61 protein-coding genes (2 of these 61 running past the window's edge) are annotated in these 57671 nt (G+C 46.0%); 46 read left to right on the forward strand and 15 right to left on the reverse strand.

The features are described 5' to 3' along the window. The 9 genes from SY83_RS16820 to SY83_RS16860 all read left to right on the forward strand — a co-directional run. A protein-coding gene (locus SY83_RS16820) for an ATP-binding protein (protein WP_068608608.1) crosses the window boundary here: on the forward strand, positions 1-64 show its 3' portion. It extends 1208 nt beyond the left edge of the window; only the last 64 of its 1272 coding nucleotides appear in the window; its start codon lies off the left edge, out of view; the stop codon is at positions 62-64. 22 nt (positions 65-86) lie between these two features. Next, positions 87-668 carry a M15 family metallopeptidase gene (locus SY83_RS16825; protein WP_068608610.1) on the forward strand — a complete coding sequence of 194 codons (582 nt, stop codon included), beginning with the start codon at positions 87-89 and terminating at the stop codon, positions 666-668. An 18-nt stretch (positions 669-686) separates the two neighbouring features. Then, the gene (locus tag SY83_RS16830; protein WP_068608612.1) at positions 687-2987 is read left to right on the forward strand and encodes an ATP-dependent DNA helicase; all 2301 of its coding nucleotides are present in this window, start codon (positions 687-689) and stop codon (positions 2985-2987) included. Positions 2988-3120: 133 nt separating this feature from the next. Beyond that, a complete protein-coding gene (locus SY83_RS16835; protein ID WP_231891284.1) occupies positions 3121-3642 on the forward strand; it encodes a sigma-70 family RNA polymerase sigma factor in 522 nt (173 codons plus the stop codon). Between the two features lie 4 nt (positions 3643-3646). Further along, positions 3647-4705: a hypothetical protein gene (locus SY83_RS16840; protein WP_068608614.1), complete on the forward strand. Its 1059-nt coding sequence runs from the start codon at positions 3647-3649 to the stop codon at positions 4703-4705. Further along, positions 4705-5664: an ABC transporter ATP-binding protein gene (locus SY83_RS16845; protein WP_068608616.1), complete on the forward strand. Its 960-nt coding sequence runs from the start codon at positions 4705-4707 to the stop codon at positions 5662-5664. The genes SY83_RS16840 and SY83_RS16845 overlap by 1 nt, the downstream gene beginning before the upstream one ends. Then, positions 5661-6533 (forward strand): ABC transporter permease subunit, encoded by an 873-nt coding sequence (locus tag SY83_RS16850; RefSeq protein ID WP_068608618.1) that lies wholly within the window; start codon positions 5661-5663, stop codon positions 6531-6533. The genes SY83_RS16845 and SY83_RS16850 overlap by 4 nt, the downstream gene beginning before the upstream one ends. Positions 6534-6550: 17 nt before the next feature. Beyond that, positions 6551-6757 carry a hypothetical protein gene (locus SY83_RS16855; RefSeq protein ID WP_068608620.1) on the forward strand — a complete coding sequence of 69 codons (207 nt, stop codon included), beginning with the start codon at positions 6551-6553 and terminating at the stop codon, positions 6755-6757. Positions 6758-6786: 29 nt separating this feature from the next. Continuing rightward, a complete protein-coding gene (locus SY83_RS16860; protein ID WP_082882587.1) occupies positions 6787-7911 on the forward strand; it encodes a PQQ-dependent sugar dehydrogenase in 1125 nt (374 codons plus the stop codon). A gap of 63 nt (positions 7912-7974) precedes the next feature. On the opposite strand, the gene SY83_RS23345 is transcribed toward SY83_RS16860, so the two are convergent. After that, the gene (locus SY83_RS23345; RefSeq protein WP_197479878.1) at positions 7975-8148 is read right to left on the reverse strand and encodes a hypothetical protein; all 174 of its coding nucleotides are present in this window, start codon (positions 8146-8148) and stop codon (positions 7975-7977) included. A 151-nt stretch (positions 8149-8299) separates the two neighbouring features. Here SY83_RS23345 and glsA point away from each other — a divergent pair, with 151 nt between their 5' ends. The 11 genes from glsA (at position 8300) to SY83_RS16915 (ending at position 17005) form a co-directional block, all read left to right on the forward strand. Further along, a complete protein-coding gene (glsA, locus tag SY83_RS16865; protein WP_197479879.1) occupies positions 8300-9247 on the forward strand; it encodes a glutaminase A in 948 nt (315 codons plus the stop codon). Between the two features lie 130 nt (positions 9248-9377). Further along, a complete protein-coding gene (locus SY83_RS16870; RefSeq protein WP_197479880.1) occupies positions 9378-10244 on the forward strand; it encodes a DUF1206 domain-containing protein in 867 nt (288 codons plus the stop codon). A gap of 73 nt (positions 10245-10317) precedes the next feature. After that, on the forward strand, positions 10318-10533 hold the full coding sequence (locus SY83_RS16875; RefSeq protein WP_068608623.1) for a hypothetical protein: 216 nt from the start codon (positions 10318-10320) through the stop codon (positions 10531-10533). Between the two features lie 205 nt (positions 10534-10738). Next, positions 10739-10939 carry a cold-shock protein gene (locus SY83_RS16880; protein WP_068608624.1) on the forward strand — a complete coding sequence of 67 codons (201 nt, stop codon included), beginning with the start codon at positions 10739-10741 and terminating at the stop codon, positions 10937-10939. Between the two features lie 78 nt (positions 10940-11017). Further along, complete coding sequence (locus tag SY83_RS16885) at positions 11018-11248, forward strand: cold-shock protein (protein WP_068608626.1); 231 nt, start codon at positions 11018-11020, stop codon at positions 11246-11248. Positions 11249-11422: 174 nt separating this feature from the next. Beyond that, on the forward strand, positions 11423-11950 hold the full coding sequence (locus SY83_RS16890) for a DUF1003 domain-containing protein (protein ID WP_068608628.1): 528 nt from the start codon (positions 11423-11425) through the stop codon (positions 11948-11950). A gap of 79 nt (positions 11951-12029) precedes the next feature. Beyond that, positions 12030-13208: a NupC/NupG family nucleoside CNT transporter gene (locus SY83_RS16895; RefSeq protein WP_068608630.1), complete on the forward strand. Its 1179-nt coding sequence runs from the start codon at positions 12030-12032 to the stop codon at positions 13206-13208. 114 nt (positions 13209-13322) lie between these two features. Then, the gene (gene hflK, locus SY83_RS16900) at positions 13323-14351 is read left to right on the forward strand and encodes an FtsH protease activity modulator HflK (RefSeq protein WP_082882588.1); all 1029 of its coding nucleotides are present in this window, start codon (positions 13323-13325) and stop codon (positions 14349-14351) included. After that, complete coding sequence (hflC, locus tag SY83_RS16905) at positions 14348-15208, forward strand: protease modulator HflC (RefSeq protein WP_068608632.1); 861 nt, start codon at positions 14348-14350, stop codon at positions 15206-15208. Before hflK ends, hflC begins: the two co-directional genes overlap by 4 nt. 82 nt (positions 15209-15290) lie before the next feature. Continuing rightward, entirely contained in the window at positions 15291-16202 is a 912-nt protein-coding gene (locus tag SY83_RS16910) for a DNA-3-methyladenine glycosylase family protein (RefSeq protein WP_068608634.1), read from the forward strand. Positions 16203-16348: 146 nt separating this feature from the next. Beyond that, a complete protein-coding gene (locus tag SY83_RS16915; protein WP_082882777.1) occupies positions 16349-17005 on the forward strand; it encodes a YwaF family protein in 657 nt (218 codons plus the stop codon). A 41-nt stretch (positions 17006-17046) separates the two neighbouring features. Here SY83_RS16915 and SY83_RS23350 read toward each other — a convergent pair whose 3' ends face one another. Next, positions 17047-17214, reverse strand: a complete 168-nt coding sequence (locus tag SY83_RS23350) for a hypothetical protein (RefSeq protein WP_197479881.1) — start codon at positions 17212-17214, stop codon at positions 17047-17049. 92 nt (positions 17215-17306) lie between these two features. On the opposite strand from SY83_RS23350, the gene infC reads away from it, so the two are divergent. Next, complete coding sequence (gene infC, locus SY83_RS16920) at positions 17307-17780, forward strand: translation initiation factor IF-3 (protein ID WP_068608636.1); 474 nt, start codon at positions 17307-17309, stop codon at positions 17778-17780. Between the two features lie 41 nt (positions 17781-17821). Here the strand turns inward: infC and SY83_RS16925 are convergent, their stop codons facing one another. Beyond that, the gene (locus SY83_RS16925; protein WP_068608638.1) at positions 17822-19528 is read right to left on the reverse strand and encodes an ATP-binding cassette domain-containing protein; all 1707 of its coding nucleotides are present in this window, start codon (positions 19526-19528) and stop codon (positions 17822-17824) included. Beyond that, positions 19519-20343: an energy-coupling factor ABC transporter ATP-binding protein gene (locus SY83_RS16930; protein WP_068608640.1), complete on the reverse strand. Its 825-nt coding sequence runs from the start codon at positions 20341-20343 to the stop codon at positions 19519-19521. The genes SY83_RS16925 and SY83_RS16930 overlap by 10 nt, the downstream gene beginning before the upstream one ends. Before the next feature lie 114 nt (positions 20344-20457). Here SY83_RS16930 and SY83_RS16935 point away from each other — a divergent pair, with 114 nt between their 5' ends. After that, positions 20458-21057: a biotin transporter BioY gene (locus SY83_RS16935; RefSeq protein ID WP_068608641.1), complete on the forward strand. Its 600-nt coding sequence runs from the start codon at positions 20458-20460 to the stop codon at positions 21055-21057. A 47-nt stretch (positions 21058-21104) separates the two neighbouring features. On the opposite strand, the gene SY83_RS16940 is transcribed toward SY83_RS16935, so the two are convergent. Genes SY83_RS16940 through SY83_RS16950 form a run of 3 tightly spaced genes read right to left on the reverse strand, consistent with a single transcriptional unit; the run spans position 21105 to position 23665 of the window. Then, positions 21105-21887 carry an ABC transporter permease gene (locus SY83_RS16940; RefSeq protein WP_197479882.1) on the reverse strand — a complete coding sequence of 261 codons (783 nt, stop codon included), beginning with the start codon at positions 21885-21887 and terminating at the stop codon, positions 21105-21107. A 3-nt stretch (positions 21888-21890) separates the two neighbouring features. Next, complete coding sequence (locus SY83_RS16945) at positions 21891-22697, reverse strand: ABC transporter permease (protein ID WP_068608643.1); 807 nt, start codon at positions 22695-22697, stop codon at positions 21891-21893. Further along, positions 22694-23665: an ABC transporter ATP-binding protein gene (locus SY83_RS16950; protein WP_068608645.1), complete on the reverse strand. Its 972-nt coding sequence runs from the start codon at positions 23663-23665 to the stop codon at positions 22694-22696. Before SY83_RS16950 ends, SY83_RS16945 begins: the two co-directional genes overlap by 4 nt. Positions 23666-23774: 109 nt before the next feature. Here SY83_RS16950 and SY83_RS16955 point away from each other — a divergent pair, with 109 nt between their 5' ends. Then, positions 23775-24593: an MBL fold metallo-hydrolase gene (locus SY83_RS16955; RefSeq protein WP_068608647.1), complete on the forward strand. Its 819-nt coding sequence runs from the start codon at positions 23775-23777 to the stop codon at positions 24591-24593. A 243-nt stretch (positions 24594-24836) separates the two neighbouring features. Further along, positions 24837-26054 carry a hypothetical protein gene (locus SY83_RS16960; RefSeq protein WP_068608649.1) on the forward strand — a complete coding sequence of 406 codons (1218 nt, stop codon included), beginning with the start codon at positions 24837-24839 and terminating at the stop codon, positions 26052-26054. Positions 26055-26062: 8 nt separating this feature from the next. Here SY83_RS16960 and SY83_RS16965 read toward each other — a convergent pair whose 3' ends face one another. Together SY83_RS16965 and SY83_RS16970 are read right to left on the reverse strand one after the other, a co-directional pair. Then, entirely contained in the window at positions 26063-26743 is a 681-nt protein-coding gene (locus tag SY83_RS16965) for a DUF421 domain-containing protein (protein ID WP_068608651.1), read from the reverse strand. Positions 26744-26763: 20 nt separating this feature from the next. Continuing rightward, positions 26764-30021, reverse strand: a complete 3258-nt coding sequence (locus tag SY83_RS16970; RefSeq protein WP_068608653.1) for a DEAD/DEAH box helicase — start codon at positions 30019-30021, stop codon at positions 26764-26766. A gap of 154 nt (positions 30022-30175) precedes the next feature. On the opposite strand from SY83_RS16970, the gene SY83_RS16975 reads away from it, so the two are divergent. The 10 genes from SY83_RS16975 to SY83_RS17020 all read left to right on the forward strand — a co-directional run bounded on the left by SY83_RS16975 (position 30176) and on the right by SY83_RS17020 (position 41157). Next, positions 30176-30562: a VOC family protein gene (locus tag SY83_RS16975; RefSeq protein WP_068608655.1), complete on the forward strand. Its 387-nt coding sequence runs from the start codon at positions 30176-30178 to the stop codon at positions 30560-30562. Between the two features lie 100 nt (positions 30563-30662). Beyond that, entirely contained in the window at positions 30663-32048 is a 1386-nt protein-coding gene (locus SY83_RS16980) for a peptidase G2 autoproteolytic cleavage domain-containing protein (protein ID WP_068608657.1), read from the forward strand. 168 nt (positions 32049-32216) lie between these two features. Further along, positions 32217-34226 carry a transketolase gene (gene tkt / locus SY83_RS16985; RefSeq protein WP_068608659.1) on the forward strand — a complete coding sequence of 670 codons (2010 nt, stop codon included), beginning with the start codon at positions 32217-32219 and terminating at the stop codon, positions 34224-34226. A gap of 15 nt (positions 34227-34241) precedes the next feature. Continuing rightward, positions 34242-34904, forward strand: coding sequence for a fructose-6-phosphate aldolase (fsa, locus tag SY83_RS16990; protein ID WP_068608661.1), 663 nt, complete (start codon positions 34242-34244; stop codon positions 34902-34904). A gap of 42 nt (positions 34905-34946) precedes the next feature. Next, on the forward strand, positions 34947-35837 hold the full coding sequence (locus tag SY83_RS16995; RefSeq protein ID WP_068608663.1) for a LysR family transcriptional regulator: 891 nt from the start codon (positions 34947-34949) through the stop codon (positions 35835-35837). A gap of 117 nt (positions 35838-35954) precedes the next feature. Further along, the gene (locus SY83_RS17000; protein WP_068608665.1) at positions 35955-37367 is read left to right on the forward strand and encodes a protoporphyrinogen oxidase; all 1413 of its coding nucleotides are present in this window, start codon (positions 35955-35957) and stop codon (positions 37365-37367) included. 68 nt (positions 37368-37435) lie between these two features. Then, the gene (rlmN, locus tag SY83_RS17005; protein WP_068608667.1) at positions 37436-38503 is read left to right on the forward strand and encodes a dual-specificity RNA methyltransferase RlmN; all 1068 of its coding nucleotides are present in this window, start codon (positions 37436-37438) and stop codon (positions 38501-38503) included. A gap of 26 nt (positions 38504-38529) precedes the next feature. Continuing rightward, a complete protein-coding gene (locus SY83_RS17010) occupies positions 38530-39765 on the forward strand; it encodes an aminopeptidase (RefSeq protein WP_068608669.1) in 1236 nt (411 codons plus the stop codon). A gap of 97 nt (positions 39766-39862) precedes the next feature. After that, a complete protein-coding gene (locus SY83_RS17015; RefSeq protein ID WP_068608671.1) occupies positions 39863-40753 on the forward strand; it encodes a M23 family metallopeptidase in 891 nt (296 codons plus the stop codon). A gap of 35 nt (positions 40754-40788) precedes the next feature. Continuing rightward, complete coding sequence (locus SY83_RS17020; RefSeq protein WP_068608673.1) at positions 40789-41157, forward strand: hypothetical protein; 369 nt, start codon at positions 40789-40791, stop codon at positions 41155-41157. A gap of 81 nt (positions 41158-41238) precedes the next feature. On the opposite strand, the gene SY83_RS17025 is transcribed toward SY83_RS17020, so the two are convergent. Further along, on the reverse strand, positions 41239-42489 hold the full coding sequence (locus tag SY83_RS17025; protein WP_068608675.1) for an MFS transporter: 1251 nt from the start codon (positions 42487-42489) through the stop codon (positions 41239-41241). A gap of 209 nt (positions 42490-42698) precedes the next feature. Between SY83_RS17025 and SY83_RS17030 the strand changes: the two genes are divergently transcribed. Further along, positions 42699-43616, forward strand: coding sequence for a tyrosine-type recombinase/integrase (locus SY83_RS17030; protein ID WP_331709957.1), 918 nt, complete (start codon positions 42699-42701; stop codon positions 43614-43616). Between the two features lie 76 nt (positions 43617-43692). Beyond that, complete coding sequence (locus tag SY83_RS17035; RefSeq protein ID WP_068611170.1) at positions 43693-44547, forward strand: manganese catalase family protein; 855 nt, start codon at positions 43693-43695, stop codon at positions 44545-44547. Positions 44548-44591: 44 nt separating this feature from the next. On the opposite strand, the gene clpP is transcribed toward SY83_RS17035, so the two are convergent. After that, positions 44592-45173, reverse strand: coding sequence for an ATP-dependent Clp endopeptidase proteolytic subunit ClpP (gene clpP / locus SY83_RS17040; protein ID WP_068608678.1), 582 nt, complete (start codon positions 45171-45173; stop codon positions 44592-44594). A gap of 223 nt (positions 45174-45396) precedes the next feature. Here clpP and SY83_RS17045 point away from each other — a divergent pair, with 223 nt between their 5' ends. After that, on the forward strand, positions 45397-46089 hold the full coding sequence (locus SY83_RS17045) for an RNA polymerase sigma factor (protein WP_068608680.1): 693 nt from the start codon (positions 45397-45399) through the stop codon (positions 46087-46089). A gap of 56 nt (positions 46090-46145) precedes the next feature. Here SY83_RS17045 and SY83_RS17050 read toward each other — a convergent pair whose 3' ends face one another. Continuing rightward, entirely contained in the window at positions 46146-46388 is a 243-nt protein-coding gene (locus tag SY83_RS17050; RefSeq protein WP_068608682.1) for a GlsB/YeaQ/YmgE family stress response membrane protein, read from the reverse strand. 70 nt (positions 46389-46458) lie between these two features. After that, the gene (locus SY83_RS17055; protein ID WP_068608684.1) at positions 46459-47313 is read right to left on the reverse strand and encodes a helix-turn-helix domain-containing protein; all 855 of its coding nucleotides are present in this window, start codon (positions 47311-47313) and stop codon (positions 46459-46461) included. 279 nt (positions 47314-47592) lie between these two features. On the opposite strand from SY83_RS17055, the gene SY83_RS17060 reads away from it, so the two are divergent. From SY83_RS17060 to SY83_RS17075, 4 genes are read left to right on the forward strand one after another with little or no spacing between them, the layout of a single operon-like run. Continuing rightward, complete coding sequence (locus SY83_RS17060) at positions 47593-48729, forward strand: LLM class flavin-dependent oxidoreductase (RefSeq protein ID WP_068608686.1); 1137 nt, start codon at positions 47593-47595, stop codon at positions 48727-48729. A 37-nt stretch (positions 48730-48766) separates the two neighbouring features. Beyond that, positions 48767-50086, forward strand: a complete 1320-nt coding sequence (locus SY83_RS17065) for an ABC transporter substrate-binding protein (protein ID WP_068608687.1) — start codon at positions 48767-48769, stop codon at positions 50084-50086. 1 nt (position 50087) lies between these two features. After that, the gene (locus tag SY83_RS17070) at positions 50088-50960 is read left to right on the forward strand and encodes a carbohydrate ABC transporter permease (RefSeq protein WP_197479883.1); all 873 of its coding nucleotides are present in this window, start codon (positions 50088-50090) and stop codon (positions 50958-50960) included. 23 nt (positions 50961-50983) lie between these two features. Continuing rightward, a complete protein-coding gene (locus SY83_RS17075; RefSeq protein ID WP_068608690.1) occupies positions 50984-51799 on the forward strand; it encodes a carbohydrate ABC transporter permease in 816 nt (271 codons plus the stop codon). Positions 51800-51843: 44 nt separating this feature from the next. On the opposite strand, the gene SY83_RS17080 is transcribed toward SY83_RS17075, so the two are convergent. Continuing rightward, on the reverse strand, positions 51844-52473 hold the full coding sequence (locus tag SY83_RS17080; protein ID WP_068608692.1) for a flavin reductase family protein: 630 nt from the start codon (positions 52471-52473) through the stop codon (positions 51844-51846). 133 nt (positions 52474-52606) lie between these two features. Here SY83_RS17080 and SY83_RS17085 point away from each other — a divergent pair, with 133 nt between their 5' ends. From SY83_RS17085 to SY83_RS17100, 4 genes are all read left to right on the forward strand, one after another. Beyond that, the gene (locus SY83_RS17085; RefSeq protein ID WP_068608694.1) at positions 52607-53173 is read left to right on the forward strand and encodes a bifunctional transcriptional activator/DNA repair enzyme AdaA; all 567 of its coding nucleotides are present in this window, start codon (positions 52607-52609) and stop codon (positions 53171-53173) included. Positions 53174-53373: 200 nt separating this feature from the next. Continuing rightward, positions 53374-54771 carry a Na+/H+ antiporter NhaC gene (gene nhaC / locus SY83_RS17090; RefSeq protein ID WP_068608696.1) on the forward strand — a complete coding sequence of 466 codons (1398 nt, stop codon included), beginning with the start codon at positions 53374-53376 and terminating at the stop codon, positions 54769-54771. A gap of 72 nt (positions 54772-54843) precedes the next feature. After that, on the forward strand, positions 54844-55554 hold the full coding sequence (locus SY83_RS17095; RefSeq protein ID WP_068608698.1) for a protein-glutamine gamma-glutamyltransferase: 711 nt from the start codon (positions 54844-54846) through the stop codon (positions 55552-55554). 139 nt (positions 55555-55693) lie between these two features. Next, a complete protein-coding gene (locus SY83_RS17100; protein WP_068608700.1) occupies positions 55694-56419 on the forward strand; it encodes a YebC/PmpR family DNA-binding transcriptional regulator in 726 nt (241 codons plus the stop codon). Between the two features lie 60 nt (positions 56420-56479). Here the strand turns inward: SY83_RS17100 and SY83_RS17105 are convergent, their stop codons facing one another. Next, positions 56480-57142 carry a GntR family transcriptional regulator gene (locus SY83_RS17105; RefSeq protein ID WP_068608702.1) on the reverse strand — a complete coding sequence of 221 codons (663 nt, stop codon included), beginning with the start codon at positions 57140-57142 and terminating at the stop codon, positions 56480-56482. A 154-nt stretch (positions 57143-57296) separates the two neighbouring features. On the opposite strand from SY83_RS17105, the gene SY83_RS17110 reads away from it, so the two are divergent. After that, a protein-coding gene (locus tag SY83_RS17110; protein WP_068608704.1) for a mandelate racemase/muconate lactonizing enzyme family protein crosses the window boundary here: on the forward strand, positions 57297-57671 show its 5' portion. It continues 741 nt past the right edge of the window; 375 of the gene's 1116 nt are visible here — the first part of the coding sequence; it begins with the start codon at positions 57297-57299; the stop codon falls past the right edge of the window.

Below are 57671 nucleotides of genomic sequence, written 5' to 3' on the forward strand. Positions count from 1 at the left end.
TACAAGCGAGCCCGGCGCGGGGACGATGGTCATGTTATTGTTACCTCTGCACACGAAGAATTAATTTATACAGGTCAGGAGAACATATGAAGAAAAGAAACATGTTGTTTATTGCAATGATAACTTCATTTCTATTATATCTATTCATAGATACAGTGACGGATCGGAACAAGTTAGAAGAACTAGGTTTGAGTCAAGAAGCGGATAGTTTACACCCCGTTGTTGTGCAAAAAAAGGCTGAACTCGTTCAACTGGCCAAGACACGTAATATCTCAATTCTCATTACCGATGGTTTCAGAAGCCATAGTGAACAAGAAGAATTATACGAGCAGGGGCGTACAACACCCGGACCCGTCGTAACGAAGGCCAGAGCAGGCACCTCATATCATAATTATGGGTTGGCCATTGATTTTGCTTTACTGACTAAAGAGGGCAAGGCGTTGTGGGATACAGAGGCGGATCTGAACGAAAACGGTTCATCAGACTGGATGGAAGTTGTACAGCTGGCTAAAGGGCTTGGCTTCGAATGGGGCGGAGACTGGCCGCATTTTCCCGACTATCCGCATCTTCAGATGGATTTCGGATTAAGTATCGCGGAACTACAGCAGAATCAGGACTCCGCAGGGGTATATGTTCTCAAAAAAATATGGAATGCCGGCAAAGGGTAAGGACAACAGGTGAACAGCATGCAAACCTATCAGATGAATGTCAGAACATTGGTGGAATACGTCTATCGCAGCGGGAGTCTGGATTCCGAGTTCCGTGCTCAAACTTCGATGATCGAGGGGACGAAGGCACACCAGAAGGTTCAGCAGTCTTATGGAGAATCCCACTTCAAAGAAGTGTATTTGAAAGCGGAGTTCCTATTTGAGGGACTGCAATTTATTCTTGATGGCCGATGTGACGGACTGTTTCTCGATCAGGACATTGTCACCATTGATGAGATCAAATCTACGGTGAAGCCTTTGTCTGAAATTGCCGAAACCAGTTATCCTGTACATTGGGCCCAAGCCAAGTGTTACGCTTATATGTATGCACTAGAGCATGGACATGAGCAGATGGATGTGCAACTTACCTATGTTCAACTTCATTCCGAAGAGCGGAAGTGTTACAAGCAAAGCTATACCACGCCGGATCTTGAAACATTCATGTTGGAATTGCTTCGAGTCTATTTCCCTTATGCTCAGATGAAGGTTCAACACGGGTTGGACCGTAATCATAGTATCAAAGAGCTGCCTTTTCCATTTCAAAGCTACAGAGAAGGGCAACGGAAGTTTGCGGGCGCGGTCTATCAATCGATTGCCGACTGCCATCATCTTTTTGCTAAAGCGCCGACAGGAACAGGAAAAACGATTTCCACACTGTTTCCGTCGGTGAAAGCGATAGGCGAGGGATTGCTGCAACGCGTATTTTATCTGACAGCCAAGACGATTACCCGAACTGCTGCTGAGGAAGCACTGGCCTTAATGGAACGAAACGGGCTGAAGGTTCATTCCGTGACGATCACCGCTAAAGATAAAGTATGCCATCAAGAGGAACCCTTTTGCCAGAAGGAGTATTGCGCGTTTGCCGATGGATATTATGACCGGATTAATGAAGCGATGCTGGATCTCTACACACACGAACGCAGGTTGACCCGGGATGTCATTCACGCGTATTCGCATAAACATCGGGTATGTCCATTCGAATTCTCCCTGGATGCCGCTTATGCCGCGGATATTATTATTTGTGACTATAATTATATTTTTGATCCGGGTGTGTCTCTAAAGCGAATGTTCGACGACCGGAAGAAGCACACCGTGCTGCTTATCGATGAGGCGCATAATTTGGTGGATCGGGCTCGGGAGATGTATTCGGCTGAGTTAAATAAAGTTCCATTTATGTTGCTGAAAAAAGAATACAAATCATATCATCCGCAGCTGGCTGCCTCCGCTAAAAGGGTGAACGATTATTTCATTCGTGTTCGTAAAGAACTCGGAGAGGACAAGCACACGGTGTCCATAGACCAACCTGATGCGCTTAAAGAAATGATAGAGCCGTTTATTTCACATGCCGAGCAGGAGCTGATTCAGTCTTCTTTCGGTCCCGGGCCGGAGCTTCAAGCGTTGTTGCTGGAAACGTACTTCCAAGCTCAAAGTTATATACGCATTAGCAAGTTTTATGATGAACGCTATGTGACTCAAGCTGAAGTAACCAGATCGGGTGTGCGGATCAAGTTGTTCTGCTTAGACCCTTCTTACAATTTGCAGCAAATGTCTAAAGGCTACCGCTCCCGCATTCATTTCTCGGCAACGTTATCACCTTTATCTTTTTATATGGATATGTTAGGCGGTGGGGAGGAGGACTACTCGGTATCTATTCCTTCACCGTTTATGCAGGAGCAGCTTGAGGTGAGGGTCCTACCCTTGTCCACACGTTACAGGAACCGTGAAGAATCAATCTCTCCAATCATTGCGATGCTTACCCGATTAGCAGAGGAACGGCAAGGGAATATGCTCGTGTTTTTTCCTTCTTATGAGTACATGAACCAAATTTATGAGGCGTATATGTTGCATGAACCTGCGCATGATATTTTGATTCAGGGCAACGCCTTAACTGAGGAGGAGCGGGAGCGGTTTCTGGCTGCGTTTGACGCGGAGAATACACACGCTGTTACCGGGTTTGCCGTGATGGGAGGAATCTTCTCAGAAGGAATTGATCTCATAGGAGATCGGTTGACTTGCGTTGTGATTATTGGTGTAGGGCTTCCGCAACTGAACCCGGAACGGGATTTGTTGAAAGACTACTTCAATCACAACGGCAAGAACGGTTACGATTACGCTTACGTATATCCGGGTATGAACAAAGTGCTGCAAGCAGGCGGCCGGTTGATAAGATCCGAGCAGGACCGCGGCTTGCTGATCCTGGTGGATGATCGATACCTACAGTCTGCCTACCAACGATTGTTGCCTCCCGAATGGAGAAACTATACGGTTTGGCAACCCTAGCTAGGAAGTCAATGTTCAGTTTGATGAAGTTGGATCCATTCTGCGGCGTCCAGCTTTTTTTTGACCAGAATTGTTATAAAAAACGATCGAGATCCGTCTTATCTATAGCTGCAGCAGAAAGGAGACTATAACGTTGTCAGATTCATATAAAGAAATGTTCCATGTACACTATCCGACGGTTGTGCGCAAGCTGACGGGGCTGGTGCGGAATGAATCCATTGCAGAGGACTTAGCACAAGAAGTGTTTCTGCGGCTGTATCAGCACCCTCCCAACGAAATCGATGCCGTAGGCGCATGGTTGCATCGGGTGTTAACGCGTGTCGGGTATGATTACTTAAACCGTCAAACCAGAGAACGCCAGATTATAGAGAAACAAGAGCATGTAGAAAGATCAAGCGAGCAACTGCAACAATCCAACGAAGACGTAGTCATGAGCAAGATGAATCAAAACGAGGTGCAAGAAGTGCTGGATGCCCTTCCTGAGCGGGACCGGCAATTGTTGATGCTGAAATATTCGGGATACAGTTATAACGAAATTGCGGAGAAGCTTCAAGTTCAGAAATCTTTTGTAGGCACGTTGCTTCAAAGAGCGTCTGTGAAATTCAAGAAACAAGCCGAAGCCGGCATGCTGAATCCATACAAACAGGAGGTATAATGATATGAAAACTACAGATCAGGCCTGGAAAGAGATGCAAGAAAAGCTTAAGGATGCGAAGCGGCATGAGCAATGGCAGCAATGGGATTCCGGTGTTCATGTGAAGCAAGCGACATCAGATGGCGAAAGGGCTGCACTCACGAATTCATCGAGTTCACAAGTGCAGTCTGAGGTTGCATTGAAAACCAATCCTGTCATTGGTCGTAAGCGAGTCAAATATCCGAAGTGGGTTAGCGGAGTAGTTGCGGCAAGCGTTGTGGCGGTTGTGTTGGCAACTCCTGTAGGTAACAGCGCGTTGGCATCCATCTTGGGACAATTCCGTATGGAGCAGATTACTACGGTGGATGAGCAAGACGCCAAAGTTCTATTCGAGTCGTTCTTCCCGGACGGCGAGAGCCGAGAGGCTGTAAATGCTTTCGGTACGTTCTCGAGGGAATCAGGCAAACGCCAAGGCGAATTTGATGCTAAGTCCATCTCTGATGTGCTGGGCCGGACGATTGTTGTTCCCTCGGATTTTAAGCAAGAAAAAGTGTATGTGAACGCATCCGATCGACTGACGTTTAAAGTTAATGTGGATGAAGTGAACAAATCGATGCGTAAACTAGGCGCCACCGAGCTTTTCCCGTCATCACTGGATCAGAAGACCATCACGATTGAGATGGGTGAAAGTGTTCATATGAACTTAAGCAACGAGGACGGAAAAAGCTGGTCTAATCTGACGCAACAGCCCGTACCTAAAGTGATTGTGGATTCTTCTGTGGAATTGCAGGAAGCTCTGGATGCTATCGTTTCACTGCCCATGCTGCCAACCAATTTAAAAACAACTTTGCTTTCTTCCAATTTCTTAAATGACGGCAGTGCGCCTTTGCCCCTTATAACAGACGCGCAGACCTCCAAAATTCAAGTCGGATCAACAAATGTCCTTCTGCAAGAGCGCAAACACAGTTCCGACTTACAATACGACGCTATATGGATTCATAATGGACAATTGTTCAGTTTAAGCGGTAATGTGTTCAAAAATCAGCAAGAGATTGAGGCGAAAATCTCGGAGTTGATTAACTAATGACCACGGATATCATCTCAACACAAGGACTTACGAAAGATTATGGCAATGGCCGCGGCTGTAGAGATATCACGTTGACTGTAAGGGCGGGGGAAGCATTTGGCTTCCTCGGCCCTAATGGCGCGGGTAAGAGCACACTGGTAAAAATGTTGGTGGGCTTGGTTCATCCTACCGCTGGAGAAGGATTTCTGTTCGGCCAACCCGTCGGCTCCATCGAAGCGAGGCGTCAAATCGGATATCTCCCTGAATTATACCGATATCAAGAGTGGCTGACGGGAGAAGAAGTGCTGAATCTACACGCTAAATTAGCGGATATGGATCGTAATTATGCCCGCAAGCGCATAAAGCATCTTCTCGAGGAGGTCGGAATCGGGTTGCGCGGCCGTGACCGTGTGAAGCATTATTCGAAGGGAATGCAACAAAGACTAGGCTTTGCCTGTGCGCTGATGAATGATCCGCAACTCCTGTTTCTGGACGAGCCGTCATCGGCGATGGATCCCGTGGGCAGACATGAAGTGCGACAGCTGCTGATGGGTCTAAAAGAGCAAGGGAAGACGATATTTCTAAATTCTCATCTCCTTGAGGATGTTGAGGTGTTGTGCGACCGGGTGGCTCTGCTTAATAATGGAAACATTATGGCGCAAGGTACTGTCGTCGATTTGCTTGAAGAGAGCAACCGTTGGAGACTGAGGGTAGGCGGACTAACTCCTGTCCTCTTGGAATGGTTAAAGGAAACGACGGGGATGGCAATGGCATGCACCGATGTAAATACCTCACCCATCCTTGACGTTGTGTGGCTGGATGCTTATCCGCAGAACGATGAGCAGTTAGGATGGTTAAACAGTTTAATTGTAGAGCAAGGAATGACTCTATATGAAGTCAAGAAGGACAAGAACCGCTTGAATGAATGGTTTGTTGGCGCGGTCTCGGGATTGAATCAGAGGGGTGAACGCGCATGATGACCATTCTCATGATGACATGGAAAGAAATGATGCGTAAACGCGTCTTAAGCTTAACCTTCATACTAACCGTGGTATTTCTTATCGGATTCTGGTATGTAGCGAAAATTATCGGCAACGATGGCAACATGGGTGTCCCTGATCCAACTCAAAATCTAATCCGGGATTTCAGTAACGGCAGCATTATTCTATCCCTGGGATTCTTTTTCGCTACCTTTGTCATTGCGTTTCTTTCGATCTTCAGCTCCTTTTCCGTCGTTTCCGGGGAGGCGGAACAAGGTGTAATGCAAGCCTTGCTGCCCAGACCCTTACCCCGTTGGAAATGGTTTATGGGCCGATGGCTCGGATACACGCTTCTTGGAGTTCTGTACTCTGCGTTGCTATTCATTGCCCTGCTGTTTATCACCGATTTGTATGCGGGAATCCCGAGAGAATTGGGAGTATGGATGAAATCGTTTCTTTTGTTTGCATGGATTGTGCCTCTGTTAGTATCGGTATCCATGCTGGGTTCGTGTTATTTTCCGGCGTTCGGGAACGGTGTGTTTATGATCATGATGTACGGTGCGGGTTGGTTGGGCGGTATGTTGGAGAAAGTTACGGCAACGGGGATGTTTAAAGAGGATTCCAGAGCTTCGCTGGACATGGTATCGGGACTAACTTCGTTAGCAATGCCGGTAGATACACTTCAAAGACGGATGCTTGCTGAACTGTTCTCCTTTAAAGACATGCAATCTTATTTGGATATCGACAGAATGGGACCCTTCAGTTTGCAAGCCATTCCTTCAAACACCTTCTTGGTGTATGCTGCTTTGTATACAGTGGCGGCCTTGCTTCTCGGCATGTTCACTTTTCAACGTAAAGATTTATAGCGATCGGAGGATCCTACATGGAAAATGTTTTGTTGCAGTTGTTCTTTCTCATAGGCGGATCGGTGGTCATACTCTTTCTGTTTCAGTGCTGCTATCGGTTTATGGTAAAATTTATGAGGTTGAACAAACGTTCAGCGGTCATGATTTCCGTACTAGGCTCAGTTCTGTTCTTAAGCAGCTGGATGCTGAATTTCATGTCCAATTTGTTCATTCCTATAGATTAATGCCACGTACACGAGAAGACCTTCTGCGCATGAATAAGTTCAAGTTAGCCTTGCTAGCCTTTATGATTCTATCGGGGTGCTCAAAGAGTCCGGATTCTATATCTTCCACTGACCAGCATGCCGTAAATGATCAAAACTCGATTCCATACACCGTTGAAGTTTATGCGAATCAATTGAACGTTCCATGGGATATGGCCTTTGCCGAAGACGGTAGAATATTCTTTACAGAACGACCCGGCGTTGTTCGTGTCATGAAGAACGATAAGGTCATGGCTGAACCCGTTATTTCTTTTCAAGATCCTTTTCTGAGCAAAGGCGAAGGAGGCTTGCTTGGGATTGCGTTGGATCCGGCATTCGCAACCAATCATTATATATACGTTTATCAAACCTATAAGCATAGTGGCGAGGTTCGGAATCGTGTTATCCGTCTTCTTGAGAAGGACAATAAAGCCAAGTTGGATCAAGTCATTCTGGCGGATATTCCCGGATCGGATAATCATAACGGCGGCAGGATTAAATTCGGCCCGGACGGTATGCTTTACATTACGGCGGGGGATCGCTATGTGCCATCATTGGCTCAAGAATTGACCACTACAGGCGGCAAAATCCTTCGCATCGCTCCCGACGGCGGCATCCCGCAGGATAATCCTTTTCCGGGTTCGCCGGTATACAGTTTAGGGCACCGAAATCCGCAAGGTTTAGTTTGGCAACCCGGAACAGGCAAACTCTATGCCTCGGAACACGGTCAGGCGGCTCATGACGAGATCAACCTCATTACATCTGGCGAAAACTACGGATGGCCGGTCATTGAAGGCGATCGTGAACAGGATGGCATGGTGAAGCCGTTAATCCACAGCGGCGAGGAAACTTGGGCACCCTCAGGGATGACCTTCGTCACACAAGGAGAATGGCAGGGTCATTTGCTCGTTGCTACATTGCGGGGAGAGCAGTTGTTGAAGTTTAAAGTAGGCGGCAAGGGAGAAATCACAGCGACAGCGACTTCATATCTGTTTAAAAATCAGTATGGACGATTACGTAACGTGGTTGAAGGCCCTGACGGATCGCTTTACATCATGACCAATAATCGAGACGGTCGGGGGGATCCGAATCATGATGATGACCTTATTCTGAGACTTAAACCCAATCCTAAATAAAGAAGAACCCGAGTAAGGACATGGTAACATGACCTACTCGGGTTCTTTGTTTCTTTATTAATTTTATGGAAGCTTGGGATTTACAGGTCTGGAGCTTGGTGCTGTTGTTGCAGGTTGTTTGGACTTAGACATGAAATTTCTTACTGCGCCGAAAAGTTTATCCCGTGCGCCCTTATTGTTCATAAGATACGTTACGCCCATACCGAGCGCGGACATTAATAATCTTCTTTTAGCCATGTGAATGACCTCCTATAGTGTTTTCGATAATGTCTTATGTTGAATTATAACCCCAGAAAGCTAGACTCAAACATTTCATCACTCATTGCAGGACTTCGATAGGGAATGATGAATACTAGATGAACGAACGCATTCTACGAATTAAAGGACGATGACAATGAATGAATTGGATCAAATTCAAGACTGGCTGACGGAAGTTGTGGATATCAGCCGTGTTTTCGCATCCCAAGGAGAAGTGGCGGCATACATTCCTGAATTATTGAAAGCGCCCCATGACACGTTAGGAATTTGCATCATATCACCAGACGGTCAAACGATTTCCGCCGGTGATGTCGACTTTGAATTGACGCTGCAGAGTATATCGAAAGTATTTACATTGATCCTGGCTCTAATGGATCTTGGCGAAGCTCATGTGTTCTCCAAAGTAGGAAAAGAACCAACAGGGGATGATTTCAACTCCATGCTTAAACTGGAATTAGTTGAACCCGGCATTCCTTTCAATCCGCTGATCAACGCGGGGGCCATTGTGATCTCAGCATTAATACAAGGACAGTCGCCTCAACATAAATCCGAACGTATTCTCAACTTTTTCCGACTGATAAGCGGTAATGCCACGCTTGAAGTGGACGAGGAAGTGTTCATGTCGGAAGCCGCTCATGCGCATCGCAATCGTTCGTTAGCTTATTTCCTTAAAGATAACGGTGTACTGACCGATCAGGATGATGTAGAAGAAATCTTGGAAATATACTTCCGGCATTGTTCGATTAAGGTAACCTGCAGTGACATGGCAAGAATGGCGTTAGTATTGGCCAATGAAGGTGTGGATCCTGCAAGCGGCGAATCCTTGATACCGCGCAGATATGTACAGATCGCTAAAACGTTCATGATTACTTGCGGTATGTACAATGCGTCCGGAGAATTTGCAATCGGTGTAGGGCTTCCAGCAAAGAGTGGTGTTTCAGGCGGTATTCTGACTTTGGTACCAGGGAAATACGGTATCGGCATTGTCGGGCCGGCATTAAATAGTAAAGGAAACAGTGTCGCGGGAGTACATTTGATTGAACTGCTTTCCAGACGTCAAAAATGGAGTATGTTTTAATTTAGTTTACATAATATTTATTATGTAAACTAAAAGGAATTGAAATGAGCGCACTTCAAATGAATCAAGGATGCGGAAATGGGTTATGTATGAACATAACAACATTGAACGCAGAGGAGTGCCATAACCATTGACTAAATCCAACACTATACGCTCTAAGACTTCCAGTGCTTCCCGACAAGCGGAACAAGCGGTTCAGGAAGCTTCACCATGGGTTGATAAGCTGGCCAGATTGGGCTACGCGGCCAAAGGCGTAGTCTACAGCACGATCGGTATACTCGCTATTATGACTGCGGCAGGTTTCGGCGGAGAGCTTACCGACAAACAAGGTTCGTTAAGGGCCATTGGGGCACAACCATTCGGAAGTGTCATTCTGATTATACTTGCAATCGGACTGACCGGATATTTTCTTTGGTGCATGATTCAAACCTTTATGGATCCGGATCGTAACGGTACCGATTGGAAAGGCATCTTAAAGCGAATAGGCAGCTTCGCCAGCGGCATCATCTACGGCAGCTTAGCTTACAGCGCAATCCGCACGGTTATAAAGGCTGGCGGCAGCCAAGGGACCAATGAACAAAGTATGACAGCAAGTTTGTTAGAGAAACCGTTCGGGGCAACAATGGTGGCTATCGCAGGTGTTCTTGTCATTGCCCTGGGTATTTATCAACTGATTAAAGCAGTTAAAGCATCCTTCACTAAACGTTTCAGAAAAGAAGAAATGAGCCCGCGAGTCTACGCAGCGGCAGTTCGAATATCCAGAGTGGGCATTACGGCCAGGGCTGTTGTATTTGGTCTAATAGGATATTTCTTAATGGTTACGGCGATTCAATCGGATTCCAGTGAGACGAAGGGGTTGGACGGAGCTCTGGCGGAGCTGGCTAAGCAGCCTTATGGGCAATGGTTATTAGGTGCGGTAGCCATTGGACTGTTCGCTTATGGTATCTACTTGTTTACATTGGCTCGTTATCGTAAGACATTGGGCAGCCACAGATAATCATGGTATAGGACAAAAGGTTTCCCGAATAAGCTGAGTGAGGTTGATCACAGAAGCTTGGAGGGGATCTTACGTGAAACGAAATGAGCAAATATTAATTGTCATCGTTCCTATGTCTGCCATCAAAAAATTTGTAGTCATTGATATATTGGCAAGTACAGTCATTTATTACTGCATTAAATTCCCTATGCATTCCGTCATCGCAGGAACGATCGGGAGTATAACCGGACCGATACTCATCCGTGTCGGTCTGAATCGTTTAAACCATTTCCAGCTTCGTAAGATTTAAACCGTTGTCCCAAATTTTTTTAATTCTTTTCGTGTATAAATTTGCTTATCCCGTCAGAGTAAGATATAATAAAATTATTCATAAATTAAATCCTGAATTCACATATTATAAAGGGTTATCATTTGTGTAATGGAACCTTTTGTAATGTGTGATTTTTTTGTAAGTGAAAAGAATACATGTTAATTTAATCTTGGAGGTACAGACAATGGAAACAGGTACAGTGAAATGGTTTAACGCAGAGAAAGGCTTCGGCTTTATCGAAGTAGAAGGCGGAAGTGACGTATTCGTTCATTTCAGCGCGATTCAAGGCGAAGGCTTTAAATCTTTGGATGAAGGTCAACGCGTACAATTCAACATTACTCAAGGTAACCGCGGACCGCAAGCTGAGAATGTTGTAAAACTATAATTGATTTACGAAAGCTGCCCTTAACCGAACGTTAAGGGCAGTTTTTTTAAATATTAGAAAGTATAAGGGGCTGGCTGTATGTACCGTAAAGTATTGTACGAAGATCTGCCCAAAGAAGATACAACGATCTGGTCTTGTGAGAAGGAAGGATGCACAGGTTGGATTCGTGATAATTTCGCTTTCGAAAGCGCGCCACTCTGTCATCAATGTTCTTCTACCATGATCACAAGTGTGAAGTTGCTTCCCACCCTGGTCAATTCGAATCGGGATATTAAAGCATTGAAGAAAGGCATTCAGATTGATGCCTGAACGTGAAATTATAGAAGTGAATAGGTAATCATCTGAGCCGCTCTTGAGCGGTTTTTTTGCTGTTTAAGGGAATGGTTAAAGTTGACTTTTCATTATTGGCACATCTTTACCGTTAAGGGTAAGCGATAGCGGGTAAGTTTATAAGATAATTACAACCAAAGGGAGGACTAAGAAGTGAAAGTCACGCTTAGACAACACCGGCGGATGCGCACGCTGGATTCCGAAGAACTTCTCCTGAGGGAACTGGAACAATACCCCAGAAAGAAAATCAATAAAGATGATGTTCATCGTGTCGCAAAGATGGTCAATGAATACCAAGGTAAAATTAAAGCGTATCTACATGAACAGCAAGAAAAAAAAGCAAGTCGACTGGATCGGTTCGCGGATCGGGTAGCCATTTTCGGAGGTAGTTGGTGGTTCGTAGCAATCCTTGCTTTGGTACTAATGATATGGTTAATCATGGACAGTGGAAGAACATCTATGTTTATGCTCAGTTTCAGCTTATCCATTTTTACGGCATTTCAAGCAGCATTGATTCAACTAAGCCAAAATCGCCAAGCTGCTAAAGATAAACAGGAACAAATGCTGGATATTGCCATTAATTATAAAGCGGAACAAGAAAATCTTGAGATTCAGGAAATGCTCAATGAAATTAACAATCGTTTGACTGACCTCGAAAAGAAATTGGAGGAAGATGGGTAATATTCATGAAACTAGAGCATCCTAACCCGTAACATACCGAATCATACTCGGTAATTACACTTCGGGGAGATCGTTCAAATTGAAATATTTAATCATCCTTGTGGGCCTTGTGGTCATCTACCTACTTGCCTATGTTGCAAGCAACGGGCGTAACCGGATTCGTTACCGACCTTTACTTGTGATGATTGTATTGCAGATCATCCTCGCATTTCTATTGTTAAATACTGAAATCGGGGAATGGGTCATCCGTGGATTTGCCTCTGTCTTCGTTCAATTGCTCGCTTATGCGGGTGAAGGCATTAATTTCGTTTTTGGCGGTTTGGCCAATGAAGGACAAGCTCCGTTCTTTCTGTCGGTTCTTTTGCCAATTGTCTTCATCTCGGCGTTGATTGGAATTCTACAATATATCAGAATTTTGCCGATCATCATCAGTATCATTGGATTGGTATTGAGCAAGGTTAACGGAATGGGCAGGTTGGAATCTTATAACGCTGTTGCTTCCGCGGTTCTTGGGCAATCCGAGGTATTCATCTCAGTCAAAAAGCAAATTGGTCTCATGCCGAAGCATAGGATGTACACCTTATGCGCGTCCGCGATGTCTACGGTTTCAATGTCCATTGTCGGTGCCTATATGACGATGATTGATCCGAAGTATGTCGTTACGGCATTAGTACTGAATTTATTCGGTGGCTTTATTATTGCTTCCATCATTAACCCCTATGTTGTATCCAAAGAAGAGGATCTCCTGGAAGTTAAAGAAGAAGAAAAACAATCTTTTTTTGAAATGCTGGGCGAGTATATTTTAGACGGGTTTAAGGTAGCTATCGTTGTAGCAGCGATGCTAATCGGATTTGTAGCTCTGATTTCCATGATTAATGGTATCTTCAACAGCATCTTCGGGATATCGTTTCAGCAGATTCTGGGTTATGTTTTCGCTCCGTTCGCGTTTGTCATCGGCGTGCCTTGGGGAGAGGCCGTCGAAGCAGGAAGCATCATGGCGACCAAGCTGGTATCGAATGAATTTGTGGCCATGTTGGAACTGGGACAGCATACCGGTTTGTCGAACAGAACCGTGGGTATTGTATCTGTATTCCTGGTATCCTTCGCCAATTTCTCTTCGATCGGTATTATCGCCGGCGCTGTCAAAGGATTGCATGAACAACAGGGAAATGTCGTTGCCCGCTTTGGTCTGAAATTATTGTACGGAGCTACCTTGGTAAGCTTCCTGTCCGCTGCGATTGCCGGTTTGTTTCTATAAAGTGCAACCATAATACTGACTAACCTACGCTGTTGCGTAGGTTTTTTGTTTGTCAATGAAACCCAGTTCATGAGTGCATCGTAGTAGTGAAGGGAAGAGAAGGGAGAGACTACAATGATCGATTTAAGCAGACCCACCCCGCCAAAGCGTTCGGAGTTTCAATGGTCGCCAAGAAAGACGAAAGCACTCATAGGCAGTGTGCTAACAGCCGTTGTGATTGGGGTTGGTTTCTCAACATTTTACACGGTTCAAGAACAAGAACATGCCGCCATTCTAACGTTCGGTAAGTTTACTCATCGCGTGGAGCAGGCGGGGTTACATTTCAAAATGCCTTATCCGTTTCAGGAAGTTGTCAAGCTGCCTGCGGTAAAAACACAGCGTATCACCATTGGTTATCGAGATGAGAAAGGGACCGTTGTTGCAGTGGATGAAGAAGCACTGATGATTACCGGCGATGAGAATATCGTTTCTGCAGATGCTGTTGTGGAATGGAACATCAGTAACATTGAACAGTATCTGTATAATATTGACGAACCTGAAGACTTCCTGCGTAACTCGGCCATTGCCGCGATACGATCCGTCATGGGTACCAACAAGCTGGATTACGCCATAACGGAAGGTAAGACTGTCATACAGGGAAAAGTGAAGGAGAAACTGATTGAACTTCAAACCTTGTATGCCACCGGAATTCACATTCAAGATGTGAAATTCCAGGACATTGAACCTCCGGGGGGCGAAGTGGCCAACGCTTTTCGTGAAGTAACCAACGCCCGTGAGCAGAAAAATACAAAGATTAATAACGCGGCTAAATACGAGAATGATCGGATTCCCAAAGCCCGAGGTGAAGCTGAAGCGTTGAGACAAAATGCGGAAGGGGAGAAGCAATCACGTATTTTGAATGCTCAAGGTGACGTTGCTAAATTTAATGCGATCTACACGGAATATGTAAAGAACCCGGCCGTTACCAAAGATCGTCTGGTTATTGAGACTTTGGAGAAAATTCTTCCTAAAGCCAAGATTTTCATTTCGGATTCTTCCAGTGAAACCGTCAAGTATCTGCCCATTAACGAACTGTTAAGAAGCGGTAACTCCCCTGCACCAAGCTCACCCAACAGTTCAAATGTGGAAGGAGGAACGAAATGAGAAAGAGATGGATTATCATTGGCATTAGCTTCGTAGCCGCAATTATTATCATCAGCGGTTCACTGTTCATTGTGCGTGAAGGGGAATACAAGGTGGTTATGAAATTCGGTGAAGCCGTAAGGTATATGGAGCAACCTGGGATTAAGATGAAAATCCCTTTTGTAGAGACCGTGACCTATCTTCCTAAACATCAGATGATTTATGACAGTAAGCCGACCCCAATCCTGACTAAAGACAAGAAACCGATCGTAGTAGATAATTATACCGTGTGGCGTATTAACGACCCCCAGAAGTTTCTGCGGAAGTTTCAATCCGTTGCCTACAGTCAAGAACGGATTGATGCTGCCGTATACAGTACCGTACGAAGGAAACTATCTGAAATCGAGTATGGGAATATCATCAGCGAGAATACGTCCCGTGGAGATTTGACCACTCAGATTACCAATGAAGTACGTGAGGGTATGGAACAGAACGGCATTGAAATCGTAGATGTACGCATTAAACGCACCGATTTACCTGAAGAAAATAAACAAAGCGTATATTCCAGGATGGTGTCCGACCGTCAAGCCATAGCCGCCCGTTACTTGTCCGAAGGAGATGAAGAGTCCCGAAAGATCACATCCAAAGCGGATCGGGCAGCAACGGAGCTGATCGCCCAGGCGCAGGCCGACGCGAAAAAAATACTCGCGGACGGAGAACAACAGGCCGCTAAGATATATAATGACGCGTATGGGAAGAATCCCGCATTTTATAAGATGTATCGTACGCTGGATAGTTACATTACAACCTTCCAAGGCGAGCCTGTCATTATGTTGCCTATTGATTCGGAATACACCAAGCTTATAGTTGGTCAGTAAATCGTTGCTTATGGGTTGGGATGGTCCTTAGGATCATCCCTTTGTTGTGTTAAAATGGATCGAAGAAAGGTGGTCCTTATCGATGAATTGGACAGACTATACGAATTATGTGGAATTGGTTCCGCCTGCAGACTTCGACTTGAAGGAGTGCTTGGTCTTTCTGGGCAGATCCGAACAAGAAATACTCCATCGTGTTGATGGCTCTTATCTATATAAGCTCATTCAAGTGGATTCAGAAAAGTTGCTGCTACGCCTCGGGGCTACAACCGAAGGTTTACTGCGAATTGAGCTCCCTCATGGGTCAACCACCGCGATACAGCGAAACTATGCCGCAGACTACATATGGAATATGCTTGATTTGGGCAGAAATTTGAAGCCCTTTTACATGATGGCGGAGCATGATCCGATTCTTTGTACATTGATTTCCAAGTATTATGGTTTAAGGCTCATCGGAATTCCCGATCTGTTCGAAGCTTTAACTTGGGCGATTACGGGGCAACAGATCCTTTTGTCATTTGCATATACATTAAAGAAACGCCTGGTGGAGACGTACGGAGAGAGCATCCGACACGAGGGAAAAGAATATTGGCTTTATTCTTCATGTGAAAGGATCGCCGCTTTGGAAACAGCTGACTTAAAAGCTTTGCAGTTCACAAACCAGAAAGCGGACTATATAATAGGGATTGCGCGTGCGATGGCGTCAGGAGATTTAGACAAGGATAAGTTGCTTCGTATGCAAGATTCGGTTGAAATGAGGAATGCATTGTTAAATCTTCGGGGAATAGGGGCTTGGACCGCGGATTATGTACTTATGAAATGTTTGAAAGTGATGAGCGCCATACCGATGGCGGATGTAGGATTACATAACGCGCTAAAATTACAACTGGGTTGGGAACGAAAGCCTACGCTTGAAGAGATTGCGACGTTTAAGAAGGGATGGACCGATTGGGAGGCCTACGCCACCTTTTATCTATGGAGATCCTTGTATAAATAAAGGATTATCATCCAACGGTGCTGAATGCATAAGGAACGATTACAGCTTGAAAAGGGAGCGTGGTCTCTATCAATCCATGGTTAGACGCTCGTCACTATGAGAAATTTCAAGCTTATAGTTTATCGCATGGCGTGTTTTTAGTTGTGATGGTTATCGCCATATTCATCCTGTTTCAAAGCAGGAACTGGTTAAAACAAGGGAATCACAGGCGAAACGGCAGATATGTTATTGCATGTATTCTTATAGTTTGTGAAAGTTCACTAAACGTATGGTACATAACAGAAGGAACCTACCGGCTGCGAAGTACATTGCCTTTAGAACTGTGCAGCATCTCTCTGTATCTATGTGTTCTAATGTTATTTACCAAGAGCAGGACCATCTTTCAGATTGTCTATTTCACAGGACTTGGGGGCGCGCTTCAAGCCTTATTAACACCCGCGCTTGCCTACGCGTATCCGAATTATCGGTTTATGGAATTTTTTATTGCGCATATCGCGATTATTCTTGCTGTTTTATATATGGTATGGGTTGAAGGGTACAGGCCGAAGCTATTCTCGGTGGCTTTGGCCATGATTTTTCTAAACGTATTGCTGGTCGTTGTTGGATTCATGAATAGGATTACCGGCGGCAATTATATGTTTATCGCCCGAAAGCCTGAAACCGCTTCACTTCTGGATGTACTCGGGCCTTATCCATGGTATCTTCTCTCATTGGAAGGAGTCGCGCTTTTGATGTTTCTGTTGTTGTATTTGCCATTTTCCTTTGGTAATCGGCGTGCTGCAAGCGGTACGCTTCAACGTTAATGCAAGAAGGAAAGCCGGTCAATTGACCGGCCTGGATGTCCTTAGGATTCTTCGTCGCGTGATGCGTTTCTGGAGGATTCATTCTGCTTGAATACCTCAGCCGCTTCCTCAGCGGAAAATTCAGTATCCTCTTGCCCAGGGACAGGCAATTTGTTTAGTTCAGTGGTTTGTACGTCCGCTTTCGTGTTTTCATTGTTATGGGTAGTCATAACCACACCTCCAAGTTATCTTATAGCACAAATGTTAATGTGCTTAGACTTGACCAAAATTATACATTCGATAGAGTGGGGATGTTATATTGATGCTGATGAATGAAAAGATTAAAGCAAGCGAAGTGGTGTTAACCGGATTGCAAGGCGAAGATTTAGGTATGATTCGTACTACAGAAGCATTGGCCATTGCGAAACAGAATAAAGCCGATCTGGTGTGCACATCCATGATGAGTTTTCCTCCTCCCTGTCGGTTAATGCCCAGAGGCTCTGCCAAGGAAGAGGCGCAGCAGGCAAAGAAACGACAAGGCGAGCCTAAGCTGAAAGAAATCAGGTTATCGCCGAATATTGAAGATCATGATCTGGAAACGAAGAGAGAGCAAGCGGAACGAATACTACGTTCAGGCGATGCCGTTCAATTGGTTGTTAAGCTGCAGGGGAAAGAGGGACAGAAGGGAAAGGAACTTCTGGAGATACTTATTAAGGATTTGAGAACGGCAGGGAAGCCGAAGTCAGGCATCCAGCTCAGCGGAAAACAAGCCGTCGTTCAGCTTGATCCGATGTAACACAGAACCCAGAGGCCTAGGTAGGGCCTCTGGGTTGTGCTTTAAACATAATATCGAGCGAATAGTAAAGCCACAACAAAGAGGAAACTTATAACAAGCGCTCCACCGTTTAAGGTCCTGTTGAAATACAATTTGGGATGAGACATCCGGATAGATCGATTCGCATTTTTTAATTCCAGAGCCAGAATGAAATCTTCTACGGTTTGGAACATGGAGATCAATAATGGGATAATGAACGCCGGAAGGTCTCTTAAATGAATGTTACCTTGTTTCACAGACCGCTTACCGCGGGCTTTGGTAATCATCGCAAATTTGAGCGTTTCTTCAAGAATGAGCGGTATAAACCTTAGAATAAGCGAAGCGGTTAAAGCTATGGACTCCACGGGAATATGAATTTTTTGAAGCGGAAGAAGCACGCTTTCCAAGCTCCTTCTCATATCCGTGGTGCTCGTTGATAAGGTAAACACCATGCCAAGAATCGTCAGGAGGAAGAAGCAAACCATTCTCATCAGAGTTTGGACGGCAGGGCCCATGGCGAAACCGACTCTGTTCAGCCAATGCATCTCGGATTCTGTGTCCAATTGTATGCCCGATATAACAACCGTGATGGCCATGAAGATCAGTAACGGCTTGATGATACGAAGCAGCTTTTGTTGATCCTGATTCATTAGCAGCATGCAGCTAATGAAAGTAAAACCCAAACTTAAGCCAATACCTACCCAATTGTTCTGTAGCACAACCGCTATGGATATGATGATATACAGCAGCCACTTCAGTTTAGTATCGAGATGATAGAGCGGACTGGTTTGTGGTGAAGTATTGTCTGAGGATGATAGGTGTTCGTGTATAGGTTGATCCGCAATAGCATTATTCTGTGCTTCCTGAGCTTGGAAGACTTCCTTTAAATCAGGCTTCATGCGGATATGATGCGAAATGATCTCAGCGAGCTCGTCAGGTGTGTGAATCTTATTGTTCATAGGAATTCCCGCTTGTTGCAGTCCAAGGATACATTCCATAGCAGGCGGTAGCCCGATACCGGATTCATCTAATAGCTGTCGATTAGACATAAGCTCTTCAGGTGTCAAATTAGCCTTGATCGTTCCTTGATCCATGATGATTACCCGATCAGCAATGGGCAGGAACATGTCGATGTCATGGGTGGCGAGTAACATTCCATATTGTTGCTTCCACTCCAAGAGCTCTTCCAATAACCGTTTCGCGGAAGCCCCATCCAGACCAGCCGAAGGCTCGTCCAGAAACAACCATGGCGTTTCTGCCGCCATAATGGTCGCTAAGGCCACTCTGCGCTTCTGCCCGCCGCTAAGTCTAAAAGGGGAGTGTGCTAACAGTGACATATCAAGTCGTTGACCACCCATGGCTCTTGTAATTCTTGGGAGATGTTCACTTTTGGGCAGACGGTATGGCCGTAAAGAATATATAAACTCTTCGTGTAAGGACCGAGCGAATAATTGATGCTCCGGGAATTGAAACGCAATCGAGTGGGACAGCAGCAGAGAGCGATTTACACGTCCGCGTCGCCATAAAGGTGTATCGTTATAGCTAACGTTACCTTCTCCAAGTTCCTTCAGCCCGGAAATCACCTGCAACAAAGTAGATTTACCGGATCCCGTTTTCCCGATGAGCAGGGTGAGCGAACGTTCTTCCATGCCGAAATGAATATTATGTAATATTGGGCGGTTCTTCAGATCCCCGCTATAAACGGACACACCTTCCACGGTTATAGGCATAATTTAATCACAGCCTGACTCAGTTGTTGCGCATTTAACGGTAGGGAAGGGAGGACATGTCCGAGCTTTTGCAAAGCGCGGGCCGTTTGTACAACAAACGGGGGGGCGAAGCCCCACCGTTCACATGGAGTAACCTCGTCGGAATTCAGTTGACCATAGAAAAATTCCTCGATGCTCCCGTCAAAGACAATCATGCCTTGATCCAGAACCAATACACGATTGGCAAAGCTCAATTCTTCCATGCGATGGGTAACCCATACAAGGGTGCTTCCTTGGCTGTGTAGTGTAGCTGCTGAATGCATCACAAGACCTCGGGATTGCGGATCCAACATGGATGTAGCCTCATCAAATAGGAGCAGCTTTGCTCTTGCGCTCATACAAGAAGCAACATTCAGCAACTGCTTCTGACCGCCGGATAGCGTTGCAATTCGTGTGTCAAGCGGTAATGGTAACCCTACTTCATCCATAATGTTGGTAAGGATAGATTCATAGTTTATATCATTGGGATCCGGTAGATTCATCCGCAGTTCTTCGCCAATCGTTTCGCCCAAAATTTGAGTTTCCGGATTTTGCAACAGGATGTGAACCGGATATTCAGGATTCAAAGTCCTTTGACCTTCTGTAATCGGACAAACGCCGGCTATAACTTTACTCAACGTGCTTTTGCCGGAACCGTTGTTGCCTATGATTGCTGTCCATGAGCCGTGAACAAGCTCCAGCGATAGATTGCGGATCGCCGTATGCTCAGATATGGCGTCAATATAAGTGACCGTTACGTTATCTATGTGAAGTACGGTTGAAATATTTGCAGACATGACTCTATCATTTCCTTTATGTGCATGCTATAATGCGAATTGTTAACCTCGTAGACACATTATAGGTTAACAATAAACTAAATTAAATGTATCACAGGAAGGGGATGTTTTCAATTGTCTAGAAGTTTTACGTTGAGAGGATTGGCTTACAGCGCGTTATTTGCAGCGCTGGTTGTCGTGTTCGGTTTTGTTAGTATTCCACTAGGATTTACACCTGTGCCGATTACGTTACAAACGCTGGCAGTCATGCTGGCCGGAGGATTATTAGGGGCTCGTTACGGATTCTTCAGTTTAATGATGGTTGTTGTCTTAGTTGCACTAGGTTTTCCGTTACTTAAAGGTGATGGAGGAATTGATAAACTTCTCGGCCCTACTGGCGGGTATGTGGTGATGTGGCCGGTTGCCGCACTAATCATTGGCTGGTTAGTGAGCAAAGTGCGAAGTAATGACTGGAAGGGATACATACTGGTATTTTTAATTATGGAATGCTTTGGATCTTTGCTTTTGTATGTTACAGGTGTGCCTTGGTTGGCATATGCGGCGGCTTTGCCAATGGAGAAAGCTCTAGCTGGCGGTTTCTATCCATTTATTCTTGGCGATGCCATTAAGGCTGTAGCGGCTACGATCATTACCATAACCGTTAGACAGCTATTCCCACAAACACGTTTAACAGGAACGAGCTACTATGGCGTGAAGCAAGCTGTCACGAAATAAAAGATTCATATAAATAACCAGGTGTGAAGTGCACCTGGTTATTTATATTATGAACCAGTAGAGACATAATGACGCACACCGAATCGCCAAACGAGCAGGCAGGGTAGCAGGAATAAGAATCCCGCCAAAGGAGAGATCACATGCCAAATGGTATGATTCGATATTTTGCCCAGAATAAACAGTAAAGGTACATAATTTACACAACCAAACGGGATGACGTACGTGAAAAATCTAGCAACCCACTTGTGGTAAATGTTCAGCGGATATTGCGCCATTTCACGGCCGCCGTCTGTGAAGATATTAGCCACTTCAATTCCTTGAATGGTCCAAAAGCATAGCGTTGCGGCAAGGATGTATATGCCTGTAAATATTATAGTTCCGCTGGCAATCATCATGAACAATACGAAACCTTTTAACAAAGTCCACTCCAGGGTAAGCTGACTGATTGCCCAAACCAGAACCAATAAGCTTTGAATAAGTCTCCCGATCCGCGTGAATTCAAACTTCGAACCCATCACTTGTAACACCGTACTTCGCGGTCGGACAAGCAGTCGATCGAATTCTCCGCTTATGATCAACCCGGAAAACGCATCAAAACCTCTGGCGAAACACTCACTGATGGCGAAAGCCATGTGAATGATGCTGAAACAGAGAGCCACCTCAAAGAAACTCCATCCTTTAATTTCTCCGAAACGCTCAAACATCAAGTATACACCCGCGAACACCGTAAACGGGATGAAAAATTGACCGAAAGAGAGCAGCCAGAATGAAGTTCGGTATTGCATCTGTGATTTAAATAAGATAAGCAAATATTTGAAATACAGACTCACCGTTTAACCTCCTTGAACAACAACATGACGAAGCGATCTGCTCATCGTGAACTTACCCGTAATTACAAGTCCGATTAGCCAAACGAACTGGAATCCGAGCCCTTTGACAGCCTCATCCTGTGGGATATGACCTGTATACACTCGAAACGGAAAGTCCGCGGTATAGTGAAAAGGAAATATCTTTACAATATCCTGGAGCCAGCCCGGCATGAGGGGAACAGGAATAATCATCCCGGCCAAGAATTCTCCCAACACGCCAAACAGAAGTAAAGACCCCGTCGGGGAAAGTGTTATGAATACGGAAATATAGATGAGCATGGAGATGGAAACCACCAGGAGTAAGCCAAGGCTTAAACTGATGATAAAGAGAAGAACTGTAGGAATGTCCGCCGGCCAATTCAATCTATAGGGATCAGGTAAAACGGAAGCTACAATAAGAATGGGAAGACTGCGAAGAATAGCGCTTGCTAACCGTTGTGCCAATAGTTTGGCATACCATAAACCATAGATTTCGGCAGGTCTGCATAACTCATACGCAATGTTGCCGGTGGTGATGAGCCCAAACAATTCCTGATCTCTGAACCAGAGCATAATAAACGATAGAAAAGCCTGTTGAAGCCATACATAGGTAATCATCTGTGAAAGCTCGATCGGTTGACCTTGTACACTGCTGTTGTAAAAGGCTTCGAAAATCATAATAATCATAAAACCCCAGAAAAATTGGGTTGACACGCCCGCAAGCGCAGCTACGCGATATTGCATACCATTCAGTAAACTAAGTTTGAATACGGAGAAGTAGGCCCTGCTCATAATTGATATTCCTTATACAACTGAAGAATGAGCTCTTCAACAGGCTGCCCGTCAATAGAAATATCCGTAATTTCAAGTTGATCCGAAAGCTTGCTGAGTACATCGGAAACGTGTTGTGTAGGTACTTGTAGAACCGTGCGCCGGGATGAGGAAGTAATGGACGTAGCAGATGGAATTTGTAACGTTATGTTGCATTCCTGGTGATCGACTGTAATAGTCTTAGCGGGGCTGTATGACTGGCGTAGGGATTGAAGATTGCCGTCATACAAGAGACGTCCCTTGCCGATCAGGATGATACGGTGCGCCAAGGCTTCAATGTCATTCATATCATGCGTTGTAAGGATGACGGTAATGCCTTTCTCTTGGTTGATGGTTTGGATAAACTGCCTGACCGCAATTTTGGATACGGCATCTAATCCAATGGTAGGTTCATCCAGGAAAAGAACTTGTGGAGAATGGAGCAGAGACGCGGCAATTTCGCATCGCATCCGTTGACCCAAACTCAATTGCCTTACCGGTGTTTGAAGCAGTTCCGCTAAATTCAGTGTTTCGGTTAGTAAGGAAAGATTACGTTTGTACTCCTCCGATGGAATGCTGTAGATGTCCCTTAACAGTTCAAATGAATCCAATACCGGAACGTCCCACCATAATTGGGAGCGTTGTCCGAATACGACGCCGATTCTGCTCACATAGCGAACACGGTCCCGCCAGGGGGTATAACCCAGGATGGAACAGGTTCCTTCGTCGGGTACGAGAATTCCGCTTAGCATCTTGATCGTCGTTGACTTACCTGCGCCGTTGGGACCGATATAACCCACGATTTCACCGGGTTCAATATCGAATGAAACTTGATCCAGCGCCTGAACCGTTGTATACTCCCGATGAATCAGAGCTTTTGCCGCTTCCATGAAACCCGATGAACGTTTGGCGACTTTGTATGTTTTGGACAAGCCATTTACGTGGATCATGAACCGAATTCCTCCTTTAACCAGAAATATGAGCAGGAAGAAGATATTACCATTTGGTATAAAGTGAGGTCAACTATTATTTAATTCAAGAGAGAGAAGGGATCCATGTATGATTTCCTTAGTAAACAATCGTGTTACCCTGTTCCAAAGCTCGCTATTCCAGACAACGTCTACGGTGGTTGAGTTAGAGGTAGGCATATTGATTGTAGATCCGACCTGGCTGCCTCATGAAATTCATCTAATACAACAACACGTGGAGAAGGTCAGGGGAAACAAGCCCATTTACTTACTGTTTACGCACGGCGATTATGATCATATTATCGGATACCGTGCCTTTCCGGGTGCGATCACGATCGGTAGCCTATTGTTGCATCACCATCCCAGAAAGGAACATAAACTAAACTTAATTCAAGAATTCGATGATACCTATTACATTAAACGAAATTATGAAATTGCGTTTCCTGAGCTCGACATTGTCATTCATGAGGACGGACAGAAGTTCCGGATCGGAGAGGAGCAGCTGACATTTTATAAAGCGCCCGGCCATACGGAAGACGGTTTGTTTACGGTAGTCGAGTCATTGGGAATTCTCATTGCAGGCGATTATCTGTCTGATTTTGAATTGCCGTTCATATACGATAGCACTATTGCCTACGAAGAAACGTTACATAAAGCTCGACGAATTCTAAATCAATATGAAATTCAATTATTAATTCCGGGACATGGAAAGTACACGACGGAACGACCCGAGATGGAAAGAAGGGTTGGAGTTTCCTTGAGCTATATTGAGCGTCTGCGCGAAGCTGTATCATCGGGCGATGAAGTACGATTAAAGGCATTGCAAGAAGAGCATCCTTTCCCTTCCTCAACCATGGAAGATAATCATAAGGATAATGTGCGTATTGTCCAAAGAGATCTAGGTCTTTAGTATCTAGGTACAAAGAACTTGTAAAATAGATGAATACAAAAACCTTATTTTAAATTATGCAGTCATTACGTTGAATTTGAATCATTAATGTCATTAATGAAATGTCATAAACCAGTGACAACCATAATGACTATCGACAAAATAATGTGCACACCCGTGAACAAGATTAGTTCCTCAGGTTGAAGAGACCTCTTGGATATATATGTATAATCTAAGCAGTGTCGAAGAACAGGGGGAACCGCAGTGAATCATTTGTTTGAGAAAGATGTACTGATCGTGAACCAAGAAGCTGTGAATCCAAGAGCATTAACACCGATAAAGCCGGTGCAACAGCAATCGAAGATTTCACCGCCTGCAGAATTGGAAGGAACCGTTACTCCCAAGGATACAGAATTAGCGGTAGCGTATGTGGAGCAGGCCTTTCAAATTCAATTAGAAAGGCTGCAAATCATCGTGGATGCCTCATTATTAGCGGTTGAGCAAGTACAGGACAAGCGCATTGAAGTACTGGAGCAGGGGAAGAACGTCACCGTGGAAGACGTCATCTTTGACTTACTGTCCGTGTATTTGTGGGAAGTCGGTATATTAGGGCATGTGTTAACGCCATTAATTAAAGAAGTGACAAGTGTCATCTGCGCCAAGTCCTTGGCCATGCAAGCGGTTTATGACCGAATTCCCAAGACAGATTATGGCGCTCAAATCATCGGGATGGGAAGGTCCGAGAAGGAAGGTAAAGAAATCATCCGCACGATTATCCAGGATCACGTCCGTAATCCTAAACAATTCACAAGCGAACAGTATGCCATGTTTACGAAATCGGTAACGGATCTGATCAGTAAAGCGCCGGATCAAGCAGCGGCCAAAGTGAAAAGTACGATTAAAAATTGGAAATCTCTTGCGGATAAAGTAAAGACGACCGCATTGAAAACCACGGACACTCCGAATGTCGCCCTGTTGAAAGCGGCGCAATCCTACGCGAGCAGGAACCGTACGGCTTTACATATGCAGAAGTCGAACACAATCGCCTTTATCCGTTCTAATCCGCGCATGAGCAAGAAGGAATTAAAGGAATTCGTCCGTGTTTTTGCCTGGGAAGAAATACCGGATGTCCAATTTATACGCGATCAATATCAGATGGCGCTGGAGATCGTAGTTTGGGCTCAATTGTATCGCTTTAAGGCGAATGATCCTTCCTCGCCGGAGGTCCTATTGAATAGCGGTAAATTCAGAGGAATTAACGATAAAATCGTTGATTATTGGATTATTCGCTTCCGAAGTGTGCTCGAATCTTATGAGAAAGTAAGCAAAGAACCTTGGGATACAATGCCAAGAGGAATCAAATGCAAAAAAATTAAAGCCTATTTCGAAGATATTTCCAAAAAGCTGGATGAAGTCTCCAATAAAGTAAAGCAGCCGATCAACAAAGTGTTCGTTGTTATTCCAAGCGCAGAGGAAGAATAAATTTCAAGCTAGTCAACCGGCTTGATGACATATAAGCCTTCGCCTTGTTTCCATTCGGCATAGGGGATGGATGAAGGAGCGGAGTAACCGAGACTGCTTAATTCCTGCAGTAACCATTCTTTCGTTTTGCCGATCTTCGCAAGTTCTTCTTTATTGATCTCACCGTCCTCGATGAGACTGTAAGCGATATGGGTTTCCTGCTCAGGCAAATTTAAGTCTGAGCGGGTTACGCCATCATAGAACGACTTTTTCAGCACACTTAAATTTCCGTTCGTCTCCAATACCGCATATGCCACCTCACGAATCGAAAATATATCCTTCTGACGAAGCAGCATTTGCAGTTGTTCAAAATCCATTTTGTTATGATGCATTTGCTTAAGATTAATTCGGCCGTCCTCAATAATGATGTCCGGGCTACCGTCCAACGGTTTTCGCAATCGCTTCACCCTAAACGTTAGGATTTCCAGCGCATAACTGAGCAAACCCCAAAAAGCGATCGCATAAAGCAAATGGGAGAAATGGATTTCCTTGTCGTATATTGTATTTCCTACAAGTTCACTAAGCAATAAAGAAGAGATGAAATCGAAAGGCGTCAGCTGTGAAATTTCCTTCTTTCCCAAAATCCTTGTCGTAAGCCATAAGCCCGCAAACCCGGTAACCAATTTAAGGGTTATATAAGTATAATCCATTCTAAACACCTCTTCGCGGCTTAAATTAGCATCATTTCCCGAATATCCTCTTCTGTCAGCGTCATATCTGTGTTCGTGTTCCGACCGGAATCCACAATCGTTTCCATGAGTGACTTCTTCCGTTGTTGTAGCTCATACATCTTATCTTCTATTGTGCCTTGAGCAAGCAAGCGAATAACATGAACAACCTTCTGCTGTCCCATGCGGTGCGCGCGGTCCGTCGCTTGTTGTTCAACAGCGGGATTCCACCAGAGATCGTATAGAATGACGGTGTCCGCACCCGTCAAATTCAGTCCGGTACCGCCTGCCTTAAGCGAAACAAGAAAAACATCGCGCTCGCCCTCATTGAATAGTTCACAATAGCGCATGCGTGTGGCCGCAGGGGTCTCACCATCCAGGTAGAAATGAGAAATGCCTTGCTCACTTAACTGACGGCGCATCAGAGTCAGCATCTGTGTGAATTGTGAGAATACGAGGACCCGTTTCTCGGCGTTTCGGCAATCCTCCATCAAGGCGGCCCATTGTTCAAACTTGGCGGAGCTGCCGGTATACCCTTCCACAAATAAAGAGGGGTGACAGCAAAGCTGTCTGAGCCGCGTAATCCCAGCCAAAATCTTGATCCGATTTTTTTTAAAGCCTTCGTCATTCAGATGTTTTACCGTTTCTTGCTTCAGTTTCGCCAAATAAGCGATATATAATTTCTTCTGTTCAGGCAGCAACTCGGATGCTTGAGTCGTTTCAATCTTGTCCGGTAATTCCTGCAACACTTCGGATTTCAACCGGCGAAGCATGAAAGGACGTACTTGTCTGATCACTTGCTCTTGAGTTAATTCACGGAATGATTGCCGGTCGGGAAGTAAGCCGGGAAACACGATATTGTAAATAGACCAGAGATCTTCCAAGCGGTTTTCCACGGGTGTTCCTGTCAGAGCAAACCGGTGACGGGCCTTAAGCTTCTTCACGGATTGAGCTGTCTGCGTGAAGTGGTTCTTGAAATATTGCGCCTCGTCCAAAAACAGGGTATGAAAATTGATATTCACATACGAATTCACATCTCTACGTAACAGAGGATAGGACGTCACAATCACATCCACCCGGGACAATTCTTGTAGCTGCCGATGTCTTTCCAACTTACTCCCCAGGGCAATAAGGACTTTAATCTGCGGAGCAAACTTGTTGAATTCGTTAAGCCAATTGTAAAGCAGAGAAGAGGGGCAGACGATGAGGACGGGCCGTTGCAGGTCACGGATTTCCTGCAGTACGGACTGGATATAGGCGATGCTCATCAACGATTTACCCAGTCCCATGTCATCCGCCAGAATGCCGCCGAATCCGTACCTGGCAAGTGTCTTCAACCATTGAAAACCGTAGCTTTGATAATCCCTCAGCACATGGGTAAGATTCTCAGGCAACGGATGATCCAGATGATCGGGGTTTCTTAAATGTTCCAGTAATCTCCGCAAGGGCTTGCTTAGGGAAATGGAGGGTCCCAGGTCCTGCTGATTAATGGAAGGGAGTCCGCGAGTCAAAGGAATCTGAATGCGGTTGCTCTCCAAATCCGCGGGGTTGATATCCACTTTGTTCATGAAATCCATAATCCGTTGAAAGCTTGCATCTTCCAGAGAGAGCAGACTTCCGTTAGCCAAGCGATGATATTTGCGTTTCTCCTTTAAAGCCGTAATGAGCGTACGAATGTCTTCTTCCGGAATTCCGTTCATCTGAAATTTAAATTCCAACCAATCGGTTCTCTCGTCAAAAGTAAGATGTATTTTGGGTATGATATGGGATTTGAACAGCTTTGCCTTAACAGCGGATGTAGCATAGACCTGCACATATGGACTGAGCTTGGGAACGGTATGATACAGAAAGTGATACTCGGCATCCTCATCTGTCATAAAGAAGCCGCTTTCTGTCCGGGTGAATGCCGCTCCTTCAATCATTTCCATAATAAGTTGTTCCGTCTCCCCGTCGCGTAGAAGTATGCGTTCAGGATGGTTGGAACGATTGGTCTCTTCCATGGGATTAATCAGAATATCTCCGTAATGAAACTCTAAACCGGCAAGAAGCCGATCCTTCACCCGATCCAGATACAATTTGGCTTGCAACTGGTTCCGTTCCAATCTTCGCGATACGCTCTCTTCAATCAATACATTCCCTAGCTTCATTAATCCGGGAACGACCTTATCGATAAACGGCTCCATCTGTTCATGAGGAATGACCACATGTTGTTGTCCCGAGCGATTCAGCATTTGCTTGAAAGCTGTTAGACGGGAAACAGACTCATCTCCTAACCGCCATAGCTTACCGTCGGTAACGACCAAAGCATAAGATTCCATAACAGTGATCCGTTCCATTCCTGACACATTTAATCGATAAACTCCATCATCGGTCTGGGCTATGTTAAATTGCAAAGGAAGGGGATCAGCGGAAATGGAAATACCGTCGGTATTTCGTCCCTCATGCTCCAACCTCACATGTGGCGCACGTAACAGTAATGTATGAACTCTATCCCAAAGTGGCGGTGGGACGGGAAGCCAGCGTAAAGAATCCTTCTTCTCATGAGTACGTAAGGTTTCCGAGGACCGGCGGTGAACCGTTTCACTTCGGCAAATCTGAATCAACAGCTGAATGGCCGCCTCATCCGTGGCATCCATACTGTGCATCTCCGGATCATAAGTGAAAGATTTTGAGATTAGAATCGTTTTTTGCAGGCTAAGTTGACTTAAATAATCCCTGATATCCGGCACGGCATATAAACGTTGTGTTCCTATTTTTAAAGCGATACACATCATGACAGGACCTGATCCGATACCAATCGGTTTACAGCTGAATTCCACTTGAAGCTTCTCCCGAGTATCAAACATAGAACGGGTAGCCAAAGACCCAGCGGAACGGCCCGTGAACAGCTTGAGCACTTCATTGGATAATTCCGATTCATAGGCAGGAGCATCCTTCTTGGCTTTGGAAGATGGATTTGTCATGTTGTCTTGTTGCTGAAAGTAAATCGACAGAAGCACACCCGCAATATGCGAGCAATATTTGTCGAAGGATGACAAGGTAGGGCAACTGCAAGAAGCCACAAGTTCATTTTGATGGTTGACGTGAACGGACACCTGCTCAAAGTTGCCGCTGCTTTGGACAGAGCCTTGACATTCCAGAGGATCTAAATCTAAATGTTGGATGGTTACTTTTCCAGATCGAAATAGTGCCGTGCCCGTGCGATATGCAATTTGTCCGCAATGATTTTGGATATCTTTTAGCCTAAGAGTATAGCTCATAACTGATCCTTCCTTTAACAAATGACTCATGAACCGTTTATACTGATCCTCCTATCATAACAGACTCTGTTGCACATCAAAAACGACGCATTTACACATGACATGGTTTAGTTTTTAATAGTAGATAAGATAGTTGTGGGAGAGGATGAGGCACATGATTCATTTTGAAAAAATACATCACGTAAGCTTAGCGGTCAGGGATCTGGAAAAGGCGCGAGTTTTCTATAGTGAGCTCCTGGGGCTTCGGGAAATTCAGCGTCCGGCGTTTAATTCCAGAGGAATCTGGTACGCCATCGGGAATCAGCAACTTCATTTGCTGGAACATGCCAACGGAGAAACACTGCGATTTGGTGCGATCGACACGGTAGACGGTCATTGCGCTTTCTGGGTCAGCAGTTACAAAGATACAGTTGCCTGGTTAGAGCAGGCGGGAATACCTTTTGAGGCCAGACCGCAAAGCATTGCTGGATTTACCCAAATTTATGTTCTGGACCCGGATCACAATATTCTCGAATTTGATGCGCCCTATGAATCTAAATGAGATAGCATCCAATCATAGGGAGAACCCTTTTCATAGAATACATAAGCACATTCCAGTGTCGATTGTTGCTGGTTAACCTTATGAAAAGGGGTTGTTCGAGATGGCGTGTAACGCGCAGGCTTTGGGGGGATGCTCGCATGCGGAGGGGCTTAACACAACGGCCGCAGGCACCGCTTCGCATGCGGAAGGCTATTTGACGCTAGCGACGGGTGATGCCGCTCATGTGGAAGGAGGAGGCTCCCTAGCGACGGGTTTGTATTCGCATGCGGAAGGCTTCAGCACCTCAGCGACCAATGTAGGCTCACATGCGGAGGGGTATCTGACGCAAGCATCGGGTCCCGCCTCGCATGCGGAAGGCGGAGGCTCCGTGGCAAGCGGGCTTTACGCCCATGCGGAAGGGCAAGGGACATCCGCCTTGGCGATCAATGCCCATGCGGAAGGGGAATTTACCATCGCCAGCGGAGTAAATTCGCATGCGGAAGGGTTTGAATCCCTCGCCTCCGGGCAGGGTTCTCACGCCGAGGGTGAGCAGAATACGGCCAGCGGAAGGGCTTCGCATGCGGAAGGCAGCTTAAACCTGGCATCGGGCCTCTTTGCTCACGCGGAAGGTCAACGCACTGTGGCATCGGGCGATTTGTCCCACGCGCAAGGCAACCAGACGACGGCTAGCGGGTTGGCCGCCCATGCCGAAGGCGCCTTGACCACGGCAACGGAGATCGCTTCCCATGCCGAGGGAGTGAATACGGTAGCGAATGCGTTGTTATCGCACACGGAGGGGCAAGGGACATCTGCGAACGGTTTGGAAGGCGCGCACATCATGGGCAGATTCGGCGCGGCGAATGAACTGGAATATTCCTGGTATCTCGCGAACGGAACCAGTGATGTAACACCGGGACTTGCCGCCAAAATACTGAGCAACGGTGACGTGAAAATCGACGGAACGGTTAGCAGTCCCGCGGCGGATTACGCCGAAATGTTCGAGACGCTGGACGGGCTGCCGCTTGAACCGGGGTACTTTGTGGCTCTCGAACAAGATAAGGTTCGGACCGCGACCGAGTCTGATCGGTTTGTCATTGGTGTGACCAGCGCCAAACCCGCATTCCTTTCGGACAGCGCGGCATTAAGGTGGCATCACAAATTCATGACAGATGAATGGGGCAGAATCCAATATGAGACGGTAAAAGTGCCTGCCATTATGGATGAAGCCTGTAATTCCGTTGTACCTGAGCGAACGCTTCGTCAGCCCGTGCTTAACCCGGATTGGGATGCTTCGCTGGACTATATTCCTCGGAGCCAAAGACCGGAATGGGTTGCTGTCGGGATGATTGGAAAGCTTCTTGTGCGTGATGACGGAACTTCTCAGCCTGGCGGGCTATGCATTCCCAATCATCTGGGCGTTGCTACAGCCTCAGATCAAGGTTTCCTTGTTCTTAAACGGACTTTGCCTCATCAGATTCTCATACTGGTAGGCAGAACATACTCCTGAACTACTTAATTAGTCTATCTAAAGACCGTGCGTTGAAAGATGCACGGTTTTGTTTTGACTTAGGTCATAGATGTGGTCTATATCTAATGTGAATTCTATTGATTACTTGTATGGAAGACATTCGTATTATAGTGGAGTTAATAACTAAAACAGAGAGAGGACTTGAACATGCCTACAACACAAACCATTGAACAACTAGCGATTGATACGATCAGGACGTTATCGATTGATTCCATTAACAGCGCGAATTCCGGTCACCCGGGGCTTCCGATGGGAGCGGCTCCAATGGCTTACACGCTCTGGTCCCAGTTTTTAAATCATAATCCTGCTCACGCCGGGTGGTTTAACCGTGACCGGTTTGTTCTCTCCGCGGGTCATGGATCTGCACTGCTTTACAGCCTCTTGCACTTGTCCGGCTATCAAGTAACGCTGGATGATTTGAAGCAGTTCCGCAAGCTGAACAGCAAGACGCCGGGTCATCCCGAATACGGTCATACCGATGGTGTGGACGCCACAACCGGGCCGCTGGGGCAAGGGTTAGCGATGGCCGTCGGGATGGCTATGGCCGAAGCTCATCTTGGCGCCAAGTTCAACAAAGACAAGTTTCCCGTGGTGGATCATTACACTTATGCGCTTGTGGGAGACGGCTGTCTGATGGAAGGTATTTCCTACGAGGCCATGTCGATGGCTGGTCATATGAAGTTGGGCAAGTTAATCGTCTTGTATGATTCCAATGAGATCTCCTTGGACGGTGAGCTGCATCTTTCCTTTGGTGAGCATATTCAAAAAAGAGCCGAATCCGCGAATTGGGAGTATATCCGGGTTGAAGACGGCAATGATCTTCCCGGCATTGCCGAAGCGATTGCGTCTGCCCGGCAGAATCATTCACAACCTACGCTGATCGAGGTTCGAACGATTATCGGTTACGGCAGCAAGGCGGCGGGAACGAATAAGGTGCACGGTAACCCGCTTGGTCTGGAAGAGGCGAAGGCGACTAAGGCCGTCTATGGTTGGCATCATGAAGAAGAGTTCACCGTTCCGGAAGAGGTCAAAGCTCATTATGAGCAGTTAAAGCTTAAAGGCGCGGGCAAAGAAGATGAATGGAATCAACTTATGGCCGCTTACTCAGCTCAGTATCCGTCACAAGGTAAAGAACTCGCGCAAGTGATTGACGGATCTGTGTCGTTGGAAACAGCGGATATTCTGACATTTGACACGTCCAAATCCGTTTCGACCCGTGTCGCGAGCGGTGAGTCCATTAATCATTACGTTGGAATCGTTCCGTCAATCTTCGGTGGCAGCGCGGACTTGTCGCATTCGACGATGACAAACATTAAGGGCGAACAATCTTTCGCTATAGAATCCTACGCGGGACGTAATATTTATTTCGGTGTCCGAGAGCATGCGATGGGAGCGGCAGGGAACGGTATGGCGTTACATGGGGGCGTTAAACCATTCGTCAGCACATTCTTCGTTTTCAGCGACTATTTGCGCCCGTCGATCCGACTGGCGGCATTGCAACAGCTGCCTGTCATTTATGTCTTCACCCATGACTCCATTGCTGTGGGGGAAGATGGTCCTACGCATGAGCCTGTCGAGCATCTGGCAGCATTGCGCACAATCCCGGGTCTAACCGTCATCAGACCGACGGACGCCAATGAAACAGCAAGCGCCTGGGCGTACGCCCTGCAACAACAGGAGGGACCTGTTGCTCTTATTCTGAGCAGACAGAATCTTCCGGTGTATGAAACAACCAAGGCTAATGTGGCAGGAGTGATGAAAGGAGCGTATATTCTTACGGAAACGAACCCTGAGCCGGATGTAATCCTCATCGCCACAGGGTCGGAAGTATCTCTTGCGGTGAATGCGAAGATTGAGCTTGAACGGGATGGTATATCGGTGCGTGTTGTCGCGATGCCTTGCCGAGAGTTGTTCGACCGTCAAACCGAGGCGTACAAACAAAGCGTGCTTCCTGATCGCGTCGGTAACAGGGTAACGATAGAAGCCGGCATCGGGCTCGGATGGGAACGTTATGCCGGGCCGATAGGGAAAGTGTTGTCCATCGATACGTTCGGGGCTTCAGGTCCGGGGCCGCAGGTTATGGAACACTTTGGATTCTCAACGGAAAACGTGGTACGTCTGACGAAAGCAATGCTGAAGAAATCATCTAACCTATAAACGGAGGTAATAACTATGAAATTTTTTATCGATACGGCCAATGTGGAAGATATCAAAAAAGCCTACAAAATCGGCGTGCTTTCCGGCGTGACTACGAATCCTTCGTTGGTGGCCAAGGAAGGCGTCAAATTCGAGGATCGAATCGCTGAAATTTTGCGTGAAGTGCCCGAGGTTGAATCTGTTTCCGCGGAAGTAACGCCTGATGCTCTAACGGCTGAAGAGATGATTGCGCAAGCCGATGAACTAATTAAGATTAACGATTATGATAAGAACATCACAATTAAGCTTCCGATGACGCTGGAAGGACTGGAGGCCTGCCGCTACCTGACCCAAAAAGGCGTGAAAACGAACGTAACGTTAATCTTTACTGTTAATCAAGCGCTGCTGGCCGCCCGAGCGGGCGCTACGTATGTTTCGCCGTTTCTTGGCCGCTTGGATGATATTTCGGAGGACGGCGTCCAATTAATTACCAGAGTGGCTGAAGTATTCCGCACCCATAACTTGAGTGCGCAGATCATTGCCGCATCGGTTCGTCATCCGGACCACGTGACGCGTGTAGCTATGGCGGGCGCGCATATCGCGACCATTCCTTTCTCAGTCATTGAACAAATTTCCAAGCATCCGTTAACCGACCAAGGCATGGAGAAGTTTGCTGCCGATTGGAAAAAGACCGTCTAATAGAGATTGATTGTTATTTGTTAGTAGTTGTACACTAGATGAATGAATAATAATTATGAGTTGTACAAGGTTTTCTATTGGGCCGCCAAAACAGGCAGTTTGACTCAAGCCGCCAAGTCTTTATTTCTAACCCAACCCAGCGTCAGCCATGCCGTCAAACAGCTGGAAGACAGCTTTGGTCTTACCTTGTTTTATCGAAATTCCAAAGGCGTTTCGCTCACACAAGAGGGCGCCATCTTGTATTCATATATTGAACAGTCTCAGATTCTAATCTCACTTGCGGAAGAGAAAATGGCCGCGCTGAAAAATCTCGATAGCGGCGAATTACGGATCGGCGGCAGTGACTCCCTGTTTAAGCATTACATGCTTCCTTATCTGGAAGACTTTCATCAGCAATATCCCGGCGTCCGACTGCATCTCAATCATGGAACTACGCCTGAGATTATTACGTTTCTGAAGGAAGGCAAGATTGATTTAGGCGTTGTGCGCATGCCGATTGTGGATGCCCAGCTGGAAGTGAGAGAAAGTATTCAGCTGAAGGATTGCTTTGTGGCGGGTGAGCGCTATGCCGAGCTTAAGGACAGTGTGCTCACGTTGGAGATGTTAATGCAATATCCGGTCATTCTGTTTTCCCGCAACAGCAGGGCGCGAATGGCCATAACAGAGTTATTTCTAAGCTTCGGCCATTCGCTGAAACCGGAGATTGAGGTAGGCAGCGTGGATCTGCTCATAGAGTTTGCCCGCAGAGGACTTGGCATTTCCTACGTTACGAGGGAATTTATCACGAAGGAACTGGAGGCGGGTTCTCTCTTTGAAATTCAGTTAGACGTAGAGTTGCCGCCGTCGCAAGTAGGCATTATGACGATACGCAATATGCCGATCTCAAGCAGTGCAAGCAAGTATATCGAGCTGATTTCCCGCCACCTTACCTGACCGTTCTCCACACGTAACGAGCTTCCCTGACGGGAGGCTTTTTTCCTTTGGGAAACTTCTGTTATACTTCATATAACGAATGTTCACAGAGAAATTCACACACTGAGGTGCACAACTATGAAAACCATATTGGTCATCGGCGGCGGCGTTACCGGGCTGTCAACGATGTACTATCTGCAGAAGATGCTGCAGACCAATCGAATAGACGCGAAATTAATTTTACTGGAAGCTGAGTCCTCTCTAGGGGGCAAAATCAGTACGCATCACGAAGGCGAATTTATTATGGAGACCGGCGCGGATTCAATTGTAAGCCGAAAGTCTAATGTAGCCGCTTTTTTGGAAGATCTCGATCTCACCGAAGATGTCGTCTATAACGCTACGGGAACATCTTATATTCATATCGACGGGGAGTTAAAACCGATCCCGGAGGACTGTATATTCGGTATTCCGCTAAGTCTGCAATCTCTTGTGGAGAGTGAACTGGTTTCCCCTGAAGGCAAACTGGAGGCATTGAAGGATTACTACACACCGAATGAACAATTTACCAAGAACGATTCCATGGGCGAATTTCTGGTGCACTTCCTGGGTAAGGAGTTGGTGGAGCGGCAGATTGAGCCGGTGATGTCAGGCGTTTATTCGGGAAAGCTTGATCAGTTAACCATCGCATCCACTTTACCTTATTTACTGGAATACAAGAATCAATACGGCAGCATCCTTAAAGGACTCTCGGAGAACCGAACTAAACTTAAGGGAGACGGAAAGCCCAAATTTCTCTCTTTTCAAAATGGCGTTTCAACACTGATTGATCGCTTTGAACAACGACTGGATGGGGTGGAGATTCGGAAAGGGGTCCGGGCGACCCAAATTCAACAACTAGAAACGGAAGGATATGTCGTCACTGCATCAGATGATCGAAAGATTCATGCAGATTATGTTGTGTTGAGTACGCATCATCCCGTAGCGCAGAAACTGCTGGATGATGAACAATTAGATTTGGAGTTCGACCGATTGAAGAACAGCTCTCTAATCAGCGTTTATATCGGAATGGATGTCCCCGATGAACAACTCCCTAAGGATGGAACAGGCTTTATAGCAGCCGATGACAGTGACTTGGCATGTAATGCATGTACCTGGACCAGTCGCAAATGGTCTCATACGTCGGAGAACAGCAGGCTGTTAGTACGTTTGTTTTACAAAAGCTCAAAGCCCGTCTATGAAACGCTGCAAAGACTAACAGAGGACCAGTTGTTGGAGGTGGCCTTAACGGATATTGAGCGCAGTTTAGGCATCTCAGGCCAACCTGTAACTTATCGGGTGACCCGTTGGCATGAGACCATGCCCAATTATCACTTGGGACATCATGACATTGTATCTAACCTGGAAAGCCTATTAGCGGAGACGCACCCAGGGCTCTTTGTGGCAGGTTGTTCCTACTACGGCGTGGGGATTCCGGACTGTATAGCGAACGGAGAGCATACGGCCAACAAGATCATGACTTGTATTCATAAAGCGGATTTGAGACAATACTAATCAGATGATCAGCGCAGTTTGCAACAAGAATAGAACTGTAGTTTAAGTTTTGGAAAGAGGAACGAAGGATGAACACGGAATCCATCTATGGATTAACATTTGAACAACTAACCGCATGGCTTGGCGAACGCGGACACCGCAAATTCCGCGCATCTCAGGTATGGGATTGGCTTTACCGCAAGCGGGTTACATCTTTCTCCGATATGGAGGATGTCAAACCGGATTGCTTGCGTCTGCTGGAAGAACACTTCGCTATTCAGACTTTAGAAGAGCATACCCTGCAGGAATCGGCGGACGGCACGATCAAGTTTCTGCTTCGGTTGCAAGACGGCAATCTCATTGAAACCGTCCTGATGCGTCATAAATTTGGCTTATCCGTCTGTGTCACTACCCAAGTGGGATGTAATATCGGCTGCAGCTTCTGTGCAAGCGGTTTGCTGGCGAAGAGCCGTGATTTGTCCAGCGGAGAAATTGTTGGGCAAATCATGAAAGTCCAGCTCTTTCTTGACAGTCTTCAGAAAGAGGAACGTGTCAGTCATATCGTGGTGATGGGCATCGGGGAGCCTTTTGATAACTTCGGCAACATGGTTGATTTCATTAATGTGGTTAAGGATCAGAAGGGGTTGGCGATCGGCGCCAGACATATCACAGTGTCAACGAGCGGATTGGCCGCCAAAATCGTGGAATTTACCGATACTCAACTTGGCGTTAACCTGGCCGTATCCTTGCATGCTCCGAATGATGAACTGAGAACACGAATCATGAAGATTAACCGAGCGATACCGATTGCGCAGTTAATGGATTCAATCGATTATTATTTGGAGAAGACCAAACGCAGGGTGACGCTGGAATATATTTTGCTCAAAGATGTCAATGACCAGAGGGAACACGCTGTGGAATTAGCCGCATTAATTGGAGAAAAGCGCAAATCGGCTGTAAATGTCAATTTGATTCCTTACAATCCTGTGGATGAACACAGTCAATACCAACGGACCGAACGCGATACGGTAACCGCCTTCTTCGATACGTTAAAGAAGCACGGCGTAAGCTGCAGTGTTCGCCTGGAACACGGCGCAGACATCGATGCCGCTTGTGGCCAACTAAGAAGCAAACAAATGAAAGAACCAAGCTTGTAATCACTCTAAATTTAAGGGGCGAGGATATGTCTACATTTGAACAACAGCTATCCGTATATGCGGAATTGATCGTGAAAGTCGGCGTGAACATTCAGCAAGGACAAGAAGTAGTTATCAACGGGGCAACAACCGAGATTGCGCAATTCGTTCGGATTGTTGCCGCGAAAGCCTATGAAGCGGGAGCCAGCAATGTCCATGTGGATTGGACAGACGAGGCCTTGACAAGAATGAAATACGAGAAGGCCGCTGAAGAAGTGTTTCATGATTTCCCGGCTTGGGAAACGCTGAAGCGTAACAGTTTCGTCGAGAAAGGGGCAGCATTTATCTCCATTACTTCCCCGAATCCGGCGTTACTTAAAGGGATTGATCCTAAACGAATCGGCAATTTCCAGAAGGCTGCCGGTCAAGGTCTTAAGGAATTCCGTCGCGCGATTCAATCCGACAAAGTCAGTTGGACCGTCGTGGCGGCAGCCACCAAAGATTGGGCCGAGAAGGTCTTCACAGATGTGTCCGGTCAAGATGCGGTTGAGAAACTGTGGAGCGCGATCTTCGACTCTGTTCGGTTACATGCCGAGAACCCTGTGAAGGCATGGGAAGAGCATAACGCGAACCTACATAAGAAAGTGGATATTTTGAACGGACTCGGCATTCATAAACTTCATTACCAGGCGAATGGCACAGACCTGACGATTGAGTTCAATGAAAAGCATTTATGGGTCGGCGCGGGCAGCACGAACGAGAAGAACATTCCTTTTATGGCGAATATGCCCACAGAGGAAGTGTTTACGGTGCCGCAACGAAACGGAATTCAGGGTGTTGTGTCCAGCACCAAGCCTCTTAGCTATGGCGGGAACATTATTGACAACTTTAAACTGACCTTTGAAGAGGGCCGTATCGTGAAGGTGGAAGCGGAGCAGGGTCAAGATATTCTGCAACAACTTGTGGATACGGACGAAGGTTCCCATTATATTGGTGAAGTCGCGCTGGTGCCGCATGAATCGCCGATCTCGCTATCCGGTGTATTGTTCCTGAATACGCTGTTTGATGAGAATGCTTCGAACCATTTGGCGATCGGCAGCGGGTATGCGTTTAACGTGGAAGGTGGCAAAACGATGTCTCCCGAGGAGCTGGAGAAAAACGGCGTGAACCAGAGCATGACCCATGTCGACTTTATGATCGGTTCCGCGGAGATGGATATCGATGCGATCCTTCGTGACGGTACAACAACTCCGATCTTCCGTAAAGGCAACTGGGCGATTTAAACTACTGTGATTGAAACTTAAGCCGGGAGTATCCTTGGGGTACTTTCGGCTCTTTTTATGTATAATGAAGATAGACTATGGTTTGGGAGGAACTGGGATGAAGATGCGAATGAAAATTCTCTTTATATTAGGCTTGGGTACTTTCGCCCTGACATCGGGGTTTGACGTTAACACTTCCCACGTGAAAGATAAAGAAACGAACATGTTTCTGAACCATACAACAGCCGAACAAGCGAAACGTTCATCATGGTCCTTGTTTCCGGAAACCGTGTCGATCGGCGATGCAGTTTTCGTGCGAAGCAGCAAGGCAAGTAAGGTAAGTTGGCAAGGCAAGAGCTACACGTTGCAACCATTCGGTTCAGGATATTATACATATTTACCAATCCAACGACATGTCAAACCGGGGACTTACACCATCGGAAATCAGAAGCTGAAAGTCATCACAAAGAAATTTAAAACACAATATTTACAAGTGACCAAACAGATGGAAGGGATGAAACGGAACACGAAACGGATTGAAGAGGATCAGAAGAAGATTAACGCGGCGCGCAGTAAATCCCAACCTACCCTGCTGTACACATCATCCTTCATCCAGCCTGTGAGCGGACGAGTTTCTACTTATTACGGGGAAACACGCTTCGTGAACGGTAAGTTCGATAAATCCCATATGGCGATTGATTATGCCGCGAAGACCGGAACCCCCGTGAAGGCAACCAATGACGGAAAGGTTGTGCTGGCGGAATCCCTTTATCTGTCGGGGAACTCCATTTATGTAGATCACGGCATGAAGTTGTTCTCACAATATATTCACTTGTCCAAGCTGAATGTTAAGCCTGGCGAAACGGTCAAGCGCGGACAGGTCATCGGATGGGTGGGTTCAACGGGATTTTCCACGGGACCCCATCTGCACTTTGCTTTCTGGATGCACAACGTACCTGTAAATCCGAATCAATTTTACAACACGAACCCGTTCAGGTGGACCTCATAATACCGACATAGACTAAAGTCAGGAGAAAATGATTAATGGCTAAAGCGCCCACTTTCATTCAGATGAATACCGTTGCAAAATATAACCGACATGATGCAATAGACGATGCCAAGCAAATCATTCAACAAAGCGGAGGCTGGGTTAACGATTACAAGATGTTCTCCAACCGGTCCATTTGCCTACAATTTGAAATTGCAATGGCCGATGCTTTACAACTATACCCCAATTTAAAACAAACGCGGCTAATTATACTGGATGAAACCCGAACCGCACTTGAACAGTTAGAATTATGGTTGAATAACGAGATGATCCATGCGGAGAGGGACTTGATGGGGACCTTTCAAATCACACTCATACATGATGAACCGGACCTCATCATCGAAGTACCGCCATTGGAATTGTAGTGCAGGAAGCCAAATCATTGCAGAAAAAAAAGCCTTTTCCTCCGGTCGGAAGGATAAGGCTTTTTGGTGATTTTGATATTATTATGCCACTTGTTCTTCTACAGCTGTATTTGGCGCTTTTTGTTTCATAATCGGAACCAACACGCATGCTCCCAACAAGAACAGAACTCCTGCTCCGGCGTAGATGGAAGTGAGGGGGAATGCGTCTTTCAGTACGCCTGCAAAGGACATGGACACAACCATCATTCCGATAAACATCGGGTTGAGCACGCCGTTAACCCTGCCCACGATCGAGTTATGGGACCATGTAAGAATCATGGTGCTTATTCCGATATGAATGCAAGGGAACACCAGGCCGTTAAAGAATTGGGTAACCAATGTGAGCGGAACACTTTCGGAATACCCTACAATTACGGTACATACAGCCCCAACCAGCATACCGATGGCAAGCAGAACTTGCGGCGGAACCTTTTTGGCGAATACAGCCACAATACCGCCTCCGGCCAGCATCGCAATCCCGTTGATCATCAGGATATACTGCAGGAACTCCTCGCTCTTGCCCAATCTTTCCGTAACAATGAACAAGTTCAGCGCCTGTGCGACACCGACAGCCAATCCAGCAAGTATGAACACAAGTCCCAGTACGCGCAATACTTGGCTCTGCCATACATAACGGAAGCCCTCCATAAATTCTTGCTTAAACTGTCCTTTTACCGCTGGAGGACGATCCTCTTGCACATCTTTAGGCAGTCGGAGTAGCACCACAGCGGACAGCAGGAATGCAATACCCATCACGGCAATAGAAACTTCCAGTCCGAATCGGCTGTAGACAAAAGTTCCGAGCATGGGCCCAAGAACCATAAAGGTTGCCATTACGGATTGAAACAGCGCCATTCCCTGCTGCAGCTGCTCTTCGGGCACATGATATTTAAATAAACGCATGCCGGAAGGTTGGGAAAACTGCGACAGAATCGCGGAAATAAAGGCAACCAGATACACCCATTCCCATGATCCGAAATGGATCGTGATCAGAACGACAAAGACAGATACGGCAGATAATAAATCACACCATATCATTGTGCGCTTCGGACGCCAACGATCCGCGAAGGTGCCGCCGATAAACGAAAATACGAAGATAGGCGCAAATTCCGCTACACTTATCAAGGAGATTGCATAAGGGTCGTTGTTGGTTTTTGCAGCAACAAAGAGCAGAATAGCAAAGTTCCTTACCCAAATCCCGATCTGAAGTAACATGTTGGACAATAATATGGTCTGCAAAAATTTATTCTGTAGCAGACTTGGTGCTTTGTTCGTTTGCTTTACGGTTTCCATACTTTTATTACCACCTTACCATTTTGGACGTCCTTCTATTGTACAATGTTTTGTGCGATTTGCCAGAGGATAATTCTGCTTTAGCCATATTTTCTAAAGTTTATCCTTCTCTGTTTTTTGTGCTATAATAAGTGCGCAAAATCAATGTTTTGCGCACTTTCGATTTAAACACATTAAATATTGCGTTTTAGACCTGGGGGATGTAATTTTTGCCGCTTATTACGGAGTTTATAGAACAATACACAGAGGTCATGGACGCCTTCATTCTATGGATGAAGCAGGCGGGCTACACCGAGACGACCAGAAAAGAATATATGCGTGAAGTCCAATCCTATCTTGTTTCTCTGGACGGACGTGAAGTACATAAAGCAACGAAGATGAATGTGATCAGCTTTCTGGTAGGCAAACAGTCCACAACCGGGGAGCATACCCGTAATCGAACATTGTCCGCGATTCGAACCTTTTATGCGGCCTTGATCGATTTTGAACTGGCGGAACGAAATCCTGCCAACGATGTAAAGAAATCAAAGACGGAGAAGAATAAGAAACCGGTTTACCTTGAGGAACAAGACTTGGCGAATGCACTTCAATTCATAAATGGGCGGTACAAGGAACGCAATATTGCGATCTTCATGCTGATGGGCTATTGCGGCTTGCGGGTCGGTGAGGTGCATCGGCTAAATCTCTCCCATTTCCGAAAGTTGAAAGGAACGCTTGAAGTGCTGGGGAAAGGTCGGAAGTGGAATGAGATCCCGGTACCTGAACTGCTGTTGCCTTATTTGGCCAAAGTGGAAGAAGAACGCATTCATCCTTACAGCACAAGGGAGGAAGCCTTCTTTGTTTCACAGAAAAAGCAGCGATTATCCATTCGCCAAATTCAGAAGATCGCCGGACTGACTTTTGCCAGTTTCAAAAAGCACCATCCGCACTTAAGCGACATGGACCTATCCTGTCATAAGTTACGGCACTCGTTTGCCACGATGCTGTTGAATAACGGTGTAGATGTGCGGATTGTGAAAGAGTTGATGGGGCATGCTTCCATTGAGACGACGATGATTTATACCCATGTGAATGATGATCAGAAGAAGCAAGCGATGGCCACAATGAACCGAAATGTTCGATTTTAATCTAGAATAAATGAATTGATACTGTGCATAATACCAATGTGAAAATTACATAACATTGGAAGCGGAGGGTTTTGTCATTTATTTTTACAAACAAGATTTAATCAACCAGATTGTGCCGGATCAACCGGATCCAGCTGCCGCTAAGGTACTGCAAGAAATTCTCGGCGGTCACTATGGTGAAATGCGGACGATGATGCAGTACTTTTTTCAAAGCAATAACTTTCGCGGTAAAGATACGCAGTATCAGGACTTGGTTCGCGGCGTATTCTTGGAGGAAATTGCGCATGTTGAATTGGTACAGCACACCATTAACCAATTGCTGAACGGTTCTGGATATGAACAGCCTGGGAACGCAGGCAGGGATGGCGCACCTTTGGATGAAGCCATAAAACATGCCAATCCGCATCATTACATTATCGGTGCCCAAGCATCACTGCCGGCAGACGCAGCAGGCAATCCTTGGCTTGGCAATTACGTGTATAACCACGGTAATTTGATAAGTGACTTACTGGATAACTTAGTAGTGGAATCTACGGGCGTTCTCCAAAAAACTCGAATATATGAAATGAGTTCCAATAAAACGTTTCGTGAAACACTGGGCTTCTTAATTGTTCGGGATAATGCTCACCAGAATGCTTTCGCCAAAGCGCTTGAAACCCTTGGTGTTGATTGGGGTAAGCTATTTCCTGTACCGAACTATGATCTTAATAAATATCCGGAATGCCGGAAGTTTGTTGATATGGGCTATCACAATGCGCAATTCAACTTTAGACTGGATGATACGAGAATCGGTGAAGTATTCCAAGGGGAATCTCCAAGCCGCAATAAAGGTAATTTAGAAGTAATTGAGCCTCCGCAAGGATTTACTTTACCGAGGATGCCAGAAATGCCTAATGAGCATAGCCCTGGATTGTATGACTTAAATAATTAATATGTACGCCACCTTAGACTTATCGTCCCAGGTGGCGTATTTCATTACAAGCTGGTAATGACTTTGTCAATGATCCCGTATTCCAGCGCTTCTTGAGCAGATAAGAAGAAATCGCGGTCCATGTCTTTTTCCACTTTCTCAAATGGTTGACCGGTTCGCTCCGCGGTAATTCGCGTGGATTTCTCACGAATCATGAGGATTCGCTTCGCGCTGATCGCGATATCGCTGGCCTGCCCTTGGGCGCCGCCATGCGGTTGATGAATCATGATTTCACTGTTCGGCAGGGCGAATCGTTTCCCTTCTGCTCCTGCGAGTAACAGCAACGCGGCGAAGGAGGCGGCAAATCCCGTACAAATTGTGCTGACTTGAGGCTTAATAAACTGCATCGTGTCAAATATGCCAAAGCCTGCCGAGGTGGATCCGCCGGGACTGTTAATGTACATGTGAATATCCTTCTCCGGATCTTCAGCGGACAAGAACAGTAACTGAGCAATGATGCTGTTGGCCAGCTGATCATCAATGGCCGCTCCAAGAAAAATAATTCGGTCTTTCAACAGTCGGGAATAAATGTCATAGGACCGTTCACCGCGACTCGTCTGTTCCACTACATAAGGCATATAATTCATTGCATATTCCTCCGCATCATCGTTTATTAGGTGACGTATAGTAAACGATTATGCTTTGGTAAAGGATACTTTGAAATAATAAATGGAAAGGAGAATTTATATTTAAGGGTACTCCGGTTATGCCAAATCATTATTTTTCTGAAGTTGGTGCGTACCTTTTGGGGAATTACATTCGTGTATACTGTAGATATGTAAATCTTTAAGCCCAAAGGGGATGTCCTGAATGTCTAAAGAAAACATTTACCATACAACCGCGGAACACACTAAATTGATTCGATATTGTAATTCTATGACTAGATCTTCTTGGGAGGCCGAGGATTTAGCACAAGATACTTGGCTGAAAGCGATTCAGCATGACCAAGGTAACCGACCCGAGAAATCGGATGCATTCTTATACCGTATTGCTCGGAACACTTGGATTGATAAAATTCGTCGTCAGGCGCGGTTACACAAAATTATGCAACAAGATCTGTCCAGTACAAAGCAAGAAATGAACGAGGGTACGATACAGCTGGAAATCATTTTTCATACGATGATTCACTATCTAACGCCTGTGCAGAGAACGGTATTTATGTTACGGGATGTGTTCGGTTATACCGCTAAGGAAGCATCGGAACATCTAGGGACCACGGAAGGCGCAGTGAAAGCCGCTCTTTTGCGAGGACGGCAATCAATCCTCGCTGTAAGGGAGGAGCTTGATAAAGGGGGATTACCCTTACCGCAAGAAGAAGGGGCTCGTGATTACCTGAAAGCAATCGCCGCGGCATATATGGACGGAGATGTGGCGCTGCTCGTGCGGATGGTGCTGAGTAACGAAGCGGACTCAGCGGTCGCTGTCGTTCAGGTTCAGATCAAAGCGATCGAGACTCGTTCCATAAACATGTCCCGCCGATCGGACATGTTCATGGCGGCATAGTGAAATGAAAAAGACGCCATTTCGGCGTCTTTTTCATGTTCAATATTCAGCTTTGCTTACATTTTACGTGCAATTAATGAGAAGAGGAACACGAAAATAACGGCCCCGATAATGGCGGGAATGATTGAGAATCCGCCCACAACGGGACCGAACGTTCCGAGCAGCGCCACCCCGAGCCAAGATCCGATAATACCGGCGATGACATTACCGATTACACCGCCCGGGATATTTTTGCCACTGACAATCTGAGCAAACCAACCGATAACGCCGCCAACAATCAACATCCATAAAAACTCCATAATAAGAACCCTCCTTGATTAGAAGCTTACTTCATATGTATGGGGTTTGGACAAAGTTATTCCGGTGATGCTACAACTTTCTGTAACTAAGCGGAGCTATGCCGACAAACTTTTTGAAAGCTTTTGAGAATGTGAATAGATCCGCATATCCTACAGATTCTGCAATTTCAGACAGTTTATACTGGGTTTCTTTCAGCAGCAACTTAGATTGCTCAATCCGAAGTTTCTGTAAATATTGGACGGGAGAAATTCCATAAATTTGTTTAAACTTCTTAGCGAAGGTTGTTCGATCCACACCTGCATATGCGGCCATCTCCTGAATGGTAATCCCTTCGGCATAATGTATCTCCATATAGTCCCGGCCCCGTTCAAGCCATGAAGTGGATGATACCATCGCATCAAGTCCGTTGTTGGATGGGTTGGATAGACAATCGAATACACGCAGGAAATAAACCATCCGGTTTAAGTCCGTACAAGCCCCGCGAACTCTAGAAGCCTGCAGAAATTCTTGCATCAGATGAATGGCATCAACATTGGCGCCGCCGGGGAGAAACGGCCGATGCGGAACCAGTCCGATCCTCTTAAGAAGGTCCAGCGCCTGTTTTCCGTCAAAAGCAAACCAGATCTTCTTAAGCGTATCGTGGGGGTCGGTATAATACTCATGCACAACTTGAGGAAACAGGCAAAACAGATCGCCGCTCTTTAACGGGTAACTCCCTCCGCCTTGATGGAACATACCTGTTCCTTCCAGAACAAACATCAAGAAATAGTAAGGAGAAGTGCGAGGTCCGATATGGTAGTGAGTCTTTACAACATTGGTACCTATTCGCAAAGGCCATGCGCCTCCCGACTTCTCAAAGGAAGAGGGGATGAAGTAATGATTTTCCAAAAATTCGTTTGCTTCTTCTTTCATAAACCCGCTCATGGTATCACCTCATTTATCTGATAGTAATCAACTTAAATGGCGTTTTCAAGCACTATATACTCATACAATACCACAAAAAGACAAATTATAAATGCCACGGATTGACATTTACCCAGTTACGAAGTTGCTGTATAGTTCTACTTATACATAATACCAACTAAACAACTAGGAATTGTCGACCAGACTACTGGAGATGCAACTGAACGGATGTAATGCCGGGTATGTTGTATTTTTTTAGCTTATGGCGGCACTTCGTATGATGCGGAGGAGAAGAGAACAATGAGTGAAACCACAAAAGTCGAGTTTGGGTGGTTCATACCAACGACGGGGGACGGTGAACATATCGGTATTCCGCCGGAACGCGAATCCACTGTGGAGTACATGGTTCAGGTTGCCCAGGCAGCCGAGCAAGCAGGTTATGAATTTGCCTTAATTCCCACGGGAGGAGCGTGTCTGGACGCTTGGGTTGTGGGTTCATGGATTGCGGCCAAGACCAAGAATTTCAAATCCCTGGTAGCCATGAGACCGGGACTAGTTGCCCCTGTATTATCGGCGCAGATGGCGACTACGCTGGATCAGATGTCTCAAGGCCGTGTGCTCGTCAATGTGGTAACTGGCCATTATCCGGCTGATTTGAAGGCTGCGGGAGACGCGTTGGCTGAAAACCATGACGGCAGATATGAAAGAACGAGAGAGTTTCTGCAAATCGTTAGGGGAGTTTGGGATGAAGCTTCGGGAAGAACAGCCGAGACGCTAAATTTCAAAGGGGAACATTACGAAATTGAAGGGGGTAAAGTTCGACCAGCACCTTACACGGATAGCCATCCTCCGCTATATTTCGGCGGAAGTTCACCGGCAGGTAAACAGGTAGCGGCTGAATTCGCTGACGTCTATCTCATGTGGGCCGAGCCGCTGGATTGGATTCAAGGACAGATTAACGAGATGAAGAACTACTTGGAAGAGCTAAAAAACGCCAAGGGAGCTTCACGAGAGCTTCGATACGGCATTCGGGCTCAATTAGTTGTTCGAGATAGTGAAGAAGCGGCATGGGAAGCGGCATGGAATATTATCAGTAAGGCTGATCCCGAAATGATGAAGTCCAGAGAGAAGCTTCACAGCAAGACGGACGCGGTAAATCAGAAGCGCCAGATGGAATTGTGGGAAGAATCAAGCAACAATGATTATGTCATTGGTCCGAATTTATGGTCCGGATTGTCCGCCATCCGAGGCGGAGGGGCTGTGGCATTCGTGGGGACACCCGAGCAGGTAACAGATCGGATTCTCGAATTCGTAGACATCGGCGTAACCTCTTTTATCCTGTCAGGGTACCCGCATTTAGAAGAAGCCGTCATTTCCGGAGATATTCTAATGCCTTTACTAAAGCGTAAATTAGCCGAGCGTGGTGTACACGTGTAATGAAAACAAATGTATATTTTAAGGGAGGATTTTGTACATGAATAAACGTTTCGTACTGTCCACAATAGCTTTGATCTTAATTGTTTTCCTTGCAGCCTGCGGCTCTGACACTAACGGGTCGGCGTCCAACAATACCAACTCAACAGTGAAGGAAACAACACCGGAAGCAAACGAGCCTTCCAAAGATAGCGGAAAAGAAGCCGAACCGGTGAAATTAAGCTTTATCCATTGGCGGGGGGAAGACAAGGCGGTACTGGACGGAATCATCTCCAAGTTTCAGACCGAAAATCCTGGGATCACGATTGAAACTCAGGTGTTTACTTCCGAACAGTATCAATCTACAGCGCAAGCCAAGTTATTGGATGAATCCGTAGGAGATGTGTTTGCATCGTTTCCCGGCGCTCAATTCGAGGCCATCGTAAAAGCGGGTATATTCACGGATCTTTCAGGGGCGCCGTTCTTAAATAACTTTACGCCAAACCTGATCCAGTCAGGCCAGAAAGACGGAAAACAATACGCTGTTCCGTATCAACTTGTATACAACATGCCCATTTATAATGTGAAGTTGTTTGAAAAACACGGGATCGAGATCCCTAAGGACTGGGATGGTTTCCTTGCCGCCGCGGAAAAGTTGAAGCAAGCCGGTATTACACCGATTGCTTTTCCGGGAGCCGATATCGGCCCGGGTCAGTTTATGAACACGATGGTTATGAACAACGCGCCGGATGAACAGATCTTCACGAAACTGGTCAACGGGGAAGCGAAGCTGACAGAAGACTGGTGGATCAAGACATTGTCCCAGTTCAAAGAACTGAACGACAAAGGCTATTTCCAGAAGGATGCCCTGGGTACCAAAGATCAGGGTGCGGGCGCATTATTTGCCCAAGAAAAAGCGGCCATTCTGGCAACCGGCTCTTACCAGCTGGCTCAGAATAAGAAGAATAACCCGAATCTGGTGCAAGGTTTGTTGGCGCCGATTACGGTAACAGCGGACAAGGCGGTATTCGAGGGGATTCATACCACAACATTTATGCTTGGTGTGAACAGCAAATCCAAACATCCCGAAGAAGCGAAGAAGTTTCTTGAATTCCTAAGCAGAACAGAGATTGCGGCGGAATATGCGAATGGAACGGTTCAAGGGGTTACGGTGAAAGATGTGGAATACACTAGCGAGGAATTAAAGATCGTTTCCTCATGGACTTCACGTAAAACGAGATTCCAACCGCGTTTCACGATCACGAACACAGAGATTCAGAAAGCTGTAACGAGCTCAATCCAAGCTGTCCTTGGCGGAAAATCTCCGGAAGATGCCGCTAAAGAAGCTCAGGCGATCGTAGATCAACAGATCAAAGGGTAATATGAGAAGATCCAAACTTATCTATATATTCTTCCTGCCGGGGACTCTGTTATATCTATTCTTGTTTATTTATCCTTCGCTCACCGGCTTGTATTACTCATTTACGGATTGGGACGGTTTATCGCCGTCCTACCGTTTTGTCGGGACCGATAACTATGTACGTCTTTCTGAGGATATTGTTTTTCGAAAGGCATTCGTAAATAACCTTAAATTTATGCTTTTCGTGGTTGCTGCCCAGACTTTAATCTCATTACTATTGGCTTTAAGGCTTGCAGGAAACACCAAGGTAAATGTGGCGCTGCGGTCGCTCTACTTCATTCCGACGATTATCTCGTCCGTGGCTGTCGGATTTATCTGGACGTTTGTCTATGATCCGACGCAAGGCGCGTTAAATCTGATGTTCGCCAAAGCCGGTTTGCCGAATCTTGCGCAAAATTGGCTTGGAAATATGAATATGGCCATCTTCTCCGTTGCCGCCGTGCAAGCTTGGGCGCATATCGGACAAATGGTGATTCTGTTTGTGGCTGGGATTCAAGCTATACCCAAGGAGTTACTGGAGTCCGCCAAGCTTGACGGTGGTTCACGTCTTCAAATCTTTACGAAGATCATGTGGCCGTTACTCGCTCCTGCTGCGGCTATCGTGGTATCGTACACTACCATTCAATCCTTCAAAGCTTTCGATCTGGTGTTCACAATGACGGGTGGAGGACCAGCCTATTCTACGGAAATCTTGACAACGTTCATTTATAGTTCCGCATTTACGAATTATTCCTTTGGTTTAGCTTCCGCGGGTTCCGTAGTGTTCCTCGTTCTGATCTCAGTCATTACATTCCTGCAGTTCCGAGTGCTTCGCACCGATCGAATTACTTATTAAACCTTCGGAGGTGTACATACATCATGTGGATTCGAATCGCCGGCTGGGGTTTACTGGCTGTATTCGCGGTTATCATACTTGGTCCTCTACTGTTGGTGTTATCCACATCGTTCAAAACCACACCACAGTTCATTACAGACCCGCTCGGGATTCCGCCGTCTCTGTCCTTTCATAACTATATAACGATTTTTCAAGGGCAGCAGATGTGGCGATATATCAGTAACAGTGCTATTGTCACCGGAAGTTCTGTCTTTATAGAACTTGTCATTTCCGGAATGATCGCCTACGGCATCACCAGGTTAGGGCGCTTAACAAGTACCGTCGTATTCGGATTTTTTGCCTTAGGCATGATGATTCCTTCTCAGGTGAATATTATTCCGATTTATTTACTTGTTAACCGGCTGGGGTGGAATAACAGCTTATCCGGCTTGACCGCGGTTACAGTCGCTATGCTTATTCCATTGTCCGTGTTTATGTTAACGGGATTTATGCGAACTCTTCCAAAAGAGATGATGGAAGCGGCATCCATCGACGGTGCGGGCGAGTGGAGGTTGTTAACACAGATTGCTGTTCCGCTGTGCGCGCCATTCTTTGCTGCGACGGCTGCTTTCTTGTTCGTCATCGTATGGAATGATTTATTGTTTCCTATGTTGCTTGTGAACGGCAGTGACAAATTAACTTTACCGCTGGCTATGTTGCGGTTTCGGGGAGAGTATGTCACGGATTATCCGATGTTATTAACGGGAGTCACGATCGCAACTATCCCCATGGTTATTATGTTTGTGTTTCTTCAACGTTACTTCATCTCAGGTACGTTGGCAGGAGCGGTCAAAGGTTAGATTGGAAGAAAGGAAGGACGCCGATTCGGCGTCTTTTTGGTTATTTAATTGTGTTTAACAAGGGGGGTGAATAATGGTGCTAATCTGGAAGAGTGAACCCTGCCGTTAAGCCCGTAGAATTCACAGAAATTCATGATCAAGGGTTTCCACTTATCCGGATCAATATAATGTTGATCTTTATACAACAGTAGCTCCTCATCAATATGTACCTTTAAGATTTTCACCTCAATAGATACAAGACTGCTTGGTTGCTCGAAATCGTGTATTTGAACCATAGTTGCTTCCAATTGTACAGGACATTCCATCACACGGGGGGGTCCAACAAGGTGCGACGGTTGCTCAGATACCCCTGCGGTTTCAAATTTATCCCCTAGATAGGTATAGCCTCGTTTAGCTTTGCTTTCAGGAACTGGATTTTTGCCTGTATAGAGAGCAAGCCGATCTACAGCCCGGACAAGTTCCACAGATGGAAGATTGAGCACGCACTCCTTGTTCCTTTGCAAATTCTCTACGGTTTGGGACTTCCGGCTTAAACCAAGCATGCACGATTGGTTTAGCCACCAAGCGGAAGACATGGGTGCCAAGTTCGCGGAGCCGTCTTCGTTCATCGTACTGATCAATACGACAGGTGTTCCGAAATACAAGATATTCGGCTGAATTTCAACATGTTTCATTCCACATTTCTCCCTCATCAATTCCAACTGGATTGCATCTGTAATGTACCTTAATTTGGCTATTGAAACTTTCGAAATCTTGACAGTACATTTAGAATTGAAGATAAGCTGCTCATGGCATGGTATAATTTGAGTGAAGGAAGGGTGGGCTGATTCATTGAGAATAGAGGAATGGCAAGCCATCGTGGAGTGTGACAAACAATTTGACGGCATCTTTTATTACGGTGTGAAGACGACACGAATTTTTTGCAAACCTTCCTGTCCATCCCGTGAGCCTAAACGAACGAATGTATTCATCTTCAACGAACCTTCTGAAGCGATCCATGAAGGATTTAGGCCCTGTAAAAGGTGTCAGCCCGCGGATGCCCATGGTAGGTCAAGAGAAGATGAGATTATAGAAGAAACATTATCCTATATTGAATCTCGTTATCATGAGAACTTATGCTTGACCTCCTTGGCCGAGTTGATGTTTATTAATCAGTATCATTTGCATCGTATGTTTAAGAAGAAGATGAATGTTACCCTTGGTGAGTATGTAACAGACTTCCGCTTAACTAAGGCGAAGCAATTGCTCTTGAGCACCGAGTTAACGATAACGGAAATCGGTTTACGCACAGGATTTAGTTCACCTTCGCACTTCTCCTACACTTTTCGCAAAAATACACAGGTATCACCCAAAGCATACCGCAATCGGACATGAAGTAAGGCAACAAACGAATACGCTAATTAATACGCTAATGTTGAAGAACTTTCCTTCCCGGAAAGTTCTTTCGCGTCTTGACGGTATAGCGGAGATCAACTATACTTTGAATCTGCGCACAAACATGCTTCAACGCACAAAAGCATAAAAGCACAGAAGCGTTGAAAGTAGTTCAGAAATTTTTGTAGGGGTGTAACATCATGAATGAAACTTCTTCCGAGGAACCCGGCTTTAGACAGAGTTTAATTATTTTAGGTTGTCTTGTGGGCTGGCTCATTTACTCCATATTCGTTATGAAATCGGAGCCGCATATACCTTTGTTAACTGCAACTGTTATAACGGCGCTGCTGCTTAAATGGTTTGGAGTCCGTTGGAACCGAATTGAACATGGAATGATCGAGGGCATACGCAATGCTCTGCAACCCATTCTCATCTTGTGCTTAATTGGTATTCTAATCGGTACATGGATGATGAGCGGAACTGTGCCAACCCTGTTATATGTAGGAATGGAGTGGCTTGATGCTCGTTATTTTGCTTTCAGCGCTTTGGGTATAACGGTTCTGGTATCCTTATTTACAGGCAGCTCATTTACAACGATCTCCACTGTCGGTGTCGCGCTTATGGGCATTGGAACAGCGATCGGGGCGGATCCATATGTAGCTGCCGGAGCGATTGTAAGCGGGGCTTGCTTCGGTGACAAAATGTCGCCTTTGTCGGATACGACGAATTTCGCGCCTGCCGTCGCAGGCACGGACTTATACACACATATTCGCAATATGATGTATACATCAGGTCCTGCTATGATCATTACGGTGTTTATTTTCTTATGGTCGGGCACAAAGGAAGATATGCCGATGGAACAATTGAAGTCGGTTCAAACTTCTTTATCTCAAAACTTTCATCTTCACTGGTTAACGTTGACCCCGCTTCTGGTTGTCTTGATGGGTTCGATGCGACGCTATCCGATCCTGCCAACACTGACCGCCGGCATTGCCTCCGGGTTAGTCGTAACCGCTGTGACCCAGGGAAACAGCAATCCTTCGGTTTGGTTTCAAGTGATGCAACAGGGATATAAAGCGGATTTCACGAATGAAATCGTGGCGTCGATTGTCAATCGCGGCGGGTTGCAGTCCATGATGTGGTCGGTTTCACTAATCTTGATCGCATTAGCTTTAGGCGGGATTCTTCAGCACGGCGGGGTGATTACGGCTTTATTCCGCAGATGGGTGCGTCCGATTCAGTCGAACGGAGCGATGGTCTGGGCGGCGGGCACTTCATCGATAGGTGTTAATTTGTTAACCGGGGAACAATACTTGTCCATTCTCTTGCCGGGACAAATGTTTCGGGAAGAATTCAAGCACCGTTTGATACCTGCCAAAACATTATCCCGAACATTAGAAGACTGCGGTACTCTGGTCAATGCTCTGGTTCCCTGGGGAGTCAGCGGTGCATTCTTTGCGAATGCACTTCATGTGCCCGTCACCGCCTACATGCCATATGCGTTCTTTCTGTGGCTTTCGCCCATTCTCACATTTATGTATGCAACGTTACCTTATCTCCGGGAAAAGACGCTATACGAACATAAAATGAAGATGTGAACGGTCACATCGCCCAACCCTAATCCATACAATAATAGAAGTGAATGTTGAATATGGAGAAGGGGATATGCTATGTCATTTGAATCGTCCTTGAGAGCGAATATTCTGGAAGCCGCGAGGGATATGAATACGGGGGGCACCCGATTCGCTAATTTTCGAAACTCCCGATGCAACGACAAATACTGGCATTTGACCAATCAGGGCGGGTTTCTGTTGAAAAAAGGAGTGACACCGGCCGCCGGCATCAAAGATATATTTGTGCATGGTCCTAAGTATGCGTTTGAATGCGCGGTCGCTGTTGTCATTTTGATGTATAAGGCGGTGCTGGATACGATTGGAGAAGAATCATTCAACACGTTATTTCCGGATCTCGAATTATACAGCTGGAACAACGACCGTGATTTGGGACTTACCAACCGGGTCATAGACAGTGGGTATGCTTTACCGGGGGACATTCTTTATTTCAAAAATCCCGATGTCAACCGTGATAAGCTGGAATGGCAAGGGGAAAATGTCATTAAGATGGGCAATGACCTGTATTACGGACATGGCCTTGGCATCAAGAATGCGGCGGGAATGATTAAAGCTTTGAACCGGCAAAGACACGCCGACGCTGATGAATCCGCCTACCTGGAAGACCAGATTACGTACCCCAATTATGCATATTTAGCACAATACGCACCTGCGGAGATGCGTAACCATCAGGAATTAAGCCTGAGGGCCGGCTCCCGTAGAGAACCGTTACTCTATGCGCAAATAAACGATTTGTTATATTTTATATAGTAACCAGCTGCAGGTGTAAATGGCCTGTGGTTTTTTTTGTCCGTCATAGACTTGTACTCCTGCCTTGTTTTCGATTAAGATGGAGAGTATGGGTATCTGTTTACAACTATTTTATTAGTCAAAGTGAGTGTGATTGGTGATGGGTCGCAAGTGGAACAACATTAAGGAAAAGAAAGCTTCGAAAGATAAGAATACTAGCCGGGTTTATGCCAAGTTCGGTATTGAGATTTATGTCGCAGCTAAGAAGGGCGAGCCGAATCCGGAATCAAACCAAGCATTAAAAGTTGTGCTGGAGCGCGCCAAAACGTACAATGTGCCGAAAGCGATCATTGATCGCGCCCTGGATAAAGCGAAGGGAAGCTCCGATCAGAACTACGTTGAGTTACGTTACGAAGGCTTTGGACCGAGCGGTTCCATGGTCATAGTGGACGCGTTAACGGATAATGTAAACCGCACGGCGCCCGATGTGCGTTCCGCCTTCAATAAGAGCGGCGGCAACATGGGCGTTAGCGGCTCGGTAAATTATATGTTTGATGAAACAGCCGTTATCGGACTGGAAGGGAAATCGGCGGACAACGTGATGGAAATTCTGTTGGAAGCGGATGTAGACGTGCGTGACATCCTTGAAGAAGATGAGGCTGTTATCGTATACGCCGAGCCGGATCAGTTCCATGCGGTTCAAGATGCCTTGAAGACGGCGGGAGTGGAGGAGTTTACCATTGCCGAGATTACGATGTTGGCTCAGAACTTCGTGACGATTCCAGAGGACGCTCAGGCTCAATTCGATAAGCTGATTGACGCGCTGGAAGATCTGGAAGATGTGCAACAGGTATATCACAATGTGGAGTTTGACGACGAAGACTAGGAAAACACATGAACATAAGGCGTGGCGGACAAGCCGGCAAGGGATAAGTCCTTGCTGGCTTTATTCTTGTTTCAACAAAGCAATGTTGGAATCATAAATGTGCTTGTTCAGTTCAGCGCAGGACAGTTCAATATCCATAGTGCGTATAGCATCCAGCAAGACTTGATGTTGTTTCCAGGTAGTTGAAATGTCTTCATAGAGATGATCCTGCATAAGAAAGTGCAGGCGGATCCGATTGTAGATATTAGACCACATGTTAGTAATGTTGGTGAGGTCCGGTTTTCTTACGATATATTCATGAAACGCTAAATCATAATCCACCAGCTTAGGAATATTCCCCGCTTTTCCGCTTGCCCGCATCTCGTCGATATAAGTTTGCATGTGGTTGAAGTCCGTTTCGTTCATTAGCGGTATTGCCTTGCGCAAGGCATATAATTCTACAGTAAGTCTAATAGGAATCAAGACGTGAACGACTTCCTCGGCTGAAAATTCCGCTACAACTGTTTCTTTATAGGGATGAGAATGAATCAGCCCCTCTTGTTCCAACACACGCAACGCCTCGCGTATCGGACCTCTGCTAACACCCATCTGCTTGGAAAGCTCTAGTTCCACCAGTCGTTCCCCGGATTTCAAACGTCCTTCGATAATGGCTTGCCGTATATCATCCGCAATTACATGCCGCAGGGATACAGGCTTATGGGTATTAAAGCGATGGCTTGGCATATCAAGATCCTCCTAATAACTAATCATTCGATTATAAAATGAAATGTGATTTATGTAAATGTCGATTGTAGACAATGTATTGTTGACAATCGACAATTAGGCTGAGTATAGTGTGGGGAGGGTGGATTTTATAGTCTGATGAGGAGGATGTGTTATGAAGATTACGGACGTTGAAGTCGTGTATTTAAAATTACCTGAGATTGATCCACAGCGTTGTGACGGCACACAAGACACATTAATGGTTCGAGTACATACGGATGAAGGCATATCAGGAATCGGAGAAATTGACTCTTCACCTATGGTGGCTAAAGCTATTATTGAAGCCCCCGCTTCGCATCTGATTGCTAACGGACTGCGAGATCTGATTGTGGGAATGGACCCGTTCGAAATCGAGAAGATTTGGGAACGGATGTTTAGGGGAACGCTGTATTTCGGACGCACAGGACCTGCTATACACGCCATGAGCGGGATTGATATTGCGCTATGGGACATCATTGGAAAGGTTACTGGCAGACCCGTTGCTCAAATG

Source organism: Paenibacillus swuensis, from assembly GCF_001644605.1.
Taxonomy (GTDB): domain Bacteria; phylum Bacillota; class Bacilli; order Paenibacillales; family DY6; genus Paenibacillus_N; species Paenibacillus_N swuensis.

What these genes read in the sequence shown, in the direction of transcription:
- SY83_RS16825 (WP_068608610.1), top strand. Translation starts at nt 87, where the DNA reads ATGAAGAAAAGAAACATGTTGTTTATTGCAATGATAACTTCATTTCTA.
- SY83_RS16830 (WP_068608612.1), top strand. Translation starts at nt 687, where the DNA reads ATGCAAACCTATCAGATGAATGTCAGAACATTGGTGGAATACGTCTAT.
- SY83_RS16840 (WP_068608614.1), top strand. Translation starts at nt 3,647, where the DNA reads ATGAAAACTACAGATCAGGCCTGGAAAGAGATGCAAGAAAAGCTTAAG.
- SY83_RS16845 (WP_068608616.1), top strand. Translation starts at nt 4,705, where the DNA reads ATGACCACGGATATCATCTCAACACAAGGACTTACGAAAGATTATGGC.
- SY83_RS16850 (WP_068608618.1), top strand. Translation starts at nt 5,661, where the DNA reads ATGATGACCATTCTCATGATGACATGGAAAGAAATGATGCGTAAACGC.
- SY83_RS16855 (WP_068608620.1), top strand. Translation starts at nt 6,551, where the DNA reads ATGGAAAATGTTTTGTTGCAGTTGTTCTTTCTCATAGGCGGATCGGTG.
- SY83_RS16860 (WP_082882587.1), top strand. Translation starts at nt 6,787, where the DNA reads ATGAATAAGTTCAAGTTAGCCTTGCTAGCCTTTATGATTCTATCGGGG.
- SY83_RS23345 (WP_197479878.1), bottom strand. Translation starts at nt 8,148, where the DNA reads ATGGCTAAAAGAAGATTATTAATGTCCGCGCTCGGTATGGGCGTAACG.
- glsA (WP_197479879.1), top strand. Translation starts at nt 8,300, where the DNA reads ATGACAATGAATGAATTGGATCAAATTCAAGACTGGCTGACGGAAGTT.
- SY83_RS16880 (WP_068608624.1), top strand. Translation starts at nt 10,739, where the DNA reads ATGGAAACAGGTACAGTGAAATGGTTTAACGCAGAGAAAGGCTTCGGC.
- SY83_RS16885 (WP_068608626.1), top strand. Translation starts at nt 11,018, where the DNA reads ATGTACCGTAAAGTATTGTACGAAGATCTGCCCAAAGAAGATACAACG.
- hflK (WP_082882588.1), top strand. Translation starts at nt 13,323, where the DNA reads ATGATCGATTTAAGCAGACCCACCCCGCCAAAGCGTTCGGAGTTTCAA.
- hflC (WP_068608632.1), top strand. Translation starts at nt 14,348, where the DNA reads ATGAGAAAGAGATGGATTATCATTGGCATTAGCTTCGTAGCCGCAATT.
- SY83_RS16910 (WP_068608634.1), top strand. Translation starts at nt 15,291, where the DNA reads ATGAATTGGACAGACTATACGAATTATGTGGAATTGGTTCCGCCTGCA.
- SY83_RS16915 (WP_082882777.1), top strand. Translation starts at nt 16,349, where the DNA reads ATGGTTATCGCCATATTCATCCTGTTTCAAAGCAGGAACTGGTTAAAA.
- SY83_RS23350 (WP_197479881.1), bottom strand. Translation starts at nt 17,214, where the DNA reads ATGACTACCCATAACAATGAAAACACGAAAGCGGACGTACAAACCACT.
- infC (WP_068608636.1), top strand. Translation starts at nt 17,307, where the DNA reads ATGCTGATGAATGAAAAGATTAAAGCAAGCGAAGTGGTGTTAACCGGA.
- SY83_RS16925 (WP_068608638.1), bottom strand. Translation starts at nt 19,528, where the DNA reads ATGCCTATAACCGTGGAAGGTGTGTCCGTTTATAGCGGGGATCTGAAG.
- SY83_RS16930 (WP_068608640.1), bottom strand. Translation starts at nt 20,343, where the DNA reads ATGTCTGCAAATATTTCAACCGTACTTCACATAGATAACGTAACGGTC.
- SY83_RS16945 (WP_068608643.1), bottom strand. Translation starts at nt 22,697, where the DNA reads ATGAGCAGGGCCTACTTCTCCGTATTCAAACTTAGTTTACTGAATGGT.
- SY83_RS16950 (WP_068608645.1), bottom strand. Translation starts at nt 23,665, where the DNA reads ATGATCCACGTAAATGGCTTGTCCAAAACATACAAAGTCGCCAAACGT.
- SY83_RS16955 (WP_068608647.1), top strand. Translation starts at nt 23,775, where the DNA reads ATGATTTCCTTAGTAAACAATCGTGTTACCCTGTTCCAAAGCTCGCTA.
- SY83_RS16965 (WP_068608651.1), bottom strand. Translation starts at nt 26,743, where the DNA reads ATGGATTATACTTATATAACCCTTAAATTGGTTACCGGGTTTGCGGGC.
- SY83_RS16970 (WP_068608653.1), bottom strand. Translation starts at nt 30,021, where the DNA reads ATGAGCTATACTCTTAGGCTAAAAGATATCCAAAATCATTGCGGACAA.
- SY83_RS16975 (WP_068608655.1), top strand. Translation starts at nt 30,176, where the DNA reads ATGATTCATTTTGAAAAAATACATCACGTAAGCTTAGCGGTCAGGGAT.
- SY83_RS16980 (WP_068608657.1), top strand. Translation starts at nt 30,663, where the DNA reads ATGGCGTGTAACGCGCAGGCTTTGGGGGGATGCTCGCATGCGGAGGGG.
- tkt (WP_068608659.1), top strand. Translation starts at nt 32,217, where the DNA reads ATGCCTACAACACAAACCATTGAACAACTAGCGATTGATACGATCAGG.
- fsa (WP_068608661.1), top strand. Translation starts at nt 34,242, where the DNA reads ATGAAATTTTTTATCGATACGGCCAATGTGGAAGATATCAAAAAAGCC.
- SY83_RS16995 (WP_068608663.1), top strand. Translation starts at nt 34,947, where the DNA reads ATGAATAATAATTATGAGTTGTACAAGGTTTTCTATTGGGCCGCCAAA.
- SY83_RS17000 (WP_068608665.1), top strand. Translation starts at nt 35,955, where the DNA reads ATGAAAACCATATTGGTCATCGGCGGCGGCGTTACCGGGCTGTCAACG.
- rlmN (WP_068608667.1), top strand. Translation starts at nt 37,436, where the DNA reads ATGAACACGGAATCCATCTATGGATTAACATTTGAACAACTAACCGCA.
- SY83_RS17010 (WP_068608669.1), top strand. Translation starts at nt 38,530, where the DNA reads ATGTCTACATTTGAACAACAGCTATCCGTATATGCGGAATTGATCGTG.
- SY83_RS17015 (WP_068608671.1), top strand. Translation starts at nt 39,863, where the DNA reads ATGAAGATGCGAATGAAAATTCTCTTTATATTAGGCTTGGGTACTTTC.
- SY83_RS17020 (WP_068608673.1), top strand. Translation starts at nt 40,789, where the DNA reads ATGGCTAAAGCGCCCACTTTCATTCAGATGAATACCGTTGCAAAATAT.
- SY83_RS17025 (WP_068608675.1), bottom strand. Translation starts at nt 42,489, where the DNA reads ATGGAAACCGTAAAGCAAACGAACAAAGCACCAAGTCTGCTACAGAAT.
- clpP (WP_068608678.1), bottom strand. Translation starts at nt 45,173, where the DNA reads ATGAATTATATGCCTTATGTAGTGGAACAGACGAGTCGCGGTGAACGG.
- SY83_RS17045 (WP_068608680.1), top strand. Translation starts at nt 45,397, where the DNA reads ATGTCTAAAGAAAACATTTACCATACAACCGCGGAACACACTAAATTG.
- SY83_RS17050 (WP_068608682.1), bottom strand. Translation starts at nt 46,388, where the DNA reads ATGGAGTTTTTATGGATGTTGATTGTTGGCGGCGTTATCGGTTGGTTT.
- SY83_RS17055 (WP_068608684.1), bottom strand. Translation starts at nt 47,313, where the DNA reads ATGAGCGGGTTTATGAAAGAAGAAGCAAACGAATTTTTGGAAAATCAT.
- SY83_RS17060 (WP_068608686.1), top strand. Translation starts at nt 47,593, where the DNA reads ATGAGTGAAACCACAAAAGTCGAGTTTGGGTGGTTCATACCAACGACG.
- SY83_RS17065 (WP_068608687.1), top strand. Translation starts at nt 48,767, where the DNA reads ATGAATAAACGTTTCGTACTGTCCACAATAGCTTTGATCTTAATTGTT.
- SY83_RS17070 (WP_197479883.1), top strand. Translation starts at nt 50,088, where the DNA reads ATGAGAAGATCCAAACTTATCTATATATTCTTCCTGCCGGGGACTCTG.
- SY83_RS17075 (WP_068608690.1), top strand. Translation starts at nt 50,984, where the DNA reads ATGTGGATTCGAATCGCCGGCTGGGGTTTACTGGCTGTATTCGCGGTT.
- SY83_RS17080 (WP_068608692.1), bottom strand. Translation starts at nt 52,473, where the DNA reads ATGAAACATGTTGAAATTCAGCCGAATATCTTGTATTTCGGAACACCT.
- nhaC (WP_068608696.1), top strand. Translation starts at nt 53,374, where the DNA reads ATGAATGAAACTTCTTCCGAGGAACCCGGCTTTAGACAGAGTTTAATT.
- SY83_RS17095 (WP_068608698.1), top strand. Translation starts at nt 54,844, where the DNA reads ATGTCATTTGAATCGTCCTTGAGAGCGAATATTCTGGAAGCCGCGAGG.
- SY83_RS17100 (WP_068608700.1), top strand. Translation starts at nt 55,694, where the DNA reads ATGGGTCGCAAGTGGAACAACATTAAGGAAAAGAAAGCTTCGAAAGAT.
- SY83_RS17105 (WP_068608702.1), bottom strand. Translation starts at nt 57,142, where the DNA reads ATGCCAAGCCATCGCTTTAATACCCATAAGCCTGTATCCCTGCGGCAT.